Genomic DNA, 55,478 nt, shown 5'->3' with positions numbered 1-55,478 from the left:
TGTCCATCCTTCATCCATAGCTCTCTTTGCGGCCTCTTTAATGTTAATTGGAGTATCAAAGTCTGGTTCTCCTATCCCAAGGGATATAACTCCCTTCATTTTTGAAGCCCTTTCAAAAAGTTCCCTTATCTTAGATCGCTGTATAAGACCCATTCGAGCCGCAACAAAGTACTTCTTTTTCTGCCTCATCAGGGCTCACCTGGTTCCTCATAAAAATGAAAAATTTATAAAATTTTGCTGAAGGGGAGAATTAGAGCGTTTCGGTCATGGCAATCCTTTCAAAAGATTTTTTCACAATTTCCCTGTCACATTCGTTCAATGTTACTTCCGTAGCCCCAATTTTCGATAATATTTTGGTTAAAAGTTTGCAGGGATTCTCTGTTCCAAATGTAACTATGAAGTTTTCTCCCTCCCCAGCCCCTACAAGGTTTATTGCTTCTCTTATTTGTCTAACGCCAGCAAGCCTTAGCAATATTTCCCCCTTCACGGTTTTTGCTTTATTTCGTCCTTGGGCAAATGCCTTTAGGGCAAGAATTGTTGCAAATACAACCTCCTCAAGGCAATTAGCTTTAACAATTTGGCAATTTTCTCCACAGATATTAATCAATAACTCAGCCTCATCCCTAGTAAGATGAACTCTCGCTATACAAATTTTTCCAAATTTTGTATTTATCTCCATCATGAGGACTTCTAATTACCTAAGGGTATATAATTCATGCTATACTGTGAGGTTAACTTTTTTAAAATTTTTAAAATATTTGGGTCTAAAATTTTGAATTTTTAGAAAATGATATTATGGCAATAATAACTTAGGCCAAAAAATATTTAACTAATTAAAGCGCAGGCTTAAAATAGGAAACTCCCCGCGGGTGTTGAGGGAATGGCCAAGATGAAAATAATCAGCGTTCAACTGCCTCAAAGCATGATACACGGGCTTGATGCTCTTGTTAAAAGAGGTGTTTTTCCAAATAGAAGCGAAGCTATTCGAGTAGCTATTAGGGAGCTTCTCAAGAAGGAACTGTACCGAGAAGAACTACAGGAGGAGCTCCCCGAATACCTCGTTAGATAAACTTGGGGGAGGAGAGGAGGAATGGTATTTAAAAAATTATTAGAGCAGGCCGGAATTGACCTTGACTTTGACGGGGAAAAAGTTGAAACCTCCGAATTTTTTGAAGGTGGCGAAGATCTTATAAAGATTGCAGTCATCGGTGTGGGAGGTTCGGGTAATAACACAATTAGCAGACTTTATGACCTTGGGGTTCAGGGAGCTGACCTTATAGCCATGAATACCGATGCTCAGCATTTACATCAGATTAAAGCTCATAAGAAGCTTTTATTAGGCAGGTCGATAACCCAGGGTAAGGGATCAGGGGGAGACCCCAGGATAGGTTATAGGGCAGCAGAGGCTAGTGCCAACGAGATTGCAAAAATGGTTAAGGATTATGATCTTGTATTCATAACGGCAGGAATGGGTAATGGAACAGGAACCGGTGCCGCTCCAGTAGTTGCTAGGATAATCAAAGAGACCGCAAGAAACAATGCCAAGCTTCAAGAGCCCCTTGTCATAAGTGTTGTAACTTTTCCATTCAAGATGGAAGGATGGGTTAGAATTGAGAAAGCCAAGGCTGGAATAAAGATGCTCCTCGAGCACTCGGATACCGTAATAATAATCCAGAATGACAAGTTAATAGACTTAGTTCCAAACCTCCCAATACAAACAGCTTTCAGATTCGCTGATGAGATAATAGCGAGAATGGTTAAGGGTATCATAGAGACTATTAAGCTTCCCTCCATGGTAAACATAGATTACGCCGATATCTATAGCGTAATGAAAGGAGGGGGACCAGCCCTCATTGGGATAGGAGAGAGTGACTCAAATAATAGGGCCGTAGATGCCGTAATGGAAGCCTTGAACAACAAGATGCTCGAAGTAGAGTTTGGATCCGGAGACAAGGCCTTAGTACACTTCACCGTGGGACCTGATGTTAGCTTGAAGGAGATAACAAACGCCATGGAAGTAGTGTATGAAAAACTTGGAGAAAAGAGTGAAATTAAGTGGGGAGCAATGGTAGATCCAGACATGGGCAAGACCGTAAGAGCGATGGTCATAATGACAGGCGTTAAGAGCCCCCAGATACTTGGTTACAAGGAGGGAGTTGAAGTCCATGCATTAACGGACTCTGATTACATAATATCACCAAAGGACATCATGGCCGTGGACAGCAAAGTTGATGAAATTTTTGCGGAGATAGATCCAAGAGGGAGGAGATTCAGTAAAAAGAAAGATGACTATATAAAAAGGATATTTAGCGATTTGGGCTTCTACGAGCTTTAGCCTTTAACTTTTTAACTCATAATCCTTACACAGTTTCTAGGTGGGCTTTAATGGCGGTAGTTATCAGTATAGCCAACCAAAAGGGAGGGGTAGGCAAAACTACACTTGCCTTAAATCTCGGGCACGCCCTCGCTAAACTTGGTAGAAGAGTCCTTCTTGTTGACATTGATCCACAATTCAACCTGACATTTGCCCTGATTGGGATGGATGTAGTTGAGTATGAGAACAAAAATATAGGGACACTAATGACTAAAGAAAGCCAAATAGAGGAGGTAATAATCAACGTGAAGGAGAATCTTGACTTAATTCCAAGTCATTTGACCTTGTCCGCAAAGGAAATTGAGATCCTTAACTCGTACAACAGAGAGAGGAGATTAGAGAAAGCTCTAAAGCCCATATTTCCCGATTACGACTATATAATAATCGACAACCCTCCAAGCATGGGAATATTTTTGGTTAACTCCCTAACCGCTTCAGACTACGTTCTAATTCCGCTCGAGCTCAGCTATTTTGGAGTGATAGGTATGCAACTAATGTTCAACTTAATGGCAATGATAAAGGAGGAGACGAACGACAGTCTAAGGCTACTCGGTATAGTCCCAAATAAGTTTACTAGGCAGACAAAAGTTCCCCAGATGAGGCTAAAGGAGCTTAAGGAACTATATCCAGATGCTCCAATACTTCCCACTATTCCCAAGGCAATAGCAATCGAGAAGGCTCAAGCGGAAGGAAAAAGTATATTTGAGTACGAGCCCGATGGTAAGGCAAGCAGGGCATTTGAAAAGCTTGCCAAAGAGGTGATCTCAATTGTCGAATGAAAAGGGGAAGATACCAAAGCTCTTCTCGGGTTCCCTCAATGACCTCACAAAGCCCGGGAAGAAAAAGAAGGAGGATAAGGATCTAAAGGAAGAAAAGAAGCAGAAGACCCTCTACATCTCCCTTGACACAAACAGAAAGCTAATAGAGCTTTACGCCGAAGAAGGGAGAAGGCAGAGTAGGATAGTTGAGGATGCCGTTGACCTATATTATTACCTAAAGAAGGCCTTAGGGGAGAGAAAATTCGACGAGCTAATGGAGGTCGTTAAGAGAGAAAACCCCGAACTTTTAAGGGACTACATGAAGAGATTCAAAGCCTGAACTTTTCTTTTATAAACACTTTTCCACACGAAGTTCTTAATCGAAGGATGGGCTAGAATTCATTAGGAATTGATGTCTTTCCCGCCCTGAAGGGCAAGGCTTTCAAAAGAAAAGTGGTAACAGAGGTCATTAGGCCTCCAGAGAGTCTAGGAACTCCTGTCATCCTGGTGTTATTTCTCTAACCGTTCCCTCACACTGCATCATTGTAGTGTGGGTCATCACGGCGATTGTGAGCATTCACGGTAACAACTCAACTCCCGTTACCGGTCACAGCACTACCGTTCTCGGAAACCCGAGCCCCATCCACAATGAGACCAATAAAAATTTCTGCCCCAGCAACTAAAGGTTTGCTCATCATTGCATTTCTACGTCCATTGAAGCCTAAGAAACCTTATAAGGTCGTTTTACAAGCATGAAAATGGTGAGGCTTAATGCTCGATTACTTCTTTAATCCTAGGGGAGTCGCGGTTATTGGCGCTTCTAATGATCCAAAGAAGCTTGGTTATGAGGTTTTCAAGAATCTAAAGGAGTACAGGGGTGGAAAAGTTTATCCAGTGAACGTCAAGGAGGAGGAAGTTCAAGGCGTTAAAGCGTACAAAAGCGTCAAGGACATCCCAGGGGAAGTTGACCTCGCAATAATAGTCGTCCCCAAAAAGTTCGTCAAGGACACCTTAATCCAATGCGGGGAGAAGGGGGTAAAGGGAGTCGTAATAATAACAGCAGGCTTCGGAGAGACGGGCGAAGAAGGAAAGAAGGAAGAACAAGAACTCGTGGAAATAGCCCGCAAGTATGGAATGAGGATAATAGGACCGAACTGCGTTGGAATAATGAACACCCATGCGAACTTAAACGCGACATTCATCACCGTGGCAAAGAAGGGGAGCGTAGCCTTCATAAGCCAGAGCGGAGCATTGGGAGCTGGAATAGTCTATAAGACGATAAAAGAAGACATAGGATTCTCAAAGTTCATAAGCGTTGGCAACATGGCAGATCTGGACTTCGCCGAGATAATGGAGTACTTGGCGGATACAGAGGAAGACAAGGCAATCGCCCTGTATATAGAGGGGATAAGGGATGGAAGGAAGTTCATGGAGATCGCGAAGAGGGTAACGAAGAAGAAGCCTGTCATAGCTCTAAAGGCTGGAAAGAGCGAGAGCGGGGCTAGGGCAGCATCGTCCCACACAGGTTCACTTGCTGGAAGCTGGAAGATTTATGAAGCAGCATTCAAGCAGAGTGGCGTTTTAGTAGCAGATACCATAGATGAAATGCTCAGCATGGCCAGGGCATTCACGCAGCCACTACCAAGAGGAAATAGGGTTGCTATAATGACGAACGCTGGAGGGCCGGGAGTTCTCACGGCAGATGAAATAGACAAGAGGGGACTAAAGCTGGCCAACTTGGAGGAGAAAACAATTGAAGAGCTTAGATCGTTCCTACCACCAATGGCGGCAGTAAAGAATCCAGTGGACATGATAGCCTCAGCAAGGGGAGAAGACTATTACAGGACTGCAAAGCTCCTGCTACAAGATCCAAACGTTGACCTCCTAATAGCGATCTGCGTAGTCCCAACTTTCGCCGGCATGACGCCAACTGAGCATGCAGAGGGTATTATAAGGGCCATGAAGGAGGTAAATAACGGAAAGCCCGTTCTCGCAATGTTCATGGCTGGTTACGTTAGTGAGAAGGCTAAGGAGTTGTTGGAGAAGAACGGGATTCCAACGTATGAGAGGCCAGAAGATGTTGCTTCTGCTGCCTACGCTTTAGTTCAGCAGGCCAGAAATGTTGGAAAGTTGGAGGTGGAGTGAATGGTTAAAGTTACGGATATAGTTTTGTGGGATAAGCCCGGGGAAAGAGTCCTCCTCTTAGGAAACCAGGCAATAGTTAGGGGAGCCCTTGAGGGCAACATTGGAGTATTTGCAGCCTACCCTGGGACTCCAAGTTCCGAGGTCACGGACACAATGGCTGCAGTTGCCAAGAGGGCTGGCGTTTACATGGAGTACTCGACCAACGAGAAGGTCGCGTTTGAAACAGCATTAAGCGCTTCCTGGGCCGGGCTCAGGGCAATGACTGCAATGAAGCACGTTGGACTGAACGTTGCAATGGACTCATTCATGACCGTCAGCTACATGGGAGTTAACGGTGGCCTAATAGTCATGGTCGCTGACGACCCCAGCATGTGGTCTTCACAGAACGAGCAAGATACAAGGGCAATAGCCAAGTTCGCCAACATCCCAGTCCTCGAACCCTCAAGCGTTCAAGAGGCAAAGGACATGGTCAAGTACGGGTTTGAGATAAGCGAGAAGTACGGGCAGATGGTGATCCTAAGGACGACGACAAGGTCATCCCACATGAGGGGAGACGTAGTCCTGGGGGAGCTTCCAGAGGAGATAAAGCAGGGAAAGAGGAAGTTCGGAGAGTTCAAGAAGAACCCAGAGAGGTACGTTGATATTCCAGCATTCCAGAGGCCCAAGCATGCATGGTTGCTTGAGACGATCGAGAAGTACAGGAAGGAGTTCGAGAACTCTCCATTCAACTGGATTGAAGGTGATGGCAAAGTCGGTATAATAGCCCCCGGATTAAGCTATGCGTACGTGAAGGAGGCCCTAGCTTGGCTCGGCGTTGATAATGTCAAGATACTTAAGCTTGGAACGCCGTTCCCAGTGCCCTACGGATTGCTCGAGAAGTTCTTCGATGGCCTAGAGAAGGTTCTCATTGTCGAGGAGCTTGAGCCCGTCGTTGAGGAGCAGGTTAAGCTGTGGGCCTACGAGCAAAAGATTAACGTTCCAATCCACGGTAAGGATTTAGTGCCTAGGGTTTACGAGATGACTACTAGGAGGGCAGTAGAAGCCATTGCAAAATTCTTGGGAGTAGATCTACCAGTGAACTTCCAGGAGATAGACGAGAAGTACAAGAAGGTTCAGGAGATAGTTCCGCCGAGGCCACCGTCACTTTGTCCAGCATGCCCACATAGGAACACGTTCTTCGCGATTAGGAAGGCGGCATCTCCAAAGGCTATCTTCCCGAGTGACATAGGGTGTTACACGCTAGGTGTTCTCCCACCGCTCAAGACTGTTGATACTACGATAGCCATGGGTGGCTCGATTGGGGTTGCTCACGGCTTGAGCATTGCGCTTAATGGTGCGATAAGTGAGGAGCAGAGGAAGAGTGGCAAGGAGAAGAAGGTAATAGTCGCAACAATAGGTGACTCAACGTTCTTCCACACTGGGCTTCCAGCTTTAGCTAACGCAATTTACAACCGCTCCAATGTTCTGATAGTTGTAATGGACAACTTGGTTACGGCAATGACTGGAGATCAGCCCAATCCGGGGACTGGGGAGACTCCCCACGGTGAGGGTAGGAGGGTTCCGATAGAGGATGTGGCAAAGGCCATGGGGGCTGACTTTGTGGCTGTTGTTGATCCTTATGACATAAAGGCTACTTATGAGACGATAAAGAAGGCCCTAGAGGTCGAGGGAGTTAGTGTTGTTGTTTCAAGGAGGGCTTGTGCCCTCTACAGGATTGGCCAGCTTAGGAGGGAAGGGAAGCAGTGGCCTATCTACCAGGTCAACGAGGAGAAGTGTACTGGTTGTAAGATCTGTATTAACGCTTATGGTTGTCCAGCGATTTACTGGGATGCAGAGAAGAAGAAGGCTAGGGTTGATCCACTCATGTGCTGGGGCTGTGGAGGTTGCGCTCAGGTGTGTCCGTTTGACGCGTTTGAGAAGGTTAGGGAGGGTGAGCTATGAGCGTGAAAGAATACAACATCGTGATCACTGGTGTTGGTGGTCAGGGTATCCTCACTGCAGCAAATCTATTGGGCTGGGCTGCGCTTAGGGCTGGATATAAGGTGAGGGTTGGGGAAGTTCACGGAATGAGTCAGAGATTCGGTTCGGTCATTGCTTACGTCAGGTTCGGGGAGGACGTTTATGGTGCAATGGTTCCCGAAGGGAAGGCTGATGTCATCTTGAGCTTTGAGCCCGTTGAGGCTTTGAGGTACATCAACTACCTAAAGAAGGGTGGTTTAGTGTTTACGAATGCTAGGCCAATTCCCCCCGTTCAAGTCTCAATGGGATTAGCTAAGTACCCAAGCATGGAAGAAATAAAGAGAATCGTTGAGGAAGAGTTCGGCGGGAAGTTCTTGGCATTCGATGCCGAAAAGCTGGCCATTGAAGCGGGGCACGTAATAACGACCAACGTCGTTTTAATCGGAGCACTAACCCAGACCCCAGGATTTCCACTTTCCCCCGAACACGTTAAAGAGGTTATAAGGCTGAGCGTCCCACCGAAGGCAGTAGAAGTCAACATGAAGGCCTTTGACCTCGGCGTGAAAGCAGCTAAAGAGATGCTTGGCCTTTAATTAACATCAGTCCCGCGAACTGCTCATCATCCAATCAGGGGGCTCCAGACTCATCATCTATTTTTCATCTTTCCCTTTACATTTCTTCAACTATTCCCTAATTTTAAGCTTATCTTTAAGGAGTGGTAACCAGAGGGTTTCTACAATGACTGAAGTCAAGACCGTGATGGCGACAGTTACCATCATACCTTCTCCTCAGAAATATTGAAATGGACGACACTCCAGTCTCCTGCTTATTATTAATCCTCCTAGGAGGGAACCTACAAATGCCAAACTCAATCATGATATATCCCTTCTTCAAGAATACATTCACTGACCCTTAGTCTATCCCTTGAATCTAGGAATAACGTAAAATCCCTCTTTACGAGCCTGTCTTCAACGGGGGCATGTTTAACCAGGAACGCTATTATCTCAGCAGTACTGTAGGGAACCTTAATCCCTGCTTTATCAGCCTCCCTAAAGAGTTTTTCGGGGATGTTGAATATATCCTCCCCAGCCCGAACTTTAACTTGAACTTTGGAATTAATCTGCTCCCATAGGAGAATAGTATTTCTAGCTTTTTCTATTTTCTCCAAGGCCCTCTTTTCCAGTATACTAACGTTAGCCCTGCTGGTACCGAGGATTTCTGCTATCTCACTTTGCTTAAGACCCTTTGCCCTTAGTATCAGAACTTTGATTTGCTGATCTGTAAGGAAGGTCTTCATTATTAAGCCCCATTGCTTACCTAGTATTAGAGAGTTAAAATATTTTGCTCAGTCATCGCAGGCATCATCATCAATCAGTGACGCCACCCCTCCTCATCGCAGTTCTTAGAATTACTGATAGACTAATAAAGCTTTTCAGAAAAGTTGTTTGGCGGACCGGCGGGGATTTGAACCCCGGACCTGCGGCTTAGGAGGCCGCCGCCCTGTCCTGGCTAGGCTACCGGTCCACTACCCGGTAGTTCATCTCAGAGATTAATATTTAAAGTTTACGGTGGAAACGTTTAAACCTATCCCACATACCTCGAGAAGGTGGTTAAATGGTAAAGGTTAAGCTCGTAAATTACACTCCTAAGCCACTTGAGACCATAACCTGGGCCGCCCTTATAAGCTACTGGGATGAGTGGAGCACTGAGGCCTTTGAGAACGTGAATAAAGCCGATGTTGAGAAGCACCTTCCAAAAATTCTAGGCTATGGACACGAGAGTATACTTGAGCATGCAACCTTCACGTTCGCCATAGAGGGATGCTCAAGGGTCTGTACTCACCAGCTGGTTAGGCATAGGATAGCAAGCTATACACAGCAGAGTCAAAGGTACACGGTCTTAAACCCAAAAAACATCGAAGAAACGTTCGTAATTCCAGAGAGCATTAAGAAGAACAAGGCAATTTACGAAAAATGGAAAAAGTTTATGAAAGATGCAATAGACCTATACATAGAGACGTACAAGAGTGGAATCCACCAAGAAGATGCCAGGTTTATTCTCCCCCAAGCCGTTAGAACCAAGATAGTAGTGACGATGAACCTTAGGGAGCTTAAGCACTTCTTCGGGTTAAGGCTCTGCGAGAGGGCGCAGTGGGAAATCAGGGAGGTAGCTTGGAAGATGCTCGAAGAGTTAGCGAAAAGAGAGGACATAAGGCCCATCATAAAGTGGGCGAAGCTAGGACCAAGGTGTATTCAGCTTGGCTACTGTCCCGAGAGAGAGTTAATGCCCCCAGGATGCTTTCAAAGGACTAAAAAGCGGTGGAATGACCTCTTGAATGTTACTAAATAAGGTAAAAAATATTTGGAACCTTGTTTTTTGATTACTTCCTGGAATACTTATAGTTGAAAATTTTCGAATAAATGACTTTTTTGACTAACTGGCATGGGAAAGATTTTTATTTTTGTTATCACATTGGCGTACGAGGGATTATGGAAGGAATAAATGAGAGCAATAAACTACTCGGAAACAACTACACTGGTGAATATGATCCCCTGGATCCAATAGTTTCAATATGGCCTGAGATAGTTGAGAGTGTAAGTCCAAGGATAGTAGGAGAGCTTGATATGGAATCCGGAAAAATAGAGAATGTTGAAGTTATAGAAGACCTAGGAAATGATAACATTGTTATATCTGAAGGAAACATCGTCGAATTTTCAATTAAAGTTAAATCTCCTCAGGTTCCGGAGGACGTTCTATTGCAGTTACTTGACGTAGTTCTGGATAACCCCATAAGACAATTTAAAGATCACAGAAAAATGCTTCAATTCTTAATTTCAGAAGAGGATACATTATCCACTATCTTCGATATATATTACACCCTTAAGGGAAGGTACGTTCTGTACAGCGGTAGAACATCAGATATTGGCAATTTAATTCTGATGCTTTCTAATATACCTGGAAGATCATACGCTTCTGGAATATCTTTTGATGGCTCAAGTTATTTTAGGGTTTTAATAGATTCAGGGTCAATAAGGGCTTATAGGGCAAAGGGCGAAAAAAGCATTTTCTCTGTAAAGGTATGGAGACTTTAAAGTTTTTAAAGCCCATACCCCTTCATAGCCAGGTGATTAAATGGAAGGTCTAAAGTCTTTTATCCTTATGTACGCTGGTCTGTTTGCAATAACCAACCCCATTGGAGCGGTTCCCGTTTTTATGGGCGTTGTAAGTCACCTTCCCATAGAGAAGAGACACGAAGTAGCCAGGAAAGTGTCAATAACAGTTCTAGTGACTTTGATAACCTTTGCCCTGATAGGCCAGTGGATATTCAAGTTCTTTGGGTCAAGCGTTGATGCCTTCGCAATTGCCGGTGGAATATTGCTGTTCAGAATGGGAATGGAGATGCTATCCGGAAAGCTCTCTTCAGTAAAGATAGACGAGGAGGAGGTAACATTAGAGGAAGTTGCTGTAATTCCTTTAGCAATTCCGCTGATCTCCGGCCCTGGAGCCATAACCACGGTTATGCTGTACACGACTAGGGAGAATCCAGTGATTGTCATTTTGACAATAATCACCGTAAGTGTTACGGTCTATCTTATCTTATCGTCGGGTAACAAGATAATCGAGAAGATGGGTCGAGTGGGAATTAAGGTAACGACGAGAATGATGGGACTAATCCTTACATCAATGGCTGTTCAAATGATAATAAATGGAATAAAAGGAGCATTCAATCTCTGATCACTCCACTGGCTCAAACCTGTTCTTTAACTTTTCGAGGACCCCTGGGAGCGTAGTGTACTCCATCTCTTCAAGGGGCAATCTGTGTGGCTCGAACGGCCCGTGCCTCCTCATGTAGTCCGTAATCTCCATGGCCTTCTGCCTGGCCCAGTCGAAGGCTGGATCGTCGAACAGGTCAACTGGACCGATCAGCTTCCCTTCTGGGCTGATCTGCCATCCTAACGCTACCGCCCTTGGCGGTCCATCGAACCTAGTTGGCGTTGCGTACTTGAGCGGGACTGGCATTAGTGGGCCGTTGTGCGAACCCCTCATCCACCCGCTGACCAAGTGTGGGAAGGCGAATGGCTCGAGAACCTCTCCAAGGGCTGGAAGACCGCTCTGAGCCCTAACTATTGCAACTGGGTCGTCCTTACCAACGTACTCTCCGGCAATTTCATAGAGTTTTTCAGTTGAGACCACCGCAACGGGCTCGTCCTCTGGTATTGGGTGACCCTTCTTTGGATAGACCCTCTTGATCACGTACCTACCCTTTGCCCCTATTAATGCAAGAATATCATACATCTCCTCGGGTGAGCTCATGATGACCTTCTTGTGGTCGTAGATGTCCCAGATCTCGAACCTGAACCCCATGTGCATCTTTGGATCGATTACTAGACCGGCAGTGTTGAATGGATCAGCAAACATCCTGAATATCGGTAAGTTGAAAGCTCCGGGCTCCGTCTTGTCTAGGTGGAAGGTGACTATGGGCTCGCTCTTCCTCAGCGTAATCTCCATCTCGGCAACACTTGGGCCTAATCCTCTGACGTTCCCGCTGAATGCATCCTTTAGGAGATCCTGACCTGCACCGTATAATCCAAGTTCTTTGGCGACTTCGGTGGCCTTCTTAAATGCCTCCCATGCGAGACCGTGAATTTCGGAGCTGTCAACGCCCTTCTTGTGGGTCATTATTAACTGTAGATCATCTCCAGCGTACGTGACGTAAAAGTCTATTAGAGTCCCCTCCTTCTGGGCTTCGCTTAGAACCTCCTTTGCCCTCTCTATTAGGGCAGGGTGAACTCTCGAGTGCCCAGGCCAACCGCCGACGTCAGCCTTAATTACGCTTATGGTGATCTTCTCTCCCACTGCCATTGGTATCACCCCCGGTGAACAAATCCGTCTAACATTAAAGTTACACGTTCTTAAAAAATTTTGCCTTTGTTAACTTTCACCACCGAAAATGACAAGTATTCACCCCGAGTTAAACTTTACATTGTGAAAGGAAATAAGCTCTAAAGATAATTAAATTTCGCCAAGTTCGAGGAGAAAGTTAAAATTAGGTACCCCAAATATTTTGCGGTGGTAAAATGCTGATCGGGATGGCCATAATGCCTCACGGGAATGAGGCCGTTTACCCCCCAGATGAGGAAACAAGAAAGCTACATGAAAACCTGAAAGAGATTGGGAAAGAGCTGAGAGGGGCGGAAACCTACGTATTGATAACCCCGCACAACGTCAGGATAAGCTGGGCCCTTGGAATTGTAATGGCCGAACACCTAATCCCGTGGCTACCTTTTAACGATGTAAAGGTGCCGGTTGAGAAGGAGTATGAAACCGATAGGGAATTAGCTCAGGAAATATTCCTGGGGGCTAGGGCCGAGTTTCCTGTCGTTGACATAAACTTCGCAACGTACAGCGGAAGGTACTCAAGGTTTCCGCTGACATGGGGGGAAATAATTCCCCTTTATTTCCTCGAGAAGAAGCCACTCGTCCTAATAACCCCAGCAAAGCTTGAAAGAGAGAGGCTCATAGAGTTTGGGAGATTCTTAGCAAATCTTCTCGAGAAGGCAGACAAGAAAGTTGCCATAGTTGTGAGCGCAGATCATGGGCATGCCCACAGCGAAGACGGTCCTTACGGTTATGCAAAAGAGTCCGAGGAGTACGACAGGAGGATAGTTGAGATGCTAAAATCTGGAGATCTTGAGAGACTCTTGGAGTTTACTGATGAGTTCATAGCCAAGGCAAAGCCGGACAGTTACTGGTCCCTCCTAATAGCCCTCGGAATTTTAAGGGAAATTCCAATGAAACCTGATTTAGTGTCCTACGCCTGCCCAACGTACTATGGAATGGCTTCGGCACTCTTCAGAAGGTAGGAGTCTTTTCCTCCTCCGGAAACTTCCATCTCTCCGTGATCCTTTTAATTCTCTTCAAAATTTCCCTGTTTTTAGTTTCCTCAAGCCTCATCAAGAATTCTATTAGGTCATCATAGGTTCCCTTCTCTATTCTAAAGGGAACCCTATCCTTGCCTCCAACGGCGTAGGCGAACTTGAAGGGGTCAATTGGATGGGTAACGGGATCCCTCCAGCTCGGCTTAACGTCATATATCAGCTCGGCAACTAAGGCCAAGGCCCTCAAAGTCCCCGGGCCAAGGCCCTTAATTAAGAGGAAGCTCTCGTAATCTTCAACGGCAAGTTCCCTAGCGAATTCCAAGGCCTTAACGTTGAGCTCTATCTTCCCAAGGCTCTCGTACCTCTCAATAACCTTGGGAACATCAACGTCCCTGGGCTTGTAGAACACCATGTAACCCTTTTTCATCGCCTTAATGGTCTCAATCTCCCTCGCAACCTTTTTCCCTTCCTGGGCTATTTCAATTATAGTTTTCTGTATTTCCTTGGAGTTTCTATCTACGGTGTTCAGGGCAAAGTCCCTCTTAACTCCAGCCACTCCTCTATGGGGGTTTAGCAACTCTTCAGCGTTGAACCAGTGGTACCTCCTCGCCAACTTCTCCTCGGGATTCATCCCCTGCTGTACTACGGCCCAGTTTCCCTCCTCATCGAGGAAGAAGGTGTGGTGATATAGTTGATATCCCGTTTGAAGTGCGACGGAATCTACCTTCGCAACCAACCTTGACCTCTTAACGTACTCTTCCCAGGGAAGATCGAACTTCTCCGCTATGACCTTCAGCTCATCAGGAGTCTTCCTGCTAGCCTTTCCCTTTCCCCCAGCAACCTTTATTCCCAGGTTAAGTTCGTTTAGGGCTTCCTTAACTATTCCAGTTGTTACGGTCGTTGATCCTGAAGAATCCCAGTCCATTCCGATGAGGTTGTTGAAGGCCTGGAACCAAACGGGATCGGCGAACCTTTCAAGGGCTCCCTTTGTCCCGTATTCATCAACCAATATCTTGAGAACAATCCCAGCTAACCTCTTCATCCTCGAGGCGAGCCAAGGGGGAACGTGGCCGGTGTGAAGTGGCAACTCGGCTATGCCTGATCTCATCACAAAACGTTAAATCTTGAATCTTAAATTCATTTCGGGATTAAAAATGACCAGAAGGGAGAAGATAATTGAGTTGCTCTTGGAGAGGGACTACAGCGTTAGCGAGCTTGCGAGAATCTTGGGGCTTAGGGGCAAGGGGTCAAAGAAGGCGATAATTGAAGACCTAAAGGTCATAGCAAAGATCGCAAAAAGAGAAGGCATGGTTCTCTTGATTAAGCCAGCCCAATGTAGGAAGTGCGGCTTTACATTCAAGCCAGAAATAAATATTCCCTCAAGGTGTCCAAGGTGCAAGAGCGAGTGGATAGAGGAGCCGAGGTTCAAGCTCGAGAGGAGGTGAGCCTCTCGCTTATTACCTTCAGAAGAGGGGCCAAAGCTCTCCCTATAGCTTCCTTCTTCTTTGAGAAGTCTAGAACGTCTTCACTCAAGTTTGCCTTTATTATCTCAACAGCCTCCCTCTCGGTTATTAAGCCTTTAAGCCAAGCTTCAGCAATTAGGGCCTCGGCATAGTCGCCCTTTGCATGCTTGTCCATTCTCCTCAGCCCCTTTGAAAGCCCTGCTAAGTCTAAAGCGATAGCTAAAGATGCGTTAGGAACCCTATCCCCAGTTGGCCTCCCCAGGAATTCAGTTAAAGCAAGAGAATAAAGGAAGTTGATAAGAGAATCCCCAAACTTCGCCAATCCCTTATTCATTTCACTCCCCGCGGTAGGCCCTTAGATAGATCCCCTTGATGTCATCAACCGTTGGCTCCACCGGATTGAAGTTTACTAGTGGATCTTCATACGCCTTTTTAGCCATCTCATCGAGCTTCCCCATGAACTCCTTTTCATCAACGATCTCAGAGAGCTTGGGAACTCCAAGCCTCTCGTTTAGCTCAATGACCTTGAAGTACAGCTCCTCTCCATCCTTGAAGCCGAGCTCCTTTGCAAGGGACTCATATCTTCCTGGGGCCCTCTTTATGTTGTACTCCATGACGTAAGGTAAGAGAACTGCATTAACCAGCCCGTGAGGCCCTATCCATGCCGCCTTGTGGCTCATTGCATGAACCAAGCCAAGCCTACCATTAAGGAAGGCTATACCGGCCATGGTTGCGGCATAGTGAATCTTTTCCCTTGCCTCCCTATCCCCACTGACGCTCTTCTCTAGGTACTCAAAGACCGTCTTCGCGGCTTTAATTGCATAAGCATCGCTGAATGGAGTTGCGGCCTTTGAAACGTACGCCTCGATTGCATGAACCAGAACGTCCAATCCGGAGTTCCTGGCGACTTCCTTAGGCATCTTCTCCGGCAACCTCGGGTCGAGGATTGCATAGTCCGGGCAGAGCTCGGGACTTACGAGGGTGTACTTTGTGTCACCTTTCTTTATGACGCTCGCGGCTGAAACCTCGCTTCCAGCCCCGCTCGTTGATGGGATGGCTATGAGCTTAGTCTTGAGCTTTGGAATAGGATTCACCTTCTGGAACCTGCTGAATATAGCTACGTCGTCGAAGTTCAAGTCAGGAACGTCATAAAAGACTTTGACGGCCTTTGCAACGTCTATAACGCTTCCCCCACCGATTGCAATGAACGTTTCAGGCTCGAACTCCCTGACCTTTGGGAGTATCTCTTCCACGGCTTCTAGGGTTGGCTCAGCTGGAACGCCTATTATAGTCTCGTAAACGGCGCCGGCCTCTTCAAGGTACTTGGTAACTTCCCCCAAGAAGCCAAGCCTGTCCATTGATCTCGATGAAAACACGAGAACCCTCTCGTTTTCGCTCACGATCTTTTCAACGTTCTTCAGTGAGCCCTCCCCAAGGAAGAGGGTAGTTTTAAGGAAGAACCTCATGCTCACTCACCCTCAAAGCTGTCCTTTATGAAGTCCTGGGCCTCCTCACTAAACTTGTCCATAGGAACTTCTTTTCCGAACTTGTCATAAACCTTCTTATCCGCGAAGTTTATCTCAAGTATCTCGTATTTCTCCTCGCTCCACTCCTTCACGTCCTCACCATGGCTTTTCATGTGCCTAGCAAGGCTGTCTATATCCACGTACTTTCCGCAGTGCTTGCACTTGTAGAAGGGCCAGAATACGTAGTCCCTCCCGTTAACTAGGCCCTGCTTTAAGTGCTCTATCAGCCTCCCACCAAGGTACTCATATATATCTTCCTGTTCCAACCTTCCATCCTTCTCAACTACCTTAAAGCCGGCCCAAACTATATGATCAGCTATATCCTGAACGGTTGGCCTAAGGAACTTCAGGGACATTATAAAGGCACCGTTGTTAACGTAGAAGGTTCCCTTCCCAGGGATCACTATAACGTCGAGAGCCCCGGGTTCCTTCTCCTGGGCAAGTCTGTCAGCTTCCTCCTTACTGCCCGCTATCCTCACCTGTAGCTTCATCCCGCTCTTCTTGTGAATTCCAATTATGGAGTTATCGTCAATGTGCCAGTGGAATTCGTCAATTGTTCGTATCTTTGCATAAACTTTTTTCATTTTTTCATCTAAGCTCTCAAACTTCATGCTCACCCACCAGAAAAAAGCTGGAATTAAAAATTAATAAAGCTTCGCGGAAAAACTTTTAAACCGAGCCAGGAGGCCCTACTTTTCCCTCGTTAGAACCATAAGGATCATTGCCAAGGCGTTCATAGTTGCGGCATAGAGGAACGCATGGGTTAGGGAGTAGGTCTGCCAGAGTACTCCGGCCATCACCGAAGCTGGAAACACGAAGATTCCAAAAACTGTGTGATAGGCTCCTATAACTGTGCCCTTCTCGAACTCCTTCGCTAGGTCAGCCATGTAAGCCCTTGGAATTGTATCTTCTATCGCGATGTATGTTCCGTAGAGGATAAAGGCCAACGCAAGTTCTAAGGCGTTTCTTGCGAATGCGAAGGCTATCGAAGCTAAAGCCGCTATTCCGAAGCCAATAGTTATGAGCTTCCTCTTCCCTATCTTATCTGAGTAAGCTCCCAGGGGATAGGCTGAGAGGGCGTAGATGAGATTGAAGAGAGCATAGAAGCCCAAGCCCTGCATAACCGTTAGTCCAAGCTCTTCAGCCTTCCAGAGAGTAAAAGCATAGCTGTACCTCCCAAGGGCCCCTATCGCGACTATAACCAGGAACAGCTGAAGGTTTCTTGATCTCAATGCCGATATGCCTTTTATCTTCTTCTTAACTTCTCCGCCCTTATCGACGACGAAGAGGAGGACTATGAGAACACCTATTAATCCTGGGATCGCCGAGATTATGAATATCCTCTTGTAGGCAACGACCTTGGGTAGCTGAGAGAATACCGCTAGGAGGCCCATGGCAACTAAGGGGCCAGCAACGGCCCCCAAGGTGTCCATCATCCTGTGGAAGCCAAAGGCCTTTCCCGTTTTGCCCTTCTCGCTAGATTCGGCAATTAAAGCATCCCTGGGGGCCGTCCTTATTCCCTTACCAATCCTGTCCACTATCCTCAGGGCAACGAACTCCCACCAGCTACTTATGAATGCCAGGGAACCTTTAGCTATGGCTGAGAGCGTATAACCCAGGGCAACGAAGGCTTTTCTCTTCCTGAACCTATCGCTGAAGTATCCAAACAGAACCTTGAACAGTGAGCTTAAGCTCTCTATCAGCCCCATGATTGAACCGCTGAGGGCCTTTCCTATACCCAGGATGTCGGTGAGGTAAGTAGGAACTATGGGCATTATCATCTCGCTGCTCATATCGTTGAGGAAGCTGACTATTCCGAGGAGGAAGACGTTCCAGCTTATCCCGAATATCTTCTTCTCCTTCATTCATATTCCCCCAGTAGTTCTTTACAGAGCTCTCTAACCCTTTCACGGCCTTCTTGGAGAGCCTTCACGCCCTTTTCCGTTATCTCATACACGCGTATCCTTCTTCCTTCTCTAACCTCCCATCTACTCTTTAGCAGCCCCTCCTTCTCCATTGAGTGGAGTAAGGGATAAATAGTCCCTGGGCTGACTCTGTAGCCGTGTCTCTCAAGCTCTTTCATCATGAAAGCTCCGGTTATTCCTCCTTTCTCAGCGTGGTGGAGTATGTGAAAGATTAAAAAGTCCCGATATTTCATATCGGATCCCGATATCAAAACTCGATATTACCTTAAAAACGTTTCCTTATTAAGACCTAAGTTTGGAGTAGTAATGGGGATGAGTATGAAGATAAAGCTTGAGCACGGTGCCGGTGGGGAGTTAATGGAAGAACTCATCAGGAATGTAATACTAAAGAACATAAAGCTAAACTCCGCTGGCGGAATTGGCCTAGAGGCCCTTGATGACGGGGCTACAATACCTCTAGGGGATAAGCACCTGGTGTTTACGATAGATGGACACACAGTTAAACCGCTTTTCTTCCCGGGGGGTGACATAGGCAGATTAGCTGTCAGCGGAACAGTCAATGACCTAGCCGTTATGGGGGCTAAACCATTAGCCATGGCAAGCTCCCTGATAATTGGTGAGGGCTTTGATGGAGCAGATTTGGAGAGAATTCTCAGATCAATGAACGACACAGCGGAAGAGGTTCCCGTTCCAATAGTTACAGGAGACACTAAAGTCGTTGAAGATGAGATAGGGATCTTCGTGATTACGGCCGGAATAGGGATAGCGGAAAGGCCGATAAGCGATGCTGGAGCTAGAGTTGGCGATGCCGTTTTGGTCAGCGGAACGATAGGAGACCATGGAATAGCCCTAATGAGCCACAGAGAGGGTATATCATTTGAGACTGAGCTCAAGAGCGATGTCGCACCGATATGGGATGTAGTGGAGGCGGTAGCGAAGGCAATAGGCTGGGAGAACATCCATGCAATGAAAGATCCAACAAGAGGAGGCCTCAGCAACGCCCTTAACGAGATGGCGAGGAAGGCCAACGTTGGAATCCTTGTCAAGGAGAGCGACATACCGATAAGACCAGAAGTAAAAGCTGCAAGCGACATGCTCGGAATAAGTCCCTATGAAGTCGCCAATGAGGGGAAGGTCATCATGATTGTGGCGAGGGAGTACGCCGAGGAAGCCCTTGAGGCCATGAGGAAGACCGAGAAGGGGAAGAATGCAGCGATCATAGGAGAGGTAATAAAGGAGTATCCAGGAAAGGTCATTCTAGAAACGGGCATTGGAGGAAAGAGATTCATGGAACCTCCGATTGGTGATCCCGTCCCGAGAGTTTGCTGATATCCCTAATTCTTTTATCAATCTTTATCATCTCCCTCCACTGCTTCCCGGGCCAGTAGACTTGGCCGCAATTTAGACAGACGTAGAACTCGTCATAGGCCTCATAAACCTTCTCGGGAACTTTATCCCTTATGTCTTCCTTCCTAACCCTAACTATTGGCCCATTGCACTTCGGACATCTAGCATTTTCGGGGAATAGCTCGTTAAACTGTATTCCCTCCCTCATCAGTTGCCTAACTTGATCCTCGAAGGAGTTGGACTCTATTAGAATAACTCTCACTTCAAGTTTTCTAGCCTTCCTAGCAAGCTCAGAGTCCCGCGTAAGTATTATCCTGCCCTCTTTTTTAGCGACTTCAAGGATTCTGTCATCCTCTTTAATTCCATACAGAGTATCGTAACCGTAGAGCCTCAACCATCGAGCGAGCCTACCAAGCATCATGTCGGCTATGAACTTCATGTTCCTCACTTTTAGATGTTATAAAGGAACTCAGGGATCTCATCGATCCCTATGACTTTAACGCCTTTTGGGTATTTCCCCCTACTTACCTTGGATTTAACCTCCACTTTTAAATCTCCAGCTATAGCGTCTATTTCAAAGGAATTTCTGTAATAAAAAACTTCCTTAAATTTTCTGTAAAGGTGCTCCTGAACAAGCCATTCATAGATCACAGCTCTTTCAACTTTCCTTCTTGTCCAGAGCTCCATAGCTTTAACCAGGAGGGGATCGCGAAGTATCAATTTTCTCTCCTTCCTGGGATAAACTTTGCCGTCTCCTCCAAGGTACAAGACCTGCTTCAGGACGCGGAGATTCTCAAAGAGCTCAACGTACTCCCTTGCAGTGTGAGGGGAAATTCCAACCTCCCTAGCTATTGAGTTAAAAGAGATGGGAGAGGGGGCTTTATCTAAAATAGCCCCCATAACTTCCTTAGCCACATCAGTAGAGCGTTCAAGGGCCCTGATATCTGCCTTTAGGAATCCGATGATATCCTCAGCTTTTAAATTGCTATTAAGGTAGGCCAAATATCCCCCCGTCTCAAGGTACTCTTCAAGTATTTCTTTGGCTTTGAGAGGAAAGAACTCGCGATAGAACAGATTGCAATATTCACGAAAGCTCAGGGGCATGACCTCTATGCTTCTCCCATGCCCCTTTCTCCCCCCAAATGTCTCGAAGTGCTTTCCTAGAGTTAAAGATACTGAACCTGTTATGGTAACAACATCCCTCCTTAGGGTACCGCGGTCAATAAGGAACTTTATGGCTCTCCACCAATCATCTACGAATGTCACTTCATCAAGGAATATGAACGCTGATTTAACTCCTTTCCTTTTCTTAAGTTTTAGGTAGTCCTCGATAACCTCCATTAGTTCCTTGTAATCTTCAAGCACGTCGCAACTGAAATAGAACACCGAATATGGATTTTTTATCTTTTCAAGGATTTCTTTAATTAACAACTTTATTCCCATGGTCTTTCCAACTCTCCTTGGACCTATAACAAAGTTCAAGGAAAATGGCGTTAAAGAAAGTTCATCTAACCACGAGGGCCTTACCCTAAATCTCAAAATTTTGAACAGCTCCCAATCAGGATCGGGTTCGTTAAACCACCAGGGGTTCTGCATCTCAAGCATGTGCATCTATGCTGCAAATGTATTTATAAACATTTTGCAGCTATATTGCAAACTTATTTAAAAACTATTTGCAGTTGCATTGCAAAATATTTTTCTCACAAGCGTTACGGGAACTGGGCTTGGCCATAACCTCGAAGATGCTCTCCCAGGATTATCCTTCGCTGTTAGAGGTCGCTAAAGCGCTCGCCTATCTCAACACCTTCCCGTTACCTCGGATTTTGAGGTGGCCTCTATAGGGAAGATGCAGTTAGGGATCTCTACCATCCGGTGGTTTCCCACTTCTACGGAACTATAGCTATAGCGATGCTGATCCTCTCGGCGAACTGGAAGCTGATATTGGAGCTTAATGAGCCAGCTTACGTTTTGTGGCTAGTAGGGATTTGATGACCATAGCCTTCTCCCTCCTCATACCTTACGTGATGTTTACCCAGGCGAAATAGATACCAAAACCTTGGGTCCAGCGTGGTTCATTCCGCCAGTTGGGCTAATAGGAATTTCAATGACGTGCTTCTACAAGATGAATTCAGCCCTGCTGTACTTCTCCTGGGGCTCTGGCTTCTTCCTCTACTTGGGCCTGTTCTCAATGGTCATGCTGAGGTTCACAAGGCACGAGCCGATGCCCTGTGGCTTGGCCCCTTCAATATGGATAGACCTCGGTTCAATAGGAGTTGGGGCTTCATCGTACCTCGCAATAGTAAAGGGAGCTGAGCTTTCTGGCCGTGTTTCTCTGGGGCTTTGGTATCTGGTGGTTCCTCATGGCGGTAATGCTCACCCTCTACTACATTAGAAAGATCTCACTTCATTACAGCCTCGCATGGTGGGCCTTCATCTTCCCCCTCGGAGCCTACACCTCAGTAGCCCTCAAGGTAGCTTCGCTCCTTAGCAGTCCAACGATAAAGGTTTTTGGAGTGCTACTATATGGAATGCTCTTCGTTCTATGGCTGATCACTGGAGCCAAGACAATTATTCATCTGACCTCCTCCTCTTTGCGGGGGTTCCCACAGCTCCGCACGGTCGCCCATGGTTCACCGAGCAGGTTGGCGTCATCGGGCACGGCCAGAGTGCCCTCATAAAGAAATAGGGAAATAGAATCTAAAACTTTGCTTTCCTCCCCTTAAAGGCTTCCAGCCCACAAAGGAGGTGAGCTTGGTTTTTTACTAAACATTTAAATCCCTGGGTCATTATTCACTCTTGGGGGATTTTATGGTTGACCGTGAGAGGGAAGTATCTGCAAAATCAAAAAGGAACGTTGAAAGGCTATTAGATGAATTTGTTGAAGTTCTCAAGGATGTTGATGAAGTTAGTGAAGCTGTTAGAGAAAGCTTCAGAAAGGCTCTTAGTGATACTTAAGCTTTTGAAATCATAGAAGAACTCCAGAGTAAGATGGCAATCCAACTGTTGAGAAAATGACTTTAAGGTTCAGTTCTACATTAGCATGGTGATTTTATGGAGAGGGTAGTTAAGATACTCAAGGAGATTCTCGAGATACCGTCCCCAACCGGCTACATGAAGGAGATAATGCCCTACCTTGAGGACTACCTTGAAGGCCTCGGCGTTAACACGTACTACACGAAGAAGGGTGCACTAATAGCAGGCAACCATCCTGAGCCAAAGCTGGTTGTTATAGCCCACGTTGACACTCTCGGTGCGATGGTTAAAGAAATCCTTCCCGATGGCCATTTGGCATTCTCGAGGATCGGCGGATTAGTCCTTCCAACCTTTGAGGGAGAATACTGCACGATAATAACGAGGAAGGGGGAGAAGTTCAGGGGAACCCTCCTATTAAAGAATCCAAGCGCCCACGTAAACAGAGAAGTTGGGAAGAAGGAGAGGAAGGAGGAGAACATGTACATAAGGCTCGACGCCGAAGTCGAGAAGAAGGAAGATACAGAGAAGCTCGGCATAAGGCCTGGGGACTTCATAGCCTTCGATCCAAAGTTCGAGTACGTCAATGGCTTCGTGAAGGCCCACTTCCTTGACGATAAGGCTAGTGTAGCCGTGATTCTTGATCTCATCGCGGACTTGAAGGATGAGCTCCATGACATACCCGTGGCATTCTTCTTCTCGCCCTATGAGGAGGTCGGCCACGGAGGCTCAGCTGGCTACCCCAGGACTACCGAGGAGCTACTCGTTGTAGACATGGGCGTCGTTGGTGAGGGAGTCTATGGAAAGGAAACAGCGGTTTCAATTGCCGCGAAGGACTCAACGGGCCCCTACGATTACGAGATGACGACTAAGCTGATAGAGCTCGCCGAGGAGAGAAAGATCCCCTATGTTGTAGATGTCTTTCCCTACTATGGCTCAGATGGTTCCGCTGCTTTGAGGGCCGGCTGGGACTTCAGAGTTGCTCTCATAGGTCCAGGAGTCCACGCGAGCCATGGAATGGAGAGGACTCACGTTAAGGGTCTGCTGGCGACTAAAGAACTAATTAAAGCTTACCTAGAGGTGTTGTGATGGAGTTCTTTGAATTGCTGAGAAAAAGGAGAAGCATAAGGAGGTTTAAAGACGAGAAAATCCCCAGGAAAATCGTTGAGTTAATCCTAAAGGCAGCTTTCCTCTCCCCTTCTTCCCACAACAGGAGGCCCTGGTACTTCATCGTTATAGATGACAGGGAGAAGCTAGACCTGTTAAGCAAAGCGAAGCCCGGGGCAAATCCATTGGCGAGTGCTCCCTTGGCTATAGCGATAGTTGGTGATCCAGAGAAGAGCGACGTCTGGCTTGAGGACTGCTCTATAGTTGCGGAGCACATACACCTCGCAACTTTCGCGGTAGGCCTTGGGAGCGTGTGGATTCAGATAATGAACAGGAAGAGCTTCGATGGGAGAGATGCTGAGGAGTACGTTAAAGAGATACTTAACGTTCCCAGGAACCTGAGAGTGCCATTCATAATAGCTATAGGGTTCCCGGCCGAGGAGAAGAGGCCCCACGGAGAGGAAGTTGAGGAGTGGTGGAAGGTGTTCCACAACGAGTTTGGTGTTCCATATGGTGGAAGTGAAGAGAGCAGAGAATCCCCTCAGCCTAAAGGATGAACTTGTGAAGTTCGTATTCGGAATATACAGGAGTACTAAAGGGAAGTATCCGGCGTTGGAGTGGGTTGAGAAAAAGCCGAGCATTGATGATTTTGAAGGTTTTAAGAAAATCTATGAGCCATTCTTGGAGTTCAGGTTAGCTAAGGAGTTTGATGAGTTATACGTTGCTGAAGATAATGGAATAGTCGGTACAATCGCCTTGGTGTACAAACTCCCAAAGGAAGGGGTGTGGTGGATCCCCCAGGAGATAATGAGCCCAAGAACCGGCCTAATAGAGTTCTTCATGGTTGACGAGAGGTACAGGGGAAAGGGCCTTGGAAGCCAACTCTTAGAATTTGCGATAAAAAGACTTGAGAGTCTTGAGAAGGAGGCATACGTTGTGACCTTCCCGAACTTAGATGCGTACAACTACTACAAGAGGAAGGGATTTGAGGAGGTAATGAAGTTCAAGGAATTCGTCGTCCTAAGGTTCAGTCGCAGAAAGTCTCAATGATCCTCTGAATTATCTTGCTCGTCTTTGCCCTGTCCGCCTTGTACAGGTAGGGCAGCCTTATCACCTCAACGTTTAGGCCTTCCCTCTTTAGTCTCTCCTTTAAGTCTTTGCAGCTGAAGTCTTGGTCTGGGCCCAGGGCTATTATATCTGGCTTGAGCTTTTTAATGATCTCAAGACTTACCTCCCCCGGTTCTCCTATTACAACATCATCAACGTACCTTATCGCCCTAAGGACTTCAGCTCGATCCTCGGCTGGATTTATTGGGGGCCTTCCCTTCCTCTTCTTTACGGTTTCATCATGTGCAACTATAACTATCAGCTCATCTCCAAGCTCCTTGGCCATCTTTAAAAAGTGAATGTGGCCGACGTGGAGGATATCGAAGACCCCACCGACTACCACCCTTATCTTGCGGTTATCTGCCATATTTTATCCCTCGCGTGGTGTATCACCTTCACGGCCTTTCCCCTGTCCCTCTCCTTCATTGCCTTTCCGCTCATTAATGCAATTCCTATCGCCAGGGGCCTCCCATAGTTCTCCTCCACTATGAAGACGAAGTCCCCCTCCCTAATGTTTTCGTCAGCATCAACTATTCCTGGGACCATAACGTCAGCTCCGTTAAGGATATGGGGAACCGCTCCTTCATCAACGACGACTCTCCTGGGCCACTTCCTTAGGTCTTCCTCATCTGATAGGTTGTAAAGGGCTATAACCAAAGGAAAAATTAGGCCTTTTCTCCTTATGAACATTGGCCTGTCATTTACGATTATTATCTCGGTCATCTTATCAAATTCGGCAACCTTAACATCATCCTTTTTCTTGAGCATCTTCGATGCTATCTCCTCCCCAAACATCTCGCTTAGTTGTCTTATTATCTCCTTAACTTCCTTCTTGCTAAGCGGATGCTTCACCCTGAGCTCCATCCTTTCACCTCCTCGTAAATTCTTCTTGCCGCTTCCCTGGGATTCTCCGAAGAGTATATTGCCCTCCCAACGATTATGTAGTCCGCACCGGCTTTTATGGCCTCTAAGGCTTTTCCTCCCTGGGCCCCTATTCCTGGAGTTAAGATCTTTATTTCCCTGCTTAGCCTTTCGCGGATGTACTTGATTCTCTCGGGCCTTGTTCCTGGGGCTATAACGCCGAAAGGCTTTATTTCGTTAGCCATCTCGATGAACTTATCCGTTAGCGGATTTATGAATTCGAGGGCCCCAGGGTGACTCATCTCGACTATCATTATCACCTCTCCAAGCTCCTTAACAGCTAAAACGCTGTCCTTCCCAACGAATGAGTGAACTATTACATAATCCGCTCCCGCCTCGTAGACCCTCTTCGCTATTAGCCTGTTAGTGTTTGGAATGTCCGCGAGCTTTAAATCGGCTATTACCTTTAGCCCCGTCTTTTCCTTTAGCTCTTTTATCACATCAAGACCACTCCCTACTATTAGGGGCCAGTTAACCTTTACCATTGAAATGTAATCTTTAACATCCCCAGCTATCTTCAGGGCCTTGTCCCTCTCATAAACGTCTAAGGCGAGGACTATCACTTAACCACCTCCAGTAGTTCCCCAGGAAGCTCCTTTTCTTTCATTATTACAGCAACGTGTATTGCGGCCTTTAATGCCTTTGGTGGGGTTTCGGCCCATGCTATCACTATTGCATCCCCCTCCCTATAGTCTTTCAGCTTCCTCACGATCTCAGGATACGTTTCCTTTAGGGGCCTCAAGTCCTCTGGAAAGACGACTTCACCGTTTTTGACAGTTAAAATCATCGCACCCTTTGCATCAAACTTTATGGCCTCATCCCTCAACTCTATTGACTTAAACTCAGGGGGATTCCTTACGACAATGGCGATGGCAGGCCAGCCATCTACGGAGACACCTACGGGATCAAGGAAGCTTTCATTGATCTTGGCCTTTAGCTTCTCACCCTTTTCAGTTAGGAAGTGACCTCTCTGCTTGGATCCTATTATTCCTAGATTAGAGAGCTTCCTCAGTAGGGTTCTCACGGTTCCCTCTCCCAGCTCAAGCTTTTCCGCTATCTGCTTCCTGCCAAGGGGATTTCTAAGTAGAAATATTGTTGCTATGGCATCCTCAAGGGTATACTCAGGATAAGCCCCACGCTTTCTCTCCACTCTCCCCACCAAATTTTCATTTGCTTGAAAACTAAATAAAGTTTAAGCTAAGCTTAGAAACCTTTAAAAGGGGTGAAAAGAGAATTCAAAAAAAGAACACTTCTGGAGGTGTTTAAAGATGAAGGAGATAGTTGAGAGGGTTAAAGTCAAAACAAAGATACCAGTTTACGAGAGGAGCATTGAAAACGTCCTATCTGCAGTTTTAGCGAGCAACGATATATGGAGAATCGTTGATTTAAGTGAGGAACCACTGCCACTGGTTGTTGCAATTCTTGAGGCCCTGAACGAGCTTGGCTACGTTGAATTTAAGGACGGAGTTAAGCTTACCGAGAAGGGAGAAGATTTTGTTGCAGAGTACGGGATAGGGAAGAGGTACGACTACACCTGCCCGCACTGTCAAGGCAAAACAGTGGACCTTCAAGCCTTCGCCGATTTATTGGAGCAGTTCAGGGAGATAGTGAAGGGCAGGCCTGAGCCAGTTCATGAGTACGATCAGGCCTACGTCACCCCGGAGACGACTGTGGCCAGGGTAATTCTCATGCACACTAGAGGTGATTTAGAGAACAAAGAAGTGTTTGTCCTAGGTGATGATGATTTAACAAGCATTGCTCTAATGCTCTCGGGACTTCCAAAGAGGATAGCTGTTTTGGACATAGATGAGAGGTTAACCAAGTTCATAGAGAAGGCCGCCGATGAAATTGGTTACAACGACATTGAGATATTCACGTTCGACCTGAGGAAGCCACTGCCGGATTACGCCTTACATAAGTTCGACACATTCATCACGGATCCCCCAGAAACCGTGAAGGCCATTAGAGCTTTCGTTGGAAGGGGAATTGCAACGCTTAAGGGGCCCAGGTGTGCCGGATACTTCGGGATAACGAGGAGAGAGAGCTCTCTAGACAAGTGGAGGGAGATACAGAAGTTGTTGTTGAATGAATTCAACGTTGTAATAACTGATATAATAAGGAACTTTAATGAGTACGTCAACTGGGGCTATGCCGAAGAGACGAGGGCATGGAAGCTAATTCCAATCAAGAAGTTGCCCGAGTACAACTGGTACAAGAGCTACATGTTCAGGATTGAAACGCTGGAGGGCTCAAGAGGTTACGAAGAAGAGATAACAGATGAGGACATATACAATGACGAGGAAGCATCAACTACTTGATTTCTCTGGATTGTTCTTTATTTTTCTTGTTCAACTAATGCATCTTTGAAGGGCACTTCAAGCCCTTTTAGAGTTCTTACGCCAACTAGTATTTTATAATCATGTATACACTCTTCCTCTTGGAGTATCTCTATAACATTTTTTCTCAGATGCTGAGTATCCTCTCCAAATATTCCTACAAGGATATCATAGTCTCCCCATATTTCATATACTTCAAATATGTATTCATGATCCATAAGCTTCTTTTTGAAAGATATAACTTGTTCCTTTGATGCTCCTGGCTTCAGTTTAATTAATATGAACGCATAACTGTACCCAAGTTTGTCAAATCTTAGGTAGGCAGATATAAAGAGACACCCACTCTTCTGCAAGTTTATTCTCCTCCACCTCACAGCGGATTTTGAGAGGCCAATTCTCCTCCCAATCTCAGCATCACTCATTCGAGCGTTTTCTTTCAAGAGCTTTATAATTTGCCAATCTTTTTTTGACAATCTTGTTTTCATTTTACCCCCTCAATTTTGTTTGTTACAAAAATAACTTAATAAGTTTTTAGTTCATTGGACTATAATATCTCTCAAATTATTATTCAATGTAGCGCCTATGTTTCTAAATTTTGGTTCAATAATGGGTATATACCATCACTTATTGCACCTTTTGTAGGTGTATTGAATGGAAAAGTACACCGTTGGACTAATAAGAGTGTTAACAATTCAAGACGAGGAACTCCTAAATATTCATGGAAAGCTAATTGAGAAAGCATTTCCAGAGTTAAAGATAGTTAGTAGATGCATTGAAGAGCAACCAAAGGGGATATATGACGAAAAAACTGAAAACGAAGCAAAACCAAAAATTTTACGATTAGCAAAGGAGTTTGAAGAGGAAGGAGTTGATGCAATAATAATAAGCTGTGCAGCCGATCCAGCCGTTGAAGAAGCTAGGAAATTGGTCTCAGTTCCCGTTATTGGGGCTGGATCCTCTGCCTCTGCATTAGCCCTAGCGTACGGTAGGAAAGTTGGTGTCCTTAACTTGACTGAAGAAACTCCAAAGGTAATAAAGGAAGTTCTTGGTGACAATCTAATTGCCGAAGATCACCCAAAAGGGGTCTCAAACACCCTTGATTTAATGACTGAGTGGGGGCGAAAAGAGGCAATAGAGGCTGCGAAGAGATTGAAAGAAGAAGGTGTTGACGTAATAGTTCTAGGATGTACTGGAATGTCAACAATCATGATTGCTCCTGTTCTTGAAAAGAAAGTTGGTATCCCAGTTATCGATCCCGTAATTGCCGCAGGAGCTGTTACCCTTCATGCTCTTAGGGGACTAGATGTGTGGGGTGACAGTACATGAAGTTAAAGGTTGATGAAAAACTCGCCGAGGCTGCTGTTCTTGGTGGCGCTTTCTTTGGAGGGGGAGGAGGGGGAGATTTAAGACTTGGATTAAAGCATGCAAAACTCGCTATTGAACTTGGTGAAGTTGTAATAGTAGATGTTGATCATGTACCCAAAGACAAGTATATAGCCACAGCCTCCATGGTAGGAGCCCCTGCTGCTAAAGAAGGGTATCTTCTACCTGTCCACGCGATAAAATCTACAGAGCTCTTTATGGATGTTGCCAAGGTTCCTCTGGGAGGTCTAATATCATCCGAAAACGGAGGGTACTCAACAATAAACGGGTGGATTCAGTCTGCCGTTCTAGAAATTCCAATTGTAGATGCTCCTGCAGATGGCAGGGCTCATCCCACTGGTGTCATGGGTGCCATTGGACTACATAAAGTTCCTGACTATGTTTCAATCCAGACTGCAGTCGGAGGAAACAAAGAAAAAGGGAGGTATGTGGAAGTCATTGTAAAAGGCCCTTTAGAAAAAGCGGCAAGAATGATTAGAGAAGCAGCAGTTCAGGCCGGAGGATTAGTAGCAGTAACAAGAAATCCTGTAACACCAGAGTACGTAAAGGAAAATGCCGCAGTAGGAGCTATTTCTCAGGCCACAGAAGTTGGTAAGATAATCCAAGAGAACAGGTCAGACGTAGATCAAATGGTAGAAAAGATACTAGGGTACCTCGGTGGCGGAGATGTCATAAGCAAAGGAGAAGTAGAGCAGGTTACACTAGAAACAAAGGGAGGTTTTGATATAGGAAAAGTAATTGTAAAAGGTCGCAATGGCACAAGGTACGAAGTAACATTTTGGAATGAATTTATGACGATAGAGGATTCCAAAGGAAAGAGATATGGAACTTTTCCAGATCTAATAGTCATGATAGATTTGCAAACAGGACTTCCTCTAACGTCTGCAGAGGTAAAACGAGGTGATAATGTTCTCTTGCTCGTAGTGCCCAAAGAGCACATTATCTTAGGTGCTGGAGTCAAGGATCCTGAAGTTTTGAGACAAGTTGAGGAGGTAATTGGAAAGAAGATCTTGTAAGGAGGGTTAAAAATGATGAAACAAGTTATAGAAGCCTATGAATTGTTAGACAGCGCATATGTTACAGGAGAAAAAGTTGCAGAGGTTCTTAGAGAAAGGGGACTAGAAAACGTTGAAGTCAAAAGGATAGAAGGCGAAAAAGGATCTACTGATTTCATCAAGATTATAGTGCCCGGAAAGAATGGAAAGCTTTCCGGTGGAGATGCTCCAACACTTGGTATCATTGGAAGACTAGGAGGAATAGGTGCCAGGCCAGAGATGATAGGCCTGGTTTCTGACGCTGACGGGGCAATAACTGCAATAGCAGTTGCCTTAAAACTAGCTGATATGAGAAGAAATGGAGACATTCTAGACGGTGATGTAATAATTGCCACTCACATTTGTCCGAATGCTCCAACACAGCCTCACGACCCCGTTCCCTTTATGGGTTCTCCAGTAGATATGGCTACCATGAACAAGTATGAAGTTGATCCAAGGATGGATGCAATCCTTTCCGTAGATACAACGAAGGGAAATAGAATCATAAATGTCAGGGGCTTTGCTATAACTCCAACTGTAAAAGAAGGATGGATATTAAGAGTAAGTGACGATTTACTTGACATAATGCAGTACGTAACTGGAAGAATGCCTGCTGTAGTCCCAATTACAATGCAAGACATAACACCATATGGAAACGGAGTTTATCACATAAACAGCATCCTACAGCCAGCAACCGCGACAGATGCACCCGTAGTTGGAGTCGCCATAACTGCCGAGGTTCCAGTTCCAGGATGTGCAACAGGAGCTAGCCACGTAGTAGATATTGAGCAGGCCGCTAGATTCTGCATTGAAGTCGCTAAGGGCTTTGGTAGAGGGAAAGTAAAATTCTATGACGAAGAGGAATTCAAACGCCTAGTTGAGCTCTATGGCTCCATGAAACACCTCCAAACTCTTGGGAGGAAGTAAAATGAGAGTAGGCTTTGTAACGATAGGTCAATCTCCTAGAGTAGACGTAGTTCCCGAAATAAAGCCGTACTTGGGAGCAGGAGTTGAGATTATCGAGTGTGGAGCCTTAGATGACCTAACGCTTGAAGAAATCAAAAAATTAGCTCCAAAAGAAGGTGATTATGTTTTAGTAACCAGACTCAGGGATGGTACTCAAGTTAGACTCAGCAGGGAAAAAATCATTAAGAGACTCCAAGAGTGCATTAAAAAGCTAGAAGAAAGAGTTGATGTCATTGGAGTGCTTTGTACTGGAGAGTTTCCAGAATTAACCTCTAGGAAATTACTTGTCGAACCCTCTTTACTTCTTTTAAAAACAGTAGAAGCTCTAAACGTCTCAAATCTTGGAGTTATAGTTCCAGATCCAGACCAGGTAGAAATAACAAAAAGAAAGTGGGAAGGAGTTGCTAAAAGTATCAAAGTTCGAAGTGTTTCTCCGTACGTTGGGAAGGAAGATGAGTTCATAAGAGCTGCTCAAGAGCTGAAAGAATGTGATCTCATTGTGATGGATTGCATCGGATACAAGCTATCTTTTAAGGAAATCGTGAAAGAAATCACAAAAAAGCCTGTTGTTTTGCCTAGAACTCTGATGGCAAGAGTTATTGGAGAACTTTTGGAGGGATAGAGTATGGAGTTTCTTGAAATTAATCCGGAGCTGTACAAAGCATGTGAGATTGCATTAAAGCAGTGCCTAGGTGTTAAAGAGGGAGAGTCAGTCCTTATAATCGCAGATGAACCAGAGCGCAAAATAGGGTACAGCCTCTGGATGAAAGCCAAGGAATTAAACACTGAAGCCGTTTACATAGAGATTATTCCACGGAAAATGCATGGAGAAGAACCTCCCAAACCAGTTGCTGAAGCTATGAAAGTAGCAGATGTCGTAATAGCTCCAACTTCAAAATCTATAACCCACACGTTAGCGAAAAAAGAAGCATGTGAAAGAGGAGCAAGAGTAGCTACGCTCCCAGGTATCACGGAAGAAATATTTATTAGGACAATGAACGCTGACTACGAGGAAATATTAGCCCTTACAAACAAAATAGCCGATATTCTGGATAATGGAAGCACAGTCCAAATTACAACTTCACTTGGCACGGACTTGGAATTCTCAATAGAGGGCAGAAAAGCCATGAGAAGCACAGGAGTTTATAGGAACCCTGGTGAGTGTGGTAACCTTCCTGGAGCTGAAGCGTACATAGCACCTGTCGAAGGAACGGCAAATGGGACTGTTGTCATTGACGGCTCTATGGCAGGAATTGGAGTTCTAAAAAATCCCATTAAGCTTATCGTTCAGGATGGTTTTGTTGAAAAAATTGAAGGAGGTGATGAAGCAAAGAAGTTAGAGGAGATTTTGTCTAGGTATGGGAAGGAAGCAAGAAATATAGCAGAGTTTGGAATAGGAACTAATCCAAAGGCAAGAATTAGTGGAAACATTTTAGAAGATGAAAAAGTTTTTGGAACGGTCCATATTGCCCTAGGAAGCAACTACGACTTTGGTGGGAAAGTAAAAGCCCCCATCCATCTGGATGGGATTATTAAAAAGCCAACTGTGTTAATTGATGGAAAATATTTGTTTAGAGATGGAAATTTGGTAATTTGAGGTGGAAAATATGGAAGAACCAAAAAGAAAACACCCCTCTGCATTTGAACCGGGAGTATTAGTTTTGAATATCATAATGGCGGTGCTCGGTGCCATTATTGGTCTAGAACTCATTACACGTTTGGGAATTTCAACAAATACATCAATCATTGGTGCATTGATTGCGATACTTCTTGCTAGAATTCCTGTGAGAGCATTAAAAGCATTTTTGGACCTAAACAGACAGAACTTGGTTCAGACGGCAATTTCTGGAGCAACATTTGGAGCTGCAAATGCGATATTCCTGCCTGTTGGTGTGACTTGGCTGCTCGGGAGGGAAGATCTCCTAGTGCCAATGTGGATTGGTGCAACCTTAGCAGCTATTATAGATATGACAATGATTTACTGGTTATTTGACACAAGAATATTCCCAGCAAAGAATCCATGGCCCCCAGGAATAGCAACAGCTGAAACGCTCATAGCAGCAGCTAAGAAAGGTAAGAGAGCAATGCTCTTGCTATACGGAATGATTGCGGGAGGTATAGTTAGATACCTTGGAATTCCAGCGGATATTGCAGGTGTTGCATGGATAGGAAATATGTGGGCATTGGCAATGTTTGGAATAGGCCTTATAGTTAGAGGATATTCTCCGAAGCTCATTGGAGTAGACATTAACCAGTACTATGTTCCCCACGGTATCATGATAGGAGCGGGAATAGTAGCATTAATTCAGATTATCTTGATTATAACCAAGAAAAAGAAGTCAATGAAAGAGGAAGCCGAAAGCAATTATGAATTCACAAGAACAGAAAAAGACATTAGGTTTGCTCTAACTAGAGGATTTGGATTGTACATTGCAGTTGCACTACTCCTCGCCCTCCTAGGTGGTCTGTACAGTGGAATGTCAGCAGGAATGTTCGTTTGGTGGTTCATATTTGCAGCGATAGCTGCTTTAGTCTCGGAGCTAATTGTAGGACTTTCAGCAATGCACGCAGGATGGTTCCCAGCATTTGCAACTGCCCTGATCTTCCTAGTTCTAGGTATTCTAATGGGATTCCCTGCTCCTGCACTAGGACTTCTCGTAGGATTTACAGCAGCTACAGGTCCCGCCTTCGCTGATATGGGTTATGACCTTAAGACCGGATGGATAATAAGAGGAGAAGGAAAAGACAAAGAATTTGAACTAGAAGGAAGAAAGCAACAGTACTTTGCAGAGATTACAGGACTAATCGTTGCCGCTGCAATGGTAGCAATATTCGCTAAGACGTACCTCCTCCAAGATCTCGTTCCTCCTGTAGACAGGGTATACGTAGCCACAATCAAGGCAGGAGCTAATCCACAAATAGCAAAATACCTACTACTATGGGCAATCCCAGGAGCAATAGTCCAGGCAATCGGAGGACCAGACAGACAGTTGGGTATTCTTTTCGCTACAGGTCTACTCATAAAATATCCAATTGCAGGAATAACAGTTCTCATAGCCCTTGCAATAAGACTTGCCGTGACACACAAGTACAAAGAGGAAGGGCAAAACGCCTTGTACGTCCTCGGTGCAGGACTAATAGCAGGATCAACACTAGTAAGCTTCTTCACATCAACACTCAAGCTTGGCAAGAAGTGATGTCTTTTAGTTTTTAGCTCTATTTTATCCACTTATCTTTTATTTTGCTTTGCTCAGAAATATAACCCCAAGGAGGTGGTAAAAATGAAAACGTACGAATTTGAGCTTGGTCTTGCTGCAAGAAGGCTCGTAAGAGATATTTTGGATGTACAACCAGGGGAGATTGTAGGTATAACCGCCGATACCCTTTCAAGCGAAGAAGTCGTCAATGCAACTGCAAGGGCAGTTTTTGAGGCTGGAGCAAAGCCCCTTGTTATTTGGGTCGCAACTCCTGATGGTGTAGGAAAAGCTGCTGACCCCATGTTACCTCAGAAGGCTCTAATAGGAGCATTGACGAATGTTGATGTTTGGATAGAGTTCAACTATCAGTGGCTATTATACTCAACAGTTTTTGACACCGTTATCAGAGAAAACAAAGAGTTGAGGTACATTTGTCTAGTGGGCATGAACCCCGACATGATGGTTAGAACAATTGGAAAAGTTGATATGAAAAAACTTTCCGAATTCCTCGAAAAAATAGCCGAGATAACAAAGAATGGAAAACACGTCAGAATCACAACTCCAGCTGGAACTGACGTTGAGTTTGAAAATCATCCAGATAGGCCAATGATAGTCCACTCAGGGTACGTTCCAAAAGGAACTTACGAGATGTTGCCAGGTCAGATAAGCTGGACTCCCAAATTAGAAACTATCAATGGAGTTATAGTCTTTGATGGTTCAGTAACACCCCCAATAGGTCTTCTGAGAGAACCCATTAAGCTAGAGGTTGAAAAAGGAAGGATAGTTAATATAGAAGGAGGAAGAGAAGCTAGAGAATTCGCTAACTGGTTAGAAAGATTTAATGATCCTAACATGTACCAATTAGCCCATATATCTTATGGCTTCAATCCTGGAGCCAAACTCACCGGAAATGTTGTCGAAGATGAAAGAGTTTGGGGAGCCACTGAGTGGGGAATAGGAAACATAGGGCCAAGATTAGTTCCCGATATTCCGGGAGGAGTCCCAGCAGCATCCCACAGCGATGGGATTTGTCTAGATTCGTCAGTGTGGATAGATGATGTGCAGATAATGGACGAAGGAAATGTTATTTACCCACCCGAACTTGCAAAACTCGCTAAAGAGCTTAAAAAGTGAATTTGTTTAATTTTGTCTATTTTACATTTTTAATTAACCTTAAGGAGGAAGGGAGTATGAAAAAGGAGATAGGGGCAATTTGTAATGAAATTGATTCTCTTAGGGATGATATGGTTCAGACCTTAGTGGAGCTTATTAGGATTCCTGCAATTAGTCCGGATAGTGGTGGTGAGGGGGAGTACGATAAGGCCCAAAAATTGCTTGAGATTATTAAGGATTGGCCATTTGACAAGATTGAACAGTACAATGCCCCTGATCCAAGGGCTAAGAATGGTGTACGACCCAATATTCTAGCGTACTATTATGGAGAGCAGGGTGAGAAAAGCCCAAGACTGTGGATTCTTACACACTTAGATGTTGTGCCTCCCGGAGATTTGAGCAAGTGGACTGTTACAAAACCCTTCGAACCTATTGTAAAGGATGGAAAAGTGTACGGTAGGGGTAGTGAGGACAACGGCCAGAGTCTCGTTGCCTCTCTGTACGCTGTTAAAGCCCTAATGAACCTCGGGATACGGCCTAAGAGAACAATAATCCTAGCCTTCGTAAGTGATGAAGAAACAGGGAGTAACTATGGAATAAAATGGTTGATGGAAAACCACCCAGAACTATTCAGAAAAGACGACCTAGTCCTAGTCCCCGACGCAGGAAACCCAGAAGGAACATTCATCGAAATAGCAGAAAAAAGTAGATTAGTCTTTCAAGTTAAAACAGTTGGGAAGCAAACTCATGCCATGAGTCCCGAAAAGGGTATTAATGCCCATTTAGTAGGGATGAAATTCGCAACAACCCTTCACGAAATGCTCTATGCAAAATATTCAGAAAGAAATGAGCTTTTTGATCCCCCAATAAGTACGTTTGAGCCTACGAAGAAAGAGAAGAACGTAGATGCAATAAACATAATCCCCGGGGAAGATATTTTGTACTTCGATTGCAGAGTTCTTCCAGAACACAACTTGGATGATATCCTAGAGACCATACAGAATATAGCCTCAGTTTTTGAAAGAAGTTATGGAGCAAAAATTGAAATCTCAGTCTTAAGGAAATTTGAAGCCCCAAGTCCCACTCCCGAAGACTCAGAAATTGTAGTGCTCCTCAAAAAAGCCCTCCGGCTACTTCGTAACATAACTCCGTATGTAGGTGGCATTGGTGGTGGAACTTTTGCAGCTTTCTTCAGAAAACTCGGAATTCCTGCCGCCGTATGGTGCACTTGTGATGAAACTGCTCATCAGCCCAATGAATATGCCAAGATAGAAAACATGGTTGAAGACTCCAAAGTTTTTGCTGTGGTAAGCCTGTTAGAGGAGGATTAAGATATGAGGATAAAGGTCATTGTTCCTGTTTCAACCGAACTTTGGAATAAAGGGATAGAAGATGCATACAACAAAGTAAAGGATCCAGATACGGAGATAACAGTTGTTAACTTAACTAGAGGCCCGGAATCTATAGAGCAGTACTATGATATTGCATGGTCAGAGCTCGAAACTTTAAAAGAGGCAGAAAAAGCCGAAGAAGAAGGGTACGATGCAGTTATAATTTATTGCTTTAGCGATCCTGCTTTATTCGCAGCTCGGGAAAAGTTAACAATCCCAGTAGTAGGGCTAAGAGAAAGTGCCCTCCATATTGCATCAATGTTGGGTAGAAAATTCTCAATAGTTGGAGTTGGTTCAAAGAACTCTAGAGGAAAAACCCTCGATGCTGTTAGGATGTACGGACTAGAAAACAAATTAGCATCTATAAGAACAGTCGATTTTACGGTTCTTGATATAGCCAATAGAATAGAGGACATAAAACAGGCTTTGCTAAAAGAAGCAAAGGACGCAATTGAGAATGATGGCGCTGAAGTAATAGTACTAAGTTGTGGAAGTTTAATTGGGCTAGGGAAATGGCTTCAAGACCAGCTAGGTGTTCCGGTAATTGAACCTGGGCTAGTAGCCCTAAAAATTGCAGAAGACCTTGTTAAGCTAGGTCTTTCTCATAGTAAGGTATCATTCCATCCCCCACACGAAAAAAGGAGGGAGTAGTCATTGGAGCTTCTAGATATCATTAAGGGTCGTAGGGCTGTGAGGAGGTTTAAGGATAAGGGGATTCCCAAGGAAGATTTGCTTAAGATTCTTGAGGCTGGAATTTGGGCCCCGAGTGGTAGTAATATTCAGGCTTGGGAGTTCATTTTAGTGACAAATAAGGAGATGATAGGGAAGATAAAACTAGTCTCTCCAGGATTGTTTGGGAATCCAGCAGCCTTAATAATTCTCTGCATTAACAAAAAACGGGCCGAAAGGGGAGGTAGGGAGGGAGAACGGATCGCATTAATGGATATTTCAATGGCAGCTCAAAACATGATGTTAATGGCGTACTCCCTGGGAATTGGCTCTTGTCCAATAGTCTCGTTTAACAAGGTGGCATTAAAAGAACTCCTGGAAATTCCCGAAGATATAGAGCCCGTCTTAATGATAAGTTTTGGGTACCCTGAATTCTGGCCTAAACCACCAAAGAGGAGACCCCTAGAGGAGGTGGTTCACGTTGAAAAGTACGGACAACATATTAAATGATAGCCACTTCAAGCTTTTAGCCTTCTTAATAACGAGCGCTAGAGGTTGTGTTGATGAGCCTCCCCTGTACGGACCCCTAAGATTAATCGATGCAGCTGCAAGGCTAATCGAAATAATGAAAGAAGAGGGAAAAGCAACCCCAGAACTACTAGAACTACAAGAACTAATCGAAGAGAAAAAACACCTAGTAATGTACAACGAAAAAGAATTCATAGAATTCCTCGACACCCTCACAAAAAAACTAGCAAAAATAATCAAAGGGTAGTACAAGGCCTTTCATATTTTTCAAAAATTTTTCCGAGCTTTAAATCCTTTATCTTTTGTTATAGAGCAGAAGGAAACGCAAAGCTAAGATCCCCGATAAAGTTAAAATAGCCCTATTTTATTTCAAATTTGAAAGGAGCACCTATGATGAGTGTCATCCCTGCTGATTCGGGGGTCAATGATGACGTAAAGTCCCCACCTGAGGTGTTCCGAATGGTGTTTAAAATATTTAGGAAAAAGAAAAAAGCTTACGGGCCTCCAGTATATCTAAGCGAGCCTACTATTTTGTATCACACGAAAACTGAGAAAATTATTTTGGAGATAATCAAAGAGAAACTTGGTTCAACAAACGTCATTCTTCCCTCGGACTATGGTATAAGAGATGTAAGTGACAAAATCAGGGAAGTTGATTACGTCGTCGCCGTTGCCGTGTACGGAAAGTTCTCCTCCCTAGTATGCAGGGAGGTTGAGAAGGCGAAGAGGTTTAACAAAAAAATATACACGTTGGATATAGCAAGCAAAAAGGACGATGCAATAACTTATTACTTCGACGAAGGCATTCCTGATCACATAGAGTGGCTTAACCCAGAAGAGACAAGGAAGTTCTTTGATGGTTTCCTAGGGGAAGATTTCATGGGCATGACATTTAGAGGCTTTTTCTTGGGGTACAGAAAAAATAAATGGTAGTCAAGAGCTTGAGCTTAGATACTCGTGTATTGCTTTTGCTGCTTTTCTTCCGTCTCCCATGGCCAAAATAACGGTAGCTTCGCCTCTAATAGCATCACCACCAGCAAAGACCCCAGGAATAGAAGTCATCAAGTTCTCATCAACTACTATTCTGCCCCACTTATCGACCTTGAGCCCAGGGACGCTCTGATAGAATATCTTGTTCGGGGTCTGGCCTATTGCTATTATCGCGGTATCGAACTCCATGATAATTGTCTCACCAGTAGGAATTGGCCTCCTCCTCCCGCTCTCGTCGGGCTCGCCAAGCTTCATCTTCTCAAGCTCTATGGCCTTGAGATTGCCGTTTTCATCTCCAATGAACCTCTTTGGAGATACCAAGAACATGAACTTTACCCCTTCTTCTTCAGCATGCTTTATCTCTTCCTCTCTTGCAGTCATTTCCTTCCTCGTTCTCCTGTAGAGGATCCACACTTCCGCTCCCAATCTAAGGGCTGATCTCGCGGCATCCATGGCGGTGTTTCCTCCGCCTATCACTGCAACCTTCTTTCCTACCTTTATTGGAGTGTCGTATTCAGGGAACTCATAGGCCTTCATTAGGTTGACCCTCGTCAGGAATTCGTTGGCTGAATATATGCCGTTGAGGTTTACTCCAGGCCACGGGAATATTCTTGGTGTTCCTGCACCCGTCCCTATGAATATAGCATCGAACTCCTCCCTTAGCTCTTCAAATGTTATCGTTTTACCAACGAGAACGTTGGTCTCTATCTTAACGCCAAGCTCCTTAAGCTTCGCTAATTCCCTCTCAACTATCTCCTTCGGTAGTCTAAACTCTGGAATTCCGTAAATTAGAACTCCGCCAGGCTTGTGAAGTGCCTCGAATATCGTTACCTCATAACCCATCTTTGCTAGCTCGGCTGCACATGTCAAGCCAGCAGGTCCAGCACCAATAACGGCAACCTTCTTACCGTTTCTCTTTATTTCTCCAACCTGCTCCCTCAAGAGCTCCTCCTCAATTCCGTGTTCTCTTGCGTAATCTGCAACGAATCTTTCGAGTTTTCCTATGTTGATTGGGTCTCCAACTTTTCCAACAACACAGACCCCCTCACACTGCTCCTCCTGAGGACAAACCCTACCAGTAATCGCAGGAAGAGAATTACAAGCCCAGATAATCTTCAACGCTTCCCTAACGGCTTTGTCAGGGTCATCCCTGTACTTTCTAAGGGCTCCAATGAACCCTGGGATGTCTATGTTAACAGGACAACCCTTAATACAGGGAGCATAATCCTTAGGACACTGTAAACACCTTTCTGCTTCCTTCAAAGCCAATTCCCAAGTATAGCCAAGATTAACCTCATAAAAGTCCTTAACCCTCTCCCCAGGAGGCCTCTCAGGAGTAGGAACCCTCTCCTTGATGAGCTTAGGCATTCAAACCATCCCCCTTTCCCTCTTCCACTTTTCAAAGCTTATCAACTCTAAATCACGATAATAGTTGAGCCTCTTCATTAGCTCATCCCAATCAACTAAGTGGGCATCGAACTCGGGCCCATCGACACAAGCAAACTTTATCTCTCCCCCCACCGTAATCCTGCACGCTCCGCACATCCCTGTTCCATCGACCATTATCGGGTTCAAGCTTGCCATAGTCTTTATCCCGTAGGGCTTGGTTAGCTCCGCAACGGCTTTCATCATTATTGCAGGTCCAACTGCATGTACCAGGTCAATCTTCCTACCCTCATCGATTAACTTTTGAAGCGCATGAGTTGTAAAGCCCTTCATTCCATAACTTCCATCGTTTGTCGTGACTATTACTTCATCGCTAACGTCTCTAAGCTTGTCCTCCCAGAAAACTAACTCTTTTGTCCTGAACCCCAGGATCGAGATCACATAGTTGCCCGCTTCCTTCATGGCTCTCGCGACTGGGTATATCTCCGCAACACCAACTCCACCCCCAACCATTACTACCGTTCCGAACTTGTCTATGTGGCTTGGGTTTCCCAAGGGCCCCAGGAGATCCGAGATGTAATCCCCTTCATTGTACGTGCCCAATTCGTGAGTTGTTTTTCCGACCTCTTGGGCAACTATCGTAACTGAACCTTTACTTTTGTCAACGTCGGCAATTGTCAAGGGTATTCTTTCACCTTTCTCATGTAATCTCACGATCACGAACTGCCCTGGTTTCGCGTGTTTAGCCACTCTAGGAGCTTCTATTTCAAAAAGATTAATGCCAGGAGCAAGCCGTTCTTTCCGTAAAATTTTGTACATTTGCATCACCTCACAAATATTTCTGTTTCCAAATTATAATAAAAATTCTTCCATGTATTTTACCATTTGTTTAAAACTTGAGGTTGTCAAAATAGCGTTTTGGAAATCCTTATTATTTTATTATTTTACCAATAGAAAATAAGAAAATACTAAGAGGGTGAATATTTATGAGGTACGTCAAGCTTTCTGCCGAAAACTTTCCCGCGTTTTTTGAATCTCTCAAGCAACTTGGCAAAATATATGGTCCAGTAAAACGTAACTCGACATATGTATTTATGCAGGTTGATGATATTAAAGAGCTCAGCTTAGACTACACGAGAACTATACTCCCCCCAAAGAAGTTCTTCGTGAAACCCAGAGATGAGTTATTCAGGTTAAAAGGGGATAAGTGGGAAGAGATAAAGGATGAAGAAAGATTCGTTCTCTTCGGACTTCACTCATGCGACATTCATGGGCTCAAGATTTTGGACAAAACGTACCTTGGAGATCCTCCAGATCCATACTACAAGTCAAGGAGAGAGAATGCGTTTATAGTAGGGATAAGCTGTATGCCTGATGAATACTGCTTCTGCAAGAGCTTGGGAACGGACTTTGCGATGGATGGCTTCGACCTCTTTCTTCACGAACTACCGGATGGCTGGCTAGTGAGAGTAGGAAGCGTTCGGGGTCACGAGGTAGTGTGGGAGAACCAAGAGTTATTCGAAGAAGTTACGGAGGAGGATCTAAGGCACTTCAAAGAATTTGAAGAGAAGAGAGCCAAAGCGTTCAAGAGGAGTCTAAACAAAGAAGGCCTGGCAGATATCCTTGACTTAGCCTTCAACAGCCAGGTGTGGAAGAAGTACGCTGAGAAGTGCCTGGGCTGTGGAAACTGCACCCTCGTCTGCCCAACGTGCAGATGCTACGAGGTCTGCGACAATTGGATTAGGGCTTATGAGGTCGTGAGAGAGAGGAGATATGATTCGTGCTTTATGCCAACTCACGGCTTGGTAGCTGGAGGCCACAACTTCAGACCCACCCGTTTGGATAGATTTAGGCATCGCTACTACTGCAAGAGTTATTTCGACCCCTCTGCGGGCTTCAACTGTGTTGGTTGTGGAAGGTGTGATGAATTCTGTCCAGCAAGGATAGAACATGTAAAGGTTCTTGAGGAGATTCGGGAGGGATTGTTATGAACCCCTATCAAAGCTACGATGCTAAGATAATTGAGATTAGGGAGCTCACACCAAGGGAAAAACTCTTCACACTCCGCTTTACCGATAGGGAAGTTGAAGAAAACTTTATCTTCAAGCCAGGGCAGTTCGTTATAGTTGACCTGAGGGGTTATGGAGAGTTCCCAATCAGCATCTGCTCACCACCCACAAGGAAGCCGATACAGCTCTGCATAAGGAGGGTTGGAAGGTTAACGAGGTTCATCCACAAGTTTAGTGAAGGAGAATCAATAGGAATTAGAGGACCCTATGGCAACGGCTTCCCTCTTGAAAAGATGGAAGGATCGAACTTAATTCTTGTTGCTGGTGGCCTGGGAATGGCTCCCTTACGTTCCGTGCTGTGGTACGCAATTGATACGGGCAAATTCGAGAAGATATACCTCTTCTACGGGACGAAGAGCTACGAAGATATATTGTTCAGGGATGAGATAATATATCTACTCAAGCATGGGGAAAAGCTTAACTGCCACGTCAAGCTTGCTTACGAAGTTGAGACTCCTTCATGTGTCTACCTTGAGAAGGGGTTCTCGGAGAAAGTGTGCAAAGGAGTAGTTACGGATCTGTTCAGGGGGGAGGAGTTTGATGTTAACAATTCCTATGCACTGATCTGTGGTCCACCAGTTATGTACAAGTTCGTGATAAGGGAACTTCTGAACAGAGGACTATCCCCAGGGAGGATATACATGACGCTTGAGAGGAGGATGAAGTGCGGAGTTGGAAAGTGCGGCCACTGCGTCGTTGGGACGAGCACGAGCTGGAAGTACATCTGCAAGGATGGACCCGTCTTCACCTACTGGGATGCCCTCTCGACGAGGGGGTTGATATGATGAAGTTAGCAGTTTTTGAGCTTACGGATTGCGGGGGTTGTGCCCTCAACTTGCTGTTCCTGTACGATAGGTTATTTGACATCCTTGAGTTCTACGATATAGTTGAGTTTCACATGGCGAGCTCACGCAAAAGTAAGGAGAGGGTTGACGTTGCCCTTGTAACTGGAACGGTTTCAACGCAGAGAGACCTTGAGGTCCTTAGGGAAGCAAGAAACAGGAGTGAATACTTGATAGCCCTAGGAACTTGTGCAACCCACGGTAGCGTTCAAGGGAGCGTTGAAAATGCAAAGGAGGCATTTAGAAGGATATATGGAGACATCAAAGGACCAACGAAAGTTCTTGAACCAAGACCGATAACGGAGTACGTCCCCGTTGACTTCGCCATTCCTGGGTGCCCCTACAATAAGGAGGAGGTATTTCAAGTCCTGATGAACCTGGCGAGAGGAGTTGAGCCTGTTGCAAAGGACTATCCGGTCTGCCTTGAGTGCAAACTCAACGAGTACGAGTGCGTTCTCTTAAAGAAGGGGATTCCATGCCTTGGACCAGTAACGGCTGGAGGGTGTAATGCCCAGTGCCCTGCCTTAGGATTAGGATGCATAGGGTGCAGGGGGCCTTCAATGGACGCAAACATTCCTGGGCTTGTCGAAGTTCTAAAGAAAATCCTGCCAGAGGAGGAAATTGCAAAGAAGCTTAGGACGTTCACGAGGTGGTAGTTATGATAATAGAGCTTGATGAATTCACCAGGGTTGAGGGGATCGGAAAGGCAGAGATAGTTGTTGAGGATGGAACTGTTAAGGAGGCGAGAGTTAAGATACTTGAAGGACCAAGATTCTTCGAAATCCTGACGTTAGGAAGAAGCTACTGGGACGTTCCCGATCTTGAGGCAAGGATATGTGCTATCTGCTACGTAGCTCACTCCGTTGCATCGGTGAGAGCCATAGAAAATGCCCTCAGGATAGATGTTCCACCAACCGTCGAGAAGCTTAGAGAACTTGTTCTATGGGGAGAAATAATAGAGAGCCACGCCCTGCACCTTTACCTCCTAGCGTTGCCGGATATTTTTGGCTATCCAGATGCAATCTCAATGATACCAAAGCATGGGGAGTTAATAAAGGAAGGATTGACAATAAAGGCATTTGGTAACACGATAAGAGAGCTCCTAGGGGGAAGAGAAATTCATGGAATAAACATAAAGCCAGGAGGATTTGGAAGGTATCCAAGAGAAGAAGAACTGGAAGGAATAGCAAAGCATGCAGAGTCACTAGTTAAATTTGCCAGAAGGATAGTTGGAATATTTGCTTCTCAAGAACCAAGAGGGGCTAAAGCTGAAATTCCGATGGTTACCAGTGAATACTTGTGGGGAGATGACCTAATAGTTGGGGAAGACAGAATTCAATATATAGAGCTTGACGAAGTTCCAGTAAACTACAGCTTTGCAAAGCATACCTACTACAAAGGCAAACCTATTTTTGTCGGTGCATTGGCTAGGTTATTATTGAAAGAAAAATACATTCAGGGGGAAGCGGGGAGACTGCTAGATACCTACAAAGACAAAATTGAGAGCAGATACGTAATATACAACAACTTAGCCCAAGCCATAGAGCTTGTCTATGCTTTAGAGAGAGTTGCTGAGCTCAGCAATAAAATAGCAAGTGAGGGAATAGAAAAAGGCATTGTGGAACCGGAAGAAAAAAGCGGGGAAGGGATTGGATATGTTGAAGCTCCCAGAGGAGTTCTAGTCCATCACTATAGAATCGAAGATGGAAAAGTCGTGTGGTCGAACACGATCACACCGACTGCATTTAATCAAGGGATGATGGAGCTTAGCTTACTTGAAGACGCTAAGAAGATGTATGGATCAGTGCCAGAGGAGTCTTTGAAGAAAAAATTGGAGGAGATAGTTAGAGCATTCGACCCATGTATCTCCTGTTCAGTGCACTTCGTTAGACTTTGAGCTTAAATTTTTATATTTTTTGAGCGAACATTTCTTTGGGATGTTCATGTTTTACGACAGGGAGAAAGAGCTGGCTCTCCTCAGAACTTTCGTTGAGAGCGAGCCAAACACAATCTTCTTCATTTACGGCCCGATAAACTCGGGCAAAACAACACTACTAATGGAATTTTCTAGGAGACTTTCCGAGGATTTTGTTCCATTCTATATAAACCTCAGGTGGCATGCTATATCCAGCCCTTCTGATTTCCTTAATATTCTGTTCTCGATACACAGAGGCAAGAAGGACGTTGTTAAAGCAATAGTAGAGGATCTACCTGGGATTATCCACGGAATTCCAGTTCCAAAAGCTCTGCTGAGAGAGGTAATTGGGAACCACGAAAACGCTTTTTCCTATATAATTGAGACTTTGAAAAAGATTAGGAAAAGTGGAAAAATTCCAATTCTAATCTTAGATGAGCTCCAGAAGGTTGAAGACCTCAAAATAAATGGACCACTACTCTATGAACTCTTCAACCTCCTAGTCGGACTTACGAAAGAACTACACCTAGCCCACGTCTTCACAATAACCTCAGATTCTCTCTTCATTGAGAAGGTGTACAGCGAAGCAATGCTCCACGGTAGGGCCGAATTCTTCTTGGTAGATGATTTTGATGAGGATACTGCGAGAGAATTCCTTGAAGAACTTGGATTTAAGGGGGAAGAGATAGAATTAGTCATCAGGCACTTTGGGGGAAAGCCCTCCTATCTCACACTTGCTTCTCTTCACAAGGACAACCTAGAAGAATGGTGCAGGGGAGAACTTGATACAAGAGAGAATTGGATAAAATTTAAGCTGAATGACCTCAAAAGGGAAAACGGGATCATTTACAGGGAAGTTATAAGGATATTAAAAAGCTTTATGGACAGCGAGTTCATCAAGATAGAGGATGTAAGCCCAGGAATAAGATGGTTAGTGAAGCAGAATATTCTCTTCTTAGATCCGAAGAAGGGAATTTTAAGACCTCAGGGAAGGCTTGAGCTCTTGGCTATTAGGAGGATTGTAGGGTAGGGGTGATTGTATTGCCCAAATGGGTGATCCACAGAAAATGGTGTAGGAAGTTGGGTATTTCGGAAGAAGTAGCAGATGGCACCAATGAGCTTATAGATTTTCCTGAAAACTGGATATCAAAAAATATTGAAGCAGATGACCTTGATCTTAATGTCCATATCCGATACCTTCAAGAAATTGGGGTAATAACGGGATTTTCACCTTTGCACCACGACTGGGGGAGAAGAAGAAAGTGGGAACTTGACTTTCTTTTGGACTTAGCCTACGGGGCCTATGGAGAGGATGGAGTTAAATGCGTATTTTTGCATCATGCTCTAGATTACATAGGAACCGTTGGGAAAATCTTTCCAAAATCAGAGATACTCAAACGAATAAAGAACAGACTTTGGAGTCCATATTATAGCAACATGCTTTTAGATGTTTTAGATTTCTTGGATAAGCACTTTAATGAGATCTTGGCAGATATTGAGTCTGGCTTAGGCAATGCTAAACCTCAGAAACGTCAAAATCCAAAGAAAATAACTTCGTCAAAGGTAAGACGTAAATCCCCCAGGGTATTCCCCACCTATAAGCTTGGGAATATCATAATAACATCGAAATTCCTCCAGGAAAATTGGGAGGAGATCCTACAGAAGGGGATAAGATTTGTGTACATGGATTATACAAGTTCAGTATGGTTCTCGGAACAAGATGAAAGAAGTTTTGTCAAATGGTGGATGGATAATATGGCACCAAGATTAGTAAAAATTAAAAACGACATAGCCTTTCTATTGGCTCAAGATAAAACGGTGTGGGAACTCGTATTTTCCCTTGGCTTAGACTCAGAAGTACTTGAGGAATATTTAAGAACAATCTACACCCGTCTTGCAACCTCAAGAAGTCTCCCGCCAGTAGAGGATTGGATAAGGGAGGTAAAATTCTACATCAGAAACTTCTGGAGATTCATTTGAAACTTCCTTTGGATGGGAACCATAGGTTCCAAAAACACCTAAAAGTTCGGCCGGGGAAGGGTAGAATAGGTGGGAAGAATGTGCTTGGCCGTTCCTGGGAAAGTCGTGGAAATTAGGGGTAACGTTGGAATAGTGGATTTTGGGGGCATTAAAAGGGAAGTAAGGTTAGATCTACTCCCAGACATCAAGGTTGGCGATTACGTGATAGTTCACACTGGCTTTGCAATAGAGAAACTCGACGAGGAGAGAGCAAAGGAAATTCTTGAAGCGTGGGAAGAAGTTCTCTCAGCTCTGGAGGGATAGTCATGCTTGAGAAATTCAGGGATAGGCAGATCGCCCAAAGGATAGTCAGAAAGATACATGAGGAAGCTAAAGGTTTTGAGGAACTAAGGTTCATGCATGTCTGTGGAACACATGAGGATACCGTCACAAGGGCAGGCATAAGATCACTACTGCCGGAGAACGTCAAAATAATGAGCGGACCGGGCTGTCCTGTGTGTATAACTCCAGTAGAGGACATAGTAAAAATGATGGAGATTATGAAACAAGCCTATGAAGAGGGTGAGAGGATTATTTTGACGACTTTTGGAGACATGTACAGAATTCCTACACCAAGGGGAAGCTTCGCCGATCTAAAGAGCGAAGGCTACGATGTTAGAGTCGTTTACTCAATTTACGATGCCTACAAAATAGCCAAGGAGAATCCTGATAAGCTAGTAGTTCACTTCTCACCCGGCTTTGAGACAACAACAGCTCCAGCCGCTGGAATGCTTAATGCCGTTGTGGAGGAGGGATTGGAGAACTTTAAGATCTATTCGGTTCACAGGCTAACGCCTCCAGCAGTTGAAGCCTTGGTAAAGGGGGGAACAAGGTTCCATGGGCTAATTGACCCCGGGCACGTCTCCACGATAATTGGCGTTAAGGGATGGGTTCATATAACTGAAAAATATGGAATTCCCCAGGTAGTTGCCGGTTTCGAGCCCGTTGATATGCTACTGGCAATACTCCTACTCATAAAGATGGTTAAGAAGGGAGAGGCAAAGATACTAAACGAGTACACGAGGGCCGTGAAGTGGGAGGGAAACGTCAAGGCCCAAGAGTTAATTGACAAATTCTTCGAGGTTAAGGATGCAAAGTGGAGGGCCCTGGGAATAATTCCAGAGAGCGGACTTGAGCTCAGGAGGGAGTGGAGGGAGTTGGAGATAAGGACTTACTACGATCCGGAAGTTCCGAAGCTTCCTGACTTGGAAAAGGGTTGCCTCTGCGGTGCGATCCTCAGGGGTTTAGCTTTACCTCCCCAGTGCCCGCACTTCGGCAAGACCTGCACCCCGAGGCACCCCATAGGGCCCTGCATGGTTTCCTACGAAGGCACGTGCTCAATATTCTACAAGTACGGAGCCCTGTTCTAAACCCATGGTTGAAAACTCCCCTCCCGTTCCCAACTTTTGGTTTTAGAAACGTATAAAGCTTTTAATTTCGTAAAACATTCGGGGGAGAGGATGAAGGCATACAGGATTCACGTTCAAGGAATAGTTCAGGCTGTAGGATTTAGACCTTTCGTGTACAGGATAGCTCACGCTCACAACTTGAGGGGTTACGTGAGGAATTTGGGAGATGCCGGAGTTGAAATAGTCGTTGAAGGAAGAGAGGAAGATATTGAGGCATTTCTAGAAGATTTATACAAGAAAAAACCTCCCCTAGCTAAGATAGAAAAGGTCATTAGAAAGGAAATCCCAATTCAGGGCTTTGGCAGATTCTACATAGAAAAGAGCTCCACGGAAAAGAAGGGAGAAGGAGATTCAATAATTCCCCCAGATATAGCGATCTGTGAAGACTGCTTAAGAGAGCTGTTTGATCCAAACGATAAGAGGTTCATGTACCCGTTTATAGTCTGCACCAACTGTGGGCCTAGGTTTACCATTATAGAGGATCTCCCTTACGATAGGGAAAACACGGCGATGAGAGAATTTCCCATGTGCGACTTCTGCAGGAGCGAGTATGAAGATCCATTAAACAGAAGGTACCATGCGGAGCCAGTTGCATGTCCGACCTGTGGGCCGAGCTATAGACTCTACACCTCTACCGGAGAGGAGGTAATTGGGGACCCCCTAAGGAGAGCGGCAAAGCTGATAGATAGGGGCTACATAGTAGCGATAAAGGGAATCGGTGGAATTCATCTGGCATGTGACGCTACAAGGGAAGACGTTGTCGCTGAGCTAAGGAAAAGGCTGTTCAGGCCGCAGAAGCCCTTCGCGATAATGGCCAGGGACTTGGAGACGATTAAGACATTCGCCTATGTAACCGAGGAGGAAGAGGAAGAGCTAACGAGCTACAGGAGGCCAATAGTGGCATTGAGGAAGAAGGAGCCGTTCCCACTCCCTGAGAATCTTGCCCCAGGACTCCACACAATTGGAGTCATGCTTCCCTACGCTGGAACCCACTATATACTCTTCCACTGGTCGAAAACTCCTGTTTACGTCATGACATCCGCCAACTTCCCTGGCATGCCGATGATAAAGGACAACGATGAGGCATTTGAAAAGCTTAAGGATGTTGCAGATTATCTCCTCCTACATAACAGGAGAATTCCCAACAGGGCCGATGATAGCGTAGTAAGGTTCGTCGATGGGAAGAGGGCAGTGATTAGAAGATCAAGGGGATTCGTTCCCCTGCCCATTGAGATACCTTTTGAATACAAGGGATTAGCTGTAGGGGCCGAATTAATGAATGCTTTTGGTGTTGTAAAGGGGAATAGGGTCTATCCTAGCCAGTACATAGGGAACACATCGAAGATTGAAGTCCTTGAGTTCATGAGAGAGGCAGTAGCCCACTTCAGGAAAATCCTTAGGGTTTCTGACTTCGATTTAATAATCGCCGACCTGCATCCCTCTTACAACACGACGAAGCTTGCCATGGAGATAGCCGAGGAAACAAACGCAGAGCTACTTCAAGTCCAGCATCACTATGCCCACATAGCCTCAGTCATGGCCGAGCATGGGCTTGAGGAGGTGGTTGGGATAGCCTTAGATGGTGTTGGCTACGGAACCGATGGAAAAACATGGGGCGGAGAAGTTATCTACCTCAGCTACGAAGACGTGGAGAGGCTGGCTCACATAGAGTACTATCCCCTTCCCGGTGGGGATCTCGCGAGCTATTATCCACTGCGGGCTCTAATAGGAATTCTAAGCGAGATGTACGAGCTCGAGGAAGTTAGAAGTACAATTGAAAGGCTCTGCCCGAAGGCCGTTGAAAGCCTAAAATATGGAAGGGTAGAGTTCAATGTAATATTCAACCAGCTCGCAAGGGGGATTAACGTAGCCTACGCCTCCTCAACGGGAAGGGTTCTCGATGCGTTTGCAGTCCTATTGAACGTCGCCTACAGGAGGCACTACGAGGGAGAGCCAGCCATGAAGCTTGAGAGCTTCGCCTTCAAGGGGAAGAACGATTTAGGGCTCAAGGTTCCAGTTGAGGGAGAGGAGATAAAAATAACTGAGCTGTTTAGAGAAGTCCTCGAAGTGATAGACAAAGCAAACCCAGCGGATATTGCCTATTCAGTCCACCTTGCCTTGGCGAGAACCTTTGCGGAACTTGCAGTTGAGAAGGCAAAAGAGTTTGGTGTTAAAGGGATTGCGATGAGCGGAGGAGTTGCGTACAACGAGCTCATAGTCAAGACAGTAAGAAAGTTCGTTGAGGCCCAGGGGCTGAAGTTCTACTCAACCTATGAAGTTCCAAGGGGGGACAACGGAATAAACGTTGGACAGGCATTTCTTGGGGGGCTGTACTTAGAAGGCTACCTCAACAGTGAAGACTTGATGATGTGATGGTCTTTAAGCCTGTTCTTTTGTTGTGTTTATGTATTTTGCAATCGTAAATTTTGTGATTTTGGGTATTTCCGTTCGGCCTGGGCTGGTGACCTCTTGAGAACCTCTTGAGGAGACCGTTCTGGTCAGCCGTAACTTGTGTAAAGTTCGTAAATGTCGTTACGACTGACCTTCCCCACTCCAATCTTCATTGGAGGGCTTTCGGGGGAACGGTGACTCCCCACATCTTCAGGCTTTCGGCAGTCCTCATTCGGGCTTACAAACCCCACATACTGGGGACTGCCACGCCACCAAAACTGCCCGCAAGACCATATAAAAATTAATGCTAAATTTTACACTTTTTACTATCTACGAAACAGCCCAACGTGAACGAGGGTGAAAGCCAACCATACCAGTTGCAAAAATGCACCTAGTATCTGAGTGGGTTTCAAATTTTTCTCTCCTCACACCCACTGCAGGGTGGAAGCCTCGCCCTTCAGGGCGGGGAGGAGGTCAGCAGTAGTAATAGTAATAGAACAAAACAATGAGAAGTTTAAATATTAATGTCAAATCCGCAACTGTTTTAAGGGGGTTATTGACTTAGGGTTGGGTAAGAACCATGCCAAGCATGATAGTTGTTGGTGGACAATGGGGAGATGAAGGGAAAGGTTCAATAATAGCCTACCTCGCCTTGCATGACGAGCCCAAGATAATAGCGAGGGGCGGTGTTGGAACGAACGCTGGACATAGTGTTTTTATAAATGGAAAGAAATATGCTGTAAGACAGCTACCCACCGGATTTATGCAAAGGAAGGCGAGGCTTCTGGTTGGAGCTGGTGTTTTAGTTGATCCTGAAGTTTTCTTCCACGAACTTGAGCACCTCAAAGACTTCAACGTTAAAGAGAGGGTTGGTATTGACTACCGTTGCGCAATAATTGAGGAGAAGCACAAGGAACTCGACAGAACTAATGGCTACCTCCACGGGAAGATAGGAACTACCGGCTCGGGCTGTGGCCCCGCAAATGCCGATAGGGTCATGAGGAAGGCGAAGCTTGCCAAGGACATCAAGGAGCTTGAGCCCTACTTAACGGATGTTGCCGCTGAAGTGAACGATGCCCTAGACGAGGGGGCCTTGGTTTTGGTGGAGGGAACCCAGGGATTTGGCCTGAGCCTCTACTACGGAACCTATCCGTACGTAACGTCCAAGGACGTTTCTGCCTCTTCAATAGCTGCAGATGTGGGAATAGGGCCGACGAGGGTTGATGAAGTTATAGTAGTGTTCAAGAGCTTCCCCACTAGGGTTGGCGCTGGCCCATTCCCAACGGAGATGCCCATGGAGGAAGCCGATAGGCTTGGCTTGGTTGAGTACGGAACCGTTACTGGAAGGAGAAGAAGGGTTGGCTGGTTCGACTTTGAGATGGCCCGCTACTCCGCGAGGATCAATGGTGCAACGATGCTTGCAGTTACCATGCTCGATAAGTACGATAAGGAGGCATTTGGTGTTACGGACTACGACAAGCTCCCCAGGAGAGCCAAGGAGTTCATCGAGGAGATAGAGGAGAAAGTTGGTGTTCCAGTGGGTCTAATAAAGACAGGCCCGGAGCTTGAGCACATAATAGACAGGAGAGACACTATTTGAGGGCCTCCCTTATCGCCAAAAGTTCGAGCCTTCCCTGGGGTCTTATTACTCCTTTTAGCGGATCCAAGAATAAGATGTTTGCTTGGATTAGCCCCCTAATTTCTTCTTCAATGTAGCCTTCAAAAGGAATCTCCTCATCTTCTATGAAATTTTCTAAGACCCCCCTGTATTCTTCTTTCTCTCTTAGTAGGCCCTTAACTCTGTACGTTGAGAGCCTCAATATTGTCTCTAGCCATTCTTTTAGTTTTCTCCTATTATTTACCGCTTCAATGAGCAGAGCAGGCTTTCCTCCGATGTAGCTCCAGACGAGCTCGCTTTCCTCCTTCGTGAATCCATTCTCCCTAAGGAACTCTATCACCGTTTCCTTATCGAAGTCGTCAACTAAGAAGTACCTTGATCTCCCCTGGAGCATCGTCTCATTATAGACTTTTTCGATAAAGAGGCTGTCCGACGTTACCACGAAAACGTGGGAGAGATGAACTTCTTTAGTCAGGTGGATGAAGAAGTTGAAGAGCTCGTATATTAATGGCTCATTAACCCTTAGATCTTTTATCACCTGCAGTTCGTCGAGAATCAAAATTGATATCTTCCCTTTTCTTTTTACACCCTCTAGAACCCTGGCGACGTACTCAAATGCATTTCTTGGCTTTTTGTCTCTCCTTATCCTCTCTAAGATCTCTCCCGGAATGGGTATTCCGAACAATTCTCCCGTCATTGAAATGGCCAGGGAAGCTATATCCTCTGTCTTAATTCTGTCATCAAAGTCTATGGAGAACAAAATCTCGAGGAAGTCATCGTAGCTTGCAACTGGAGATCTTTTGAGGTTTATATAGAAGGGAACATGTTCTCCTTTTACCTTCTTCGTGAATTCTAGCATTAGAGATGTTTTACCAGAGTTTATTGGGCCATAGACGAAGGTTATCAAGTTTGGTTCACTCTTAATTAACCTCCCAAGCTCTTCTAGCTCCTTTTCCCTGTTAAAAAATATAGAAAACACCTCAGTCAAAGTCCCATATAGTTCTTCCCTTGTAGAATAGCATCACGTAGCCACAGTTTTCGCATATAACGATCTTCACCTTATGAGCCGTAAATCCCCACTTGCTGTCAAGCTTTCCTTCCTCGACCCTAAAGCTAGTTCCTCCGCAGAGGGGACATTTTAGATGTCTTCTTTCTTCCACTATAACCACCTCTTTAAGTTTCCCATGGATAGTATAAATAATTTAGCTTAGTATGTTAAAAATTCCATGATCTTCTCTTTTATCGTGTTCTTCTTTAGTTTTGCTATTTCCGTCCGCTCATACTGGCGTTCAAGCCATACAATAAACTTGTATCCCAAATAATAACCCAGGAACTGCTTTCCAAATACTTGGTACCATGAGCCAAAGAATGGATTTAAAGGTTCCCCATTTTCAATTCTCCTTAAGAATTCCTGTTTTATCATTCCTTCATTCCTTTCACACCACTCAAACCACCCCTCCTCTTCTAAGTGCCATGGTCTGCCAGTGAGGATATCTTCAATTCTCTGTGCGAATCCTTCGGTGTAGAGCCACATTATTTGCTCATCCTCTATTTCCTCTATGTTCTCGCCCCTAATTAGCCAGTGAACCAGGTGTCCGAATTCATGGGCTATTAAGCCTTTTACTTTTTCAGCCCAATCGAGATTTGCTATTGCCTCGAGTCCGAAGAGAATCGCTGGCTTGCCTTTAAACTCCGTTACCCATCCAGCACCATTCTCCAATCCAATGTAAATGACGATAATGTAGTCCTCATTTATATCGAACATTGCATGCGCCCTGTGGAGGACTTCCTCTAGGGAAGACATAAGGGCATTGTGGACAGCCCTTAACTTCTCTATCTCTATCTTTTTGATAACGATTTCGAGGTATTCCTTCCAATTAATTTTGTACCTTTCATAGTCCCATGTTATCTTCTCAAATAGTTCAGGATACCTGCTAATGTACCCTAACCACCCCTCCTTCGTCCCGTTCCAGTACTCTAAGAACGTTGTTGGAAATGTATCGATTAACTGCGCTTCTCCAGCCACTCCACTATCACCCTGTGAAATTCTTCTCCCCAGTCCGGATCCTCGAATATCTCGTGATAAGCTCCTTCAAATTCCCTAATCTCCTTATCTTTAACTTTAAGTTCCTCAAACAATCTTTTAGCTCCTTCAGGAGGAGTTATGACGTCTTGGGTTCCTACTAGGAGCAGTATTGGCACTTTGATTTTCTCTGCTTCCCTGTGGGCAAGCTCCATGTTTATGAATATGCTCCTTCCAAGCTTCGCCGTTATCTTGTTGTGAACTAAGGGATCTTCTACGTACCTCCTCACCGCATCTTTGTTCCTTGAGAGTAAGCTTGGGTTGATCCCATTAGAAAACGTAATTCCTGGGGCTACAACACCTAAGAACTTCGCCAACGCAACTAGAAATCCTGGAGTGTTTGGGCTCTCTGTCAGCGCTGGTGAAGAAGCTATAACTCCCCTCACTTTCTCAGGTCTCGTTTCTGCGTACCTTATAACGGTTAGCCCGCCTAAGCTGTGCCCAAATAAGAAAGGCTTTTCCCCGATCTCATCAATAATTCCGTCAATTATCTCCATTGCCTCCTCGACGCTTGTGTGCCCTCTTTTCCCTGAGCTCTTTCCGTGTCCAGGCCAGTCGAAGGTGTAGACCGCAAAGCCCCTATCAACTAGCATCTCAACGAGCTTTGCGTACCTTCCACTGTGCTCTCCCAGGCCATGCACTATCACTACCCATCCTT

The 55,478-nt window shown here is 45.2% G+C and carries 65 protein-coding genes and 1 tRNA gene (2 of these 66 only partly in view); 42 read left to right on the top strand and 24 right to left on the bottom strand.

The window, feature by feature from the left end:
- Positions 1–189, bottom strand: partial view of an aminotransferase class I/II-fold pyridoxal phosphate-dependent enzyme gene (locus tag P8X24_RS05620; RefSeq protein WP_372914463.1) — the beginning only. 987 nt of this gene lie to the left of the window's left edge; the window shows 189 of its 1,176 coding nt (coding positions 1–189); its start codon is at positions 187–189; its stop codon lies off the left edge, out of view.
- A 61-nt stretch (positions 190–250) separates the two neighbouring features.
- The gene (gene cgi121, locus P8X24_RS05615; RefSeq protein ID WP_372914462.1) at positions 251–682 is read right to left on the bottom strand and encodes a KEOPS complex subunit Cgi121; all 432 of its coding nucleotides are present in this window, start codon (positions 680–682) and stop codon (positions 251–253) included.
- Between the two features lie 198 nt (positions 683–880).
- On the opposite strand from cgi121, the gene P8X24_RS05610 reads away from it, so the two are divergent.
- From P8X24_RS05610 to P8X24_RS05580, 7 genes are all read left to right on the top strand, one after another.
- Entirely contained in the window at positions 881–1,069 is a 189-nt protein-coding gene (locus tag P8X24_RS05610; protein ID WP_068320990.1) for a ribbon-helix-helix domain-containing protein, read from the top strand.
- 21 nt (positions 1,070–1,090) lie between these two features.
- Complete coding sequence (ftsZ, locus tag P8X24_RS05605; protein WP_372914461.1) at positions 1,091–2,335, top strand: cell division protein FtsZ; 1,245 nt, start codon at positions 1,091–1,093, stop codon at positions 2,333–2,335.
- Positions 2,336–2,385: 50 nt separating this feature from the next.
- Positions 2,386–3,153, top strand: coding sequence for a ParA family protein (locus P8X24_RS05600; protein WP_372914460.1), 768 nt, complete (start codon positions 2,386–2,388; stop codon positions 3,151–3,153).
- On the top strand, positions 3,143–3,472 hold the full coding sequence (locus tag P8X24_RS05595) for a CopG family transcriptional regulator (RefSeq protein WP_372914459.1): 330 nt from the start codon (positions 3,143–3,145) through the stop codon (positions 3,470–3,472). The genes P8X24_RS05600 and P8X24_RS05595 overlap by 11 nt, the downstream gene beginning before the upstream one ends.
- 431 nt (positions 3,473–3,903) lie before the next feature.
- Positions 3,904–5,277, top strand: coding sequence for an acetate--CoA ligase I subunit alpha (acdAII, locus tag P8X24_RS05590; RefSeq protein ID WP_372914458.1), 1,374 nt, complete (start codon positions 3,904–3,906; stop codon positions 5,275–5,277).
- Entirely contained in the window at positions 5,278–7,218 is a 1,941-nt protein-coding gene (iorA, locus tag P8X24_RS05585; RefSeq protein WP_372914457.1) for an indolepyruvate ferredoxin oxidoreductase subunit alpha, read from the top strand.
- Between the two features lie 2 nt (positions 7,219–7,220).
- Entirely contained in the window at positions 7,221–7,829 is a 609-nt protein-coding gene (locus P8X24_RS05580) for an indolepyruvate oxidoreductase subunit beta (RefSeq protein ID WP_372914595.1), read from the top strand.
- A 275-nt stretch (positions 7,830–8,104) separates the two neighbouring features.
- Here P8X24_RS05580 and P8X24_RS05570 read toward each other — a convergent pair whose 3' ends face one another.
- Positions 8,105–8,533 (bottom strand): Tfx family DNA-binding protein, encoded by a 429-nt coding sequence (locus tag P8X24_RS05570; protein ID WP_372914456.1) that lies wholly within the window; start codon positions 8,531–8,533, stop codon positions 8,105–8,107.
- A gap of 149 nt (positions 8,534–8,682) precedes the next feature.
- Positions 8,683–8,760: transfer RNA gene (locus P8X24_RS05560), tRNA-Arg, on the bottom strand.
- A 90-nt stretch (positions 8,761–8,850) separates the two neighbouring features.
- On the opposite strand from P8X24_RS05560, the gene thyX reads away from it, so the two are divergent.
- The 3 genes from thyX to snatA all read left to right on the top strand — a co-directional run bounded on the left by thyX (position 8,851) and on the right by snatA (position 10,971).
- Complete coding sequence (gene thyX / locus P8X24_RS05555; protein WP_372914455.1) at positions 8,851–9,585, top strand: FAD-dependent thymidylate synthase; 735 nt, start codon at positions 8,851–8,853, stop codon at positions 9,583–9,585.
- A 140-nt stretch (positions 9,586–9,725) separates the two neighbouring features.
- Entirely contained in the window at positions 9,726–10,328 is a 603-nt protein-coding gene (locus P8X24_RS05550) for a hypothetical protein (RefSeq protein WP_372914454.1), read from the top strand.
- 40 nt (positions 10,329–10,368) lie between these two features.
- Complete coding sequence (gene snatA / locus P8X24_RS05545; RefSeq protein ID WP_372914453.1) at positions 10,369–10,971, top strand: neutral amino acid NAAT transporter SnatA; 603 nt, start codon at positions 10,369–10,371, stop codon at positions 10,969–10,971.
- Here the strand turns inward: snatA and fbp are convergent, their stop codons facing one another.
- Positions 10,972–12,099 (bottom strand): fructose-1,6-bisphosphate aldolase/phosphatase, encoded by a 1,128-nt coding sequence (gene fbp / locus P8X24_RS05540; protein ID WP_372914452.1) that lies wholly within the window; start codon positions 12,097–12,099, stop codon positions 10,972–10,974.
- 215 nt (positions 12,100–12,314) lie between these two features.
- Between fbp and P8X24_RS05535 the strand changes: the two genes are divergently transcribed.
- Complete coding sequence (locus P8X24_RS05535) at positions 12,315–13,100, top strand: extradiol dioxygenase (RefSeq protein ID WP_372914451.1); 786 nt, start codon at positions 12,315–12,317, stop codon at positions 13,098–13,100.
- Here the strand turns inward: P8X24_RS05535 and P8X24_RS05530 are convergent.
- Positions 13,090–14,226, bottom strand: a complete 1,137-nt coding sequence (locus tag P8X24_RS05530; protein WP_372914450.1) for a DUF763 domain-containing protein — start codon at positions 14,224–14,226, stop codon at positions 13,090–13,092. The genes P8X24_RS05535 and P8X24_RS05530 overlap by 11 nt on opposite strands.
- 43 nt (positions 14,227–14,269) lie before the next feature.
- On the opposite strand from P8X24_RS05530, the gene P8X24_RS05525 reads away from it, so the two are divergent.
- A complete protein-coding gene (locus P8X24_RS05525; RefSeq protein ID WP_372914449.1) occupies positions 14,270–14,560 on the top strand; it encodes a transcriptional regulator in 291 nt (96 codons plus the stop codon).
- On the opposite strand, the gene P8X24_RS05520 is transcribed toward P8X24_RS05525, so the two are convergent.
- The 5 genes from P8X24_RS05520 to P8X24_RS05500 form a co-directional block, all read right to left on the bottom strand.
- Complete coding sequence (locus P8X24_RS05520; RefSeq protein WP_372817257.1) at positions 14,541–14,912, bottom strand: ribonuclease III family protein; 372 nt, start codon at positions 14,910–14,912, stop codon at positions 14,541–14,543. The genes P8X24_RS05525 and P8X24_RS05520 overlap by 20 nt on opposite strands.
- 1 nt (position 14,913) lies before the next feature.
- Entirely contained in the window at positions 14,914–16,044 is a 1,131-nt protein-coding gene (locus P8X24_RS05515) for an iron-containing alcohol dehydrogenase (protein WP_372914448.1), read from the bottom strand.
- 2 nt (positions 16,045–16,046) lie between these two features.
- The gene (locus P8X24_RS05510; protein ID WP_372914447.1) at positions 16,047–16,715 is read right to left on the bottom strand and encodes a TBP-interacting protein; all 669 of its coding nucleotides are present in this window, start codon (positions 16,713–16,715) and stop codon (positions 16,047–16,049) included.
- 78 nt (positions 16,716–16,793) lie between these two features.
- A complete protein-coding gene (locus P8X24_RS05505; RefSeq protein ID WP_372914446.1) occupies positions 16,794–17,969 on the bottom strand; it encodes an MFS transporter in 1,176 nt (391 codons plus the stop codon).
- Positions 17,966–18,262, bottom strand: coding sequence for a PadR family transcriptional regulator (locus P8X24_RS05500; RefSeq protein ID WP_372914445.1), 297 nt, complete (start codon positions 18,260–18,262; stop codon positions 17,966–17,968). The genes P8X24_RS05505 and P8X24_RS05500 overlap by 4 nt, the downstream gene beginning before the upstream one ends.
- A gap of 85 nt (positions 18,263–18,347) precedes the next feature.
- On the opposite strand from P8X24_RS05500, the gene hypE reads away from it, so the two are divergent.
- Positions 18,348–19,358 (top strand): hydrogenase expression/formation protein HypE, encoded by a 1,011-nt coding sequence (gene hypE / locus P8X24_RS05495; RefSeq protein WP_372914444.1) that lies wholly within the window; start codon positions 18,348–18,350, stop codon positions 19,356–19,358.
- Here the strand turns inward: hypE and P8X24_RS05490 are convergent.
- Positions 19,315–19,815 carry a DUF5615 family PIN-like protein gene (locus tag P8X24_RS05490; protein ID WP_372914443.1) on the bottom strand — a complete coding sequence of 167 codons (501 nt, stop codon included), beginning with the start codon at positions 19,813–19,815 and terminating at the stop codon, positions 19,315–19,317. The genes hypE and P8X24_RS05490 overlap by 44 nt on opposite strands.
- Before the next feature lie 11 nt (positions 19,816–19,826).
- Positions 19,827–20,981, bottom strand: a complete 1,155-nt coding sequence (locus P8X24_RS05485) for an ATP-binding protein (protein WP_372914442.1) — start codon at positions 20,979–20,981, stop codon at positions 19,827–19,829.
- A 499-nt stretch (positions 20,982–21,480) separates the two neighbouring features.
- Between P8X24_RS05485 and P8X24_RS05480 the strand changes: the two genes are divergently transcribed.
- The 6 genes from P8X24_RS05480 (at position 21,481) to P8X24_RS05455 (ending at position 24,503) form a co-directional block, all read left to right on the top strand.
- Positions 21,481–21,768: a hypothetical protein gene (locus P8X24_RS05480; RefSeq protein WP_372914441.1), complete on the top strand. Its 288-nt coding sequence runs from the start codon at positions 21,481–21,483 to the stop codon at positions 21,766–21,768.
- Positions 21,737–22,054, top strand: a complete 318-nt coding sequence (locus tag P8X24_RS05475; protein WP_372914440.1) for a hypothetical protein — start codon at positions 21,737–21,739, stop codon at positions 22,052–22,054. Before P8X24_RS05480 ends, P8X24_RS05475 begins: the two co-directional genes overlap by 32 nt.
- A gap of 130 nt (positions 22,055–22,184) precedes the next feature.
- Positions 22,185–22,331, top strand: a complete 147-nt coding sequence (locus P8X24_RS05470) for a hypothetical protein (protein ID WP_372914439.1) — start codon at positions 22,185–22,187, stop codon at positions 22,329–22,331.
- A gap of 96 nt (positions 22,332–22,427) precedes the next feature.
- A complete protein-coding gene (locus P8X24_RS05465) occupies positions 22,428–23,435 on the top strand; it encodes a M42 family metallopeptidase (RefSeq protein WP_372914438.1) in 1,008 nt (335 codons plus the stop codon).
- Positions 23,435–24,010 (top strand): nitroreductase family protein, encoded by a 576-nt coding sequence (locus tag P8X24_RS05460; protein WP_372914437.1) that lies wholly within the window; start codon positions 23,435–23,437, stop codon positions 24,008–24,010. Before P8X24_RS05465 ends, P8X24_RS05460 begins: the two co-directional genes overlap by 1 nt.
- Positions 23,964–24,503, top strand: coding sequence for a GNAT family N-acetyltransferase (locus P8X24_RS05455; RefSeq protein WP_372914436.1), 540 nt, complete (start codon positions 23,964–23,966; stop codon positions 24,501–24,503). Before P8X24_RS05460 ends, P8X24_RS05455 begins: the two co-directional genes overlap by 47 nt.
- On the opposite strand, the gene P8X24_RS05450 is transcribed toward P8X24_RS05455, so the two are convergent.
- From P8X24_RS05450 to P8X24_RS05435, 4 genes are read right to left on the bottom strand one after another with little or no spacing between them, the layout of a single operon-like run.
- On the bottom strand, positions 24,481–24,927 hold the full coding sequence (locus P8X24_RS05450; protein ID WP_372914435.1) for an adenylyltransferase/cytidyltransferase family protein: 447 nt from the start codon (positions 24,925–24,927) through the stop codon (positions 24,481–24,483). The genes P8X24_RS05455 and P8X24_RS05450 overlap by 23 nt on opposite strands.
- A complete protein-coding gene (locus P8X24_RS05445; protein ID WP_372914434.1) occupies positions 24,906–25,424 on the bottom strand; it encodes an RNA-binding protein in 519 nt (172 codons plus the stop codon). Before P8X24_RS05445 ends, P8X24_RS05450 begins: the two co-directional genes overlap by 22 nt.
- Positions 25,409–26,044 carry an orotidine-5'-phosphate decarboxylase gene (pyrF, locus tag P8X24_RS05440; protein WP_372914433.1) on the bottom strand — a complete coding sequence of 212 codons (636 nt, stop codon included), beginning with the start codon at positions 26,042–26,044 and terminating at the stop codon, positions 25,409–25,411. Before pyrF ends, P8X24_RS05445 begins: the two co-directional genes overlap by 16 nt.
- Positions 26,041–26,631 (bottom strand): DUF4443 domain-containing protein, encoded by a 591-nt coding sequence (locus P8X24_RS05435; RefSeq protein ID WP_372914432.1) that lies wholly within the window; start codon positions 26,629–26,631, stop codon positions 26,041–26,043. The genes pyrF and P8X24_RS05435 overlap by 4 nt, the downstream gene beginning before the upstream one ends.
- A gap of 118 nt (positions 26,632–26,749) precedes the next feature.
- Between P8X24_RS05435 and bpsA the strand changes: the two genes are divergently transcribed.
- Positions 26,750–27,799, top strand: a complete 1,050-nt coding sequence (gene bpsA, locus P8X24_RS05430; RefSeq protein ID WP_372914431.1) for a N(4)-bis(aminopropyl)spermidine synthase — start codon at positions 26,750–26,752, stop codon at positions 27,797–27,799.
- A gap of 17 nt (positions 27,800–27,816) precedes the next feature.
- Here the strand turns inward: bpsA and P8X24_RS05425 are convergent, their stop codons facing one another.
- Complete coding sequence (locus P8X24_RS05425; protein ID WP_372914430.1) at positions 27,817–28,302, bottom strand: Lrp/AsnC family transcriptional regulator; 486 nt, start codon at positions 28,300–28,302, stop codon at positions 27,817–27,819.
- Positions 28,303–28,468: 166 nt separating this feature from the next.
- Here P8X24_RS05425 and P8X24_RS05420 point away from each other — a divergent pair, with 166 nt between their 5' ends.
- The 12 genes from P8X24_RS05420 (at position 28,469) to P8X24_RS05365 (ending at position 39,031) form a co-directional block, all read left to right on the top strand.
- Positions 28,469–29,143, top strand: a complete 675-nt coding sequence (locus P8X24_RS05420) for an aspartate/glutamate racemase family protein (protein WP_372914429.1) — start codon at positions 28,469–28,471, stop codon at positions 29,141–29,143.
- Positions 29,140–30,216 carry a DUF917 domain-containing protein gene (locus P8X24_RS05415; RefSeq protein WP_372914428.1) on the top strand — a complete coding sequence of 359 codons (1,077 nt, stop codon included), beginning with the start codon at positions 29,140–29,142 and terminating at the stop codon, positions 30,214–30,216. Before P8X24_RS05420 ends, P8X24_RS05415 begins: the two co-directional genes overlap by 4 nt.
- 12 nt (positions 30,217–30,228) lie before the next feature.
- Positions 30,229–31,161 carry a DUF1177 domain-containing protein gene (locus P8X24_RS05410; protein WP_372914427.1) on the top strand — a complete coding sequence of 311 codons (933 nt, stop codon included), beginning with the start codon at positions 30,229–30,231 and terminating at the stop codon, positions 31,159–31,161.
- A 1-nt stretch (position 31,162) separates the two neighbouring features.
- Positions 31,163–31,822: an AroM family protein gene (locus P8X24_RS05405; RefSeq protein WP_372914426.1), complete on the top strand. Its 660-nt coding sequence runs from the start codon at positions 31,163–31,165 to the stop codon at positions 31,820–31,822.
- Positions 31,823–31,825: 3 nt separating this feature from the next.
- A complete protein-coding gene (locus P8X24_RS05400; protein ID WP_372914425.1) occupies positions 31,826–32,797 on the top strand; it encodes an aminopeptidase in 972 nt (323 codons plus the stop codon).
- Between the two features lie 10 nt (positions 32,798–32,807).
- Positions 32,808–34,397 (top strand): OPT/YSL family transporter, encoded by a 1,590-nt coding sequence (locus tag P8X24_RS05395; protein ID WP_372914424.1) that lies wholly within the window; start codon positions 32,808–32,810, stop codon positions 34,395–34,397.
- Positions 34,398–34,481: 84 nt separating this feature from the next.
- Positions 34,482–35,531: an aminopeptidase gene (locus tag P8X24_RS05390; RefSeq protein WP_372914423.1), complete on the top strand. Its 1,050-nt coding sequence runs from the start codon at positions 34,482–34,484 to the stop codon at positions 35,529–35,531.
- Positions 35,532–35,587: 56 nt separating this feature from the next.
- A complete protein-coding gene (locus tag P8X24_RS05385; RefSeq protein WP_372914422.1) occupies positions 35,588–36,841 on the top strand; it encodes a M20 family metallo-hydrolase in 1,254 nt (417 codons plus the stop codon).
- 3 nt (positions 36,842–36,844) lie between these two features.
- On the top strand, positions 36,845–37,552 hold the full coding sequence (locus tag P8X24_RS05380; protein WP_372914421.1) for an aspartate/glutamate racemase family protein: 708 nt from the start codon (positions 36,845–36,847) through the stop codon (positions 37,550–37,552).
- A 3-nt stretch (positions 37,553–37,555) separates the two neighbouring features.
- Positions 37,556–38,080 carry a nitroreductase family protein gene (locus P8X24_RS05375; RefSeq protein ID WP_372914420.1) on the top strand — a complete coding sequence of 175 codons (525 nt, stop codon included), beginning with the start codon at positions 37,556–37,558 and terminating at the stop codon, positions 38,078–38,080.
- Positions 38,052–38,345, top strand: a complete 294-nt coding sequence (locus P8X24_RS05370) for a DUF6092 family protein (protein ID WP_372914419.1) — start codon at positions 38,052–38,054, stop codon at positions 38,343–38,345. Before P8X24_RS05375 ends, P8X24_RS05370 begins: the two co-directional genes overlap by 29 nt.
- Before the next feature lie 212 nt (positions 38,346–38,557).
- Positions 38,558–39,031 carry a hypothetical protein gene (locus tag P8X24_RS05365; RefSeq protein WP_372914418.1) on the top strand — a complete coding sequence of 158 codons (474 nt, stop codon included), beginning with the start codon at positions 38,558–38,560 and terminating at the stop codon, positions 39,029–39,031.
- Here the strand turns inward: P8X24_RS05365 and gltA are convergent, their stop codons facing one another.
- A complete protein-coding gene (gene gltA / locus P8X24_RS05360; protein ID WP_372914417.1) occupies positions 39,032–40,456 on the bottom strand; it encodes an NADPH-dependent glutamate synthase in 1,425 nt (474 codons plus the stop codon).
- Positions 40,457–41,293, bottom strand: a complete 837-nt coding sequence (locus tag P8X24_RS05355; RefSeq protein ID WP_372914416.1) for a sulfide/dihydroorotate dehydrogenase-like FAD/NAD-binding protein — start codon at positions 41,291–41,293, stop codon at positions 40,457–40,459.
- Positions 41,294–41,460: 167 nt separating this feature from the next.
- On the opposite strand from P8X24_RS05355, the gene shyB reads away from it, so the two are divergent.
- The 10 genes from shyB (at position 41,461) to P8X24_RS05305 (ending at position 52,719) form a co-directional block, all read left to right on the top strand.
- Positions 41,461–42,465 (top strand): NAD(P)-dependent hydrogenase/sulfhydrogenase 2 subunit beta, encoded by a 1,005-nt coding sequence (shyB, locus tag P8X24_RS05350; protein ID WP_372914415.1) that lies wholly within the window; start codon positions 41,461–41,463, stop codon positions 42,463–42,465.
- Positions 42,462–43,328 (top strand): NAD(P)-dependent hydrogenase/sulfhydrogenase 2 subunit gamma, encoded by an 867-nt coding sequence (gene shyC, locus P8X24_RS05345; protein ID WP_372914414.1) that lies wholly within the window; start codon positions 42,462–42,464, stop codon positions 43,326–43,328. Before shyB ends, shyC begins: the two co-directional genes overlap by 4 nt.
- Positions 43,328–44,041: an NAD(P)-dependent hydrogenase/sulfhydrogenase 2 subunit delta gene (shyD, locus tag P8X24_RS05340; protein ID WP_372914594.1), complete on the top strand. Its 714-nt coding sequence runs from the start codon at positions 43,328–43,330 to the stop codon at positions 44,039–44,041. The genes shyC and shyD overlap by 1 nt, the downstream gene beginning before the upstream one ends.
- Positions 44,042–44,043: 2 nt before the next feature.
- Complete coding sequence (gene shyA / locus P8X24_RS05335) at positions 44,044–45,282, top strand: NAD(P)-dependent hydrogenase/sulfhydrogenase 2 subunit alpha (RefSeq protein ID WP_372914413.1); 1,239 nt, start codon at positions 44,044–44,046, stop codon at positions 45,280–45,282.
- Positions 45,283–45,322: 40 nt separating this feature from the next.
- The gene (locus P8X24_RS05330) at positions 45,323–46,330 is read left to right on the top strand and encodes an ATP-binding protein (RefSeq protein ID WP_227805307.1); all 1,008 of its coding nucleotides are present in this window, start codon (positions 45,323–45,325) and stop codon (positions 46,328–46,330) included.
- 11 nt (positions 46,331–46,341) lie between these two features.
- Complete coding sequence (locus P8X24_RS05325; protein WP_372914412.1) at positions 46,342–47,280, top strand: hypothetical protein; 939 nt, start codon at positions 46,342–46,344, stop codon at positions 47,278–47,280.
- A gap of 78 nt (positions 47,281–47,358) precedes the next feature.
- Positions 47,359–47,583 carry a HypC/HybG/HupF family hydrogenase formation chaperone gene (locus P8X24_RS05320; RefSeq protein WP_068320897.1) on the top strand — a complete coding sequence of 75 codons (225 nt, stop codon included), beginning with the start codon at positions 47,359–47,361 and terminating at the stop codon, positions 47,581–47,583.
- Positions 47,584–47,585: 2 nt separating this feature from the next.
- The gene (gene hypD / locus P8X24_RS05315) at positions 47,586–48,689 is read left to right on the top strand and encodes a hydrogenase formation protein HypD (protein ID WP_372914411.1); all 1,104 of its coding nucleotides are present in this window, start codon (positions 47,586–47,588) and stop codon (positions 48,687–48,689) included.
- 90 nt (positions 48,690–48,779) lie between these two features.
- Positions 48,780–51,101, top strand: a complete 2,322-nt coding sequence (hypF, locus tag P8X24_RS05310) for a carbamoyltransferase HypF (protein WP_372914410.1) — start codon at positions 48,780–48,782, stop codon at positions 51,099–51,101.
- Between the two features lie 598 nt (positions 51,102–51,699).
- Positions 51,700–52,719, top strand: a complete 1,020-nt coding sequence (locus P8X24_RS05305) for an adenylosuccinate synthetase (RefSeq protein WP_372914409.1) — start codon at positions 51,700–51,702, stop codon at positions 52,717–52,719.
- On the opposite strand, the gene P8X24_RS05300 is transcribed toward P8X24_RS05305, so the two are convergent.
- The 4 genes in view from P8X24_RS05300 to P8X24_RS05285 are tightly spaced (at most 47 nt apart) and all read right to left on the bottom strand, a layout consistent with a single transcriptional unit that may run on beyond the window.
- Complete coding sequence (locus P8X24_RS05300) at positions 52,712–53,716, bottom strand: ATP-binding protein (protein WP_372914408.1); 1,005 nt, start codon at positions 53,714–53,716, stop codon at positions 52,712–52,714. The genes P8X24_RS05305 and P8X24_RS05300 overlap by 8 nt on opposite strands.
- Before the next feature lies 1 nt (position 53,717).
- Positions 53,718–53,897 (bottom strand): hypothetical protein, encoded by a 180-nt coding sequence (locus tag P8X24_RS05295; protein WP_068320540.1) that lies wholly within the window; start codon positions 53,895–53,897, stop codon positions 53,718–53,720.
- 47 nt (positions 53,898–53,944) lie between these two features.
- Entirely contained in the window at positions 53,945–54,763 is an 819-nt protein-coding gene (locus tag P8X24_RS05290; RefSeq protein ID WP_372914407.1) for a hypothetical protein, read from the bottom strand.
- A protein-coding gene (locus tag P8X24_RS05285; RefSeq protein WP_372914406.1) for an alpha/beta hydrolase crosses the window boundary here: on the bottom strand, positions 54,742–55,478 show its 3' portion. It continues 34 nt past the right edge of the window; 737 of the gene's 771 nt are visible here — the last part of the coding sequence; its start codon lies beyond the right edge, outside the window — the gene reads right to left on this strand; it ends in the stop codon at positions 54,742–54,744. Before P8X24_RS05285 ends, P8X24_RS05290 begins: the two co-directional genes overlap by 22 nt.

Origin of the sequence: Pyrococcus kukulkanii (assembly GCF_041647995.1) — an archaeon.
Taxonomy (GTDB): Archaea; Methanobacteriota_B; Thermococci; order Thermococcales; family Thermococcaceae; genus Pyrococcus.
This window is presented reverse-complemented; position numbering and strand designations above follow the sequence as displayed.

Bases quoted from the DNA above. Each gene is read 5' to 3' on its own strand.
- cgi121 (WP_372914462.1), bottom strand. From the start codon at position 682: ATGATGGAGATAAATACAAAATTTGGAAAAATTTGTATAGCGAGAGTT.
- P8X24_RS05610 (WP_068320990.1), top strand. From the start codon at position 881: ATGGCCAAGATGAAAATAATCAGCGTTCAACTGCCTCAAAGCATGATA.
- ftsZ (WP_372914461.1), top strand. From the start codon at position 1,091: ATGGTATTTAAAAAATTATTAGAGCAGGCCGGAATTGACCTTGACTTT.
- P8X24_RS05600 (WP_372914460.1), top strand. From the start codon at position 2,386: ATGGCGGTAGTTATCAGTATAGCCAACCAAAAGGGAGGGGTAGGCAAA.
- acdAII (WP_372914458.1), top strand. From the start codon at position 3,904: ATGCTCGATTACTTCTTTAATCCTAGGGGAGTCGCGGTTATTGGCGCT.
- iorA (WP_372914457.1), top strand. From the start codon at position 5,278: ATGGTTAAAGTTACGGATATAGTTTTGTGGGATAAGCCCGGGGAAAGA.
- P8X24_RS05570 (WP_372914456.1), bottom strand. From the start codon at position 8,533: ATGAAGACCTTCCTTACAGATCAGCAAATCAAAGTTCTGATACTAAGG.
- thyX (WP_372914455.1), top strand. From the start codon at position 8,851: ATGGTAAAGGTTAAGCTCGTAAATTACACTCCTAAGCCACTTGAGACC.
- P8X24_RS05550 (WP_372914454.1), top strand. From the start codon at position 9,726: ATGGAAGGAATAAATGAGAGCAATAAACTACTCGGAAACAACTACACT.
- snatA (WP_372914453.1), top strand. From the start codon at position 10,369: ATGGAAGGTCTAAAGTCTTTTATCCTTATGTACGCTGGTCTGTTTGCA.
- fbp (WP_372914452.1), bottom strand. From the start codon at position 12,099: ATGGCAGTGGGAGAGAAGATCACCATAAGCGTAATTAAGGCTGACGTC.
- P8X24_RS05535 (WP_372914451.1), top strand. From the start codon at position 12,315: ATGCTGATCGGGATGGCCATAATGCCTCACGGGAATGAGGCCGTTTAC.
- P8X24_RS05525 (WP_372914449.1), top strand. From the start codon at position 14,270: ATGACCAGAAGGGAGAAGATAATTGAGTTGCTCTTGGAGAGGGACTAC.
- P8X24_RS05520 (WP_372817257.1), bottom strand. From the start codon at position 14,912: ATGAATAAGGGATTGGCGAAGTTTGGGGATTCTCTTATCAACTTCCTT.
- P8X24_RS05515 (WP_372914448.1), bottom strand. From the start codon at position 16,044: ATGAGGTTCTTCCTTAAAACTACCCTCTTCCTTGGGGAGGGCTCACTG.
- P8X24_RS05510 (WP_372914447.1), bottom strand. From the start codon at position 16,715: ATGAAGTTTGAGAGCTTAGATGAAAAAATGAAAAAAGTTTATGCAAAG.
- P8X24_RS05505 (WP_372914446.1), bottom strand. From the start codon at position 17,969: ATGAAGGAGAAGAAGATATTCGGGATAAGCTGGAACGTCTTCCTCCTC.
- P8X24_RS05500 (WP_372914445.1), bottom strand. From the start codon at position 18,262: ATGAAATATCGGGACTTTTTAATCTTTCACATACTCCACCACGCTGAG.
- hypE (WP_372914444.1), top strand. From the start codon at position 18,348: ATGAAGATAAAGCTTGAGCACGGTGCCGGTGGGGAGTTAATGGAAGAA.
- P8X24_RS05490 (WP_372914443.1), bottom strand. From the start codon at position 19,815: ATGAAGTTCATAGCCGACATGATGCTTGGTAGGCTCGCTCGATGGTTG.
- P8X24_RS05485 (WP_372914442.1), bottom strand. From the start codon at position 20,981: ATGCTTGAGATGCAGAACCCCTGGTGGTTTAACGAACCCGATCCTGAT.
- P8X24_RS05480 (WP_372914441.1), top strand. From the start codon at position 21,481: ATGACGTGCTTCTACAAGATGAATTCAGCCCTGCTGTACTTCTCCTGG.
- P8X24_RS05475 (WP_372914440.1), top strand. From the start codon at position 21,737: ATGGCGGTAATGCTCACCCTCTACTACATTAGAAAGATCTCACTTCAT.
- P8X24_RS05470 (WP_372914439.1), top strand. From the start codon at position 22,185: ATGGTTGACCGTGAGAGGGAAGTATCTGCAAAATCAAAAAGGAACGTT.
- P8X24_RS05465 (WP_372914438.1), top strand. From the start codon at position 22,428: ATGGAGAGGGTAGTTAAGATACTCAAGGAGATTCTCGAGATACCGTCC.
- P8X24_RS05460 (WP_372914437.1), top strand. From the start codon at position 23,435: ATGGAGTTCTTTGAATTGCTGAGAAAAAGGAGAAGCATAAGGAGGTTT.
- P8X24_RS05455 (WP_372914436.1), top strand. From the start codon at position 23,964: ATGGTGGAAGTGAAGAGAGCAGAGAATCCCCTCAGCCTAAAGGATGAA.
- P8X24_RS05450 (WP_372914435.1), bottom strand. From the start codon at position 24,927: ATGGCAGATAACCGCAAGATAAGGGTGGTAGTCGGTGGGGTCTTCGAT.
- P8X24_RS05445 (WP_372914434.1), bottom strand. From the start codon at position 25,424: ATGGAGCTCAGGGTGAAGCATCCGCTTAGCAAGAAGGAAGTTAAGGAG.
- bpsA (WP_372914431.1), top strand. From the start codon at position 26,750: ATGAAGGAGATAGTTGAGAGGGTTAAAGTCAAAACAAAGATACCAGTT.
- P8X24_RS05425 (WP_372914430.1), bottom strand. From the start codon at position 28,302: ATGAAAACAAGATTGTCAAAAAAAGATTGGCAAATTATAAAGCTCTTG.
- P8X24_RS05420 (WP_372914429.1), top strand. From the start codon at position 28,469: ATGGAAAAGTACACCGTTGGACTAATAAGAGTGTTAACAATTCAAGAC.
- P8X24_RS05415 (WP_372914428.1), top strand. From the start codon at position 29,140: ATGAAGTTAAAGGTTGATGAAAAACTCGCCGAGGCTGCTGTTCTTGGT.
- P8X24_RS05410 (WP_372914427.1), top strand. From the start codon at position 30,229: ATGATGAAACAAGTTATAGAAGCCTATGAATTGTTAGACAGCGCATAT.
- P8X24_RS05405 (WP_372914426.1), top strand. From the start codon at position 31,163: ATGAGAGTAGGCTTTGTAACGATAGGTCAATCTCCTAGAGTAGACGTA.
- P8X24_RS05400 (WP_372914425.1), top strand. From the start codon at position 31,826: ATGGAGTTTCTTGAAATTAATCCGGAGCTGTACAAAGCATGTGAGATT.
- P8X24_RS05395 (WP_372914424.1), top strand. From the start codon at position 32,808: ATGGAAGAACCAAAAAGAAAACACCCCTCTGCATTTGAACCGGGAGTA.
- P8X24_RS05390 (WP_372914423.1), top strand. From the start codon at position 34,482: ATGAAAACGTACGAATTTGAGCTTGGTCTTGCTGCAAGAAGGCTCGTA.
- P8X24_RS05385 (WP_372914422.1), top strand. From the start codon at position 35,588: ATGAAAAAGGAGATAGGGGCAATTTGTAATGAAATTGATTCTCTTAGG.
- P8X24_RS05380 (WP_372914421.1), top strand. From the start codon at position 36,845: ATGAGGATAAAGGTCATTGTTCCTGTTTCAACCGAACTTTGGAATAAA.
- P8X24_RS05365 (WP_372914418.1), top strand. From the start codon at position 38,558: ATGGTGTTTAAAATATTTAGGAAAAAGAAAAAAGCTTACGGGCCTCCA.
- gltA (WP_372914417.1), bottom strand. From the start codon at position 40,456: ATGCCTAAGCTCATCAAGGAGAGGGTTCCTACTCCTGAGAGGCCTCCT.
- P8X24_RS05355 (WP_372914416.1), bottom strand. From the start codon at position 41,293: ATGTACAAAATTTTACGGAAAGAACGGCTTGCTCCTGGCATTAATCTT.
- shyB (WP_372914415.1), top strand. From the start codon at position 41,461: ATGAGGTACGTCAAGCTTTCTGCCGAAAACTTTCCCGCGTTTTTTGAA.
- shyC (WP_372914414.1), top strand. From the start codon at position 42,462: ATGAACCCCTATCAAAGCTACGATGCTAAGATAATTGAGATTAGGGAG.
- shyD (WP_372914594.1), top strand. From the start codon at position 43,328: ATGAAGTTAGCAGTTTTTGAGCTTACGGATTGCGGGGGTTGTGCCCTC.
- shyA (WP_372914413.1), top strand. From the start codon at position 44,044: ATGATAATAGAGCTTGATGAATTCACCAGGGTTGAGGGGATCGGAAAG.
- P8X24_RS05330 (WP_227805307.1), top strand. From the start codon at position 45,323: ATGTTCATGTTTTACGACAGGGAGAAAGAGCTGGCTCTCCTCAGAACT.
- P8X24_RS05320 (WP_068320897.1), top strand. From the start codon at position 47,359: ATGTGCTTGGCCGTTCCTGGGAAAGTCGTGGAAATTAGGGGTAACGTT.
- hypD (WP_372914411.1), top strand. From the start codon at position 47,586: ATGCTTGAGAAATTCAGGGATAGGCAGATCGCCCAAAGGATAGTCAGA.
- hypF (WP_372914410.1), top strand. From the start codon at position 48,780: ATGAAGGCATACAGGATTCACGTTCAAGGAATAGTTCAGGCTGTAGGA.
- P8X24_RS05305 (WP_372914409.1), top strand. From the start codon at position 51,700: ATGCCAAGCATGATAGTTGTTGGTGGACAATGGGGAGATGAAGGGAAA.